The organism is Halorubrum trapanicum, from assembly GCF_002355655.1.
In the GTDB taxonomy this organism is placed as follows: Archaea; Halobacteriota; Halobacteria; order Halobacteriales; family Haloferacaceae; genus Halorubrum; species Halorubrum trapanicum_A.
The window spans coordinates 2,167,890-2,223,623 of record NZ_AP017569.1 but is presented as its reverse complement, the minus strand read 5'-3'; the positions used below and the strand labels follow the sequence as shown (position 1 = coordinate 2,223,623).

Genomic DNA, 55,734 nt, shown 5'->3' with positions numbered 1-55,734 from the left:
GCGGGCGCGCTCACCTACGCCGAGCTCGCGCTCGCGGGGGTGATCCTCGGCGTCGTCCTCCTCGCGATCGGACTGTCCGGGACGCTCGCGTACGTGGAGCGCTGGATCGGGGAGCCGGTGATCCGCGGCGTCCAGTTCGCGGTGGGGCTCGTCCTCTTGGAGACGGGGATCGAGCTCGCGGTCGACGACCCGCTCGTCGCGCTCGTCGGGGTCGCGGTCGCCGCCGCGCTCGCGCTCGCAGGTCACGGGAAGGCGAGCGCGCTGGCCGTCGCCCTCCTCGGCGTCGCGACCGCGCTCGTCGTCGCCGGCGTGCCGACCCCCCGCCTCCCCGGTGCGCCGCCGACGCCCGCGTTCGGGACGGCGCTCACGCGGGCCACCTTCGACGGCGTGGTCGCGCAGCTGGCCATGACCATCGGCAACGCCGCGCTGGCGACCTCCCTCCTCTTCTCGGACCTGCTCGACGCGGAGGTGAACCCCGACGAACTGTCGACGAGCATGGGGATCACGAACCTGATCGCGGTGCCGCTCGGCGGGATCCCCATGTGTCACGGCTGCGACGGGGTCGCCGGCAAGTACGCCTTCGGTGCGCGGACCGGCGGCGCGAACGTCGTCCTCGGCGCTGGCTACCTCGCCGCCGCCCTGTTCGCCACGCCCGCGCTGATCGCGGCGTTCCCGCTGGCGATGCTCGGCGCGCTGCTCGCCATCGTCGCCGTCTCGCTCGCGCGCAACGTCACCGACTCGGGGAACCGCGCGCTCTCGGTCGGCATCGGCCTCCTCGCGATCGCGACGAACCTCGGCGTCGCCTTCCTCGTCGGCATCGCGGTCCATCTCGCGTGGGAGCGGATCGGCGATGGCCATCGGATGCTGGACTGAGTCGCGCGCGAGACACCGGCGGACGACGCGGCTCGCGACCGCCGCTTCACCGACGACGGCCCGCGCTTTCGAGGGCATCGCCGCGGTCCACTAGCATTATAACGGCCGTCGCTGTTGTCTTTCAACAGGTATCGATGGGCGCGAGACGCAACCTTCGATCGCGGCCCGTGCTGTTGGTCGGACTGGCGGTGCTCGTCGTTCTCGCGGGGTGCGGTGGATCGCCGCCGGCCAGGGGACAGACGGTGACGGTCGCCGAGGGGGTCGACCGCGACTGCGACGGGTATCACCAGTCGATTCGGCTCGCGACGAACGTCCGGATCGGCGGGGACTCGCCGGCGGACGGCGACGCGTGGGTCGATCTCTCGTACCGAACCGACGGCGGCGAGTACACGACGATCCGGACGTACGAGGACCTCTCGGGATGGGCGTTCGAGGAGGAGATCGCGCTGTCCGCGTCGGACTTCGGCGGCGAGCGGACTACGGTGGAACTCCGCGCGACCGCGAAGCGGTCGACGTTCCTGGGCACGGAGACGGTCAGCGTCGGGACGAGCGAACCGATAAGCGTCGAGCCGCCGAGCGCCGACGAGTCGGAGCTCGAACCGTCGTTCACGCAGGAGCCCGCGGAGCCGAACCGAAGCGAGCCGCTGACGCTGACCGCGGGAACCGGCGAGGCCCAGTGCGCCATCGAGTCCTACGAGTGGGACATCGACGGCGACGGGACGTTCGATCGGACCGGACGTACGGTGACGGTCTCGTACGCGACGGACGGCCGCCGCGACGTGACGCTCAAGGTGACGGACGCGAGCGGCACGACCGAGGCGGTCACGCAGGAAGTGCTGGTCTTTCACGACCCCGACGACGACGGCATAACCACGGCCCGCGAGCGCCGACTGGGGACCGATCCCCGCGACCCGGACACCGACGGCGACCTGTTCGGCGACCGGATCGATCCGGCGCCGACGACGCTGTTCGTCCCCACGGGGCTCCTCCACGTCGTTCTGGCTGCGGCGCTGTATCTCGGCGCCGTGCCGTACCGGGGACGGGTTCAACGGTGGTTCGGCGTCAAGATCGATCGGCTTCGGACGCTCGGTGGGCGGGTCAGATCGCGGGTGACGGACCGACTCGGACGGGTGCGCCGGTGGATCGATCAGCTGTGGTGAACGTTTTTCTGCCGCTGTACCGACGTTCGGGTAAATGCACGTAAGCGAACTCAGCAACCTCGCGGTCGCGGCGGCGACGGGCGTGTTCGCCGGAGGACTCCTGGTCCTGCTGTTCCAGGAACTGCCGACGGTGCCGCTCTCCGGGTCGTACATCCAGCTCCAAGTGCTGCTCTTCTTCGCTTTCGTCGGACTGCTCGCCGCGTTAGCCGTCTACAGCGAGACGGCACAGGGGCGCCTCGTCGTCGCGTTCCTGCTCGCGTGGAGCGTCGCGAGCGTCGTCGGCGTCGTCGCCACGAGGTTCGCTCTCGGATCGGTGCTCCCGTTCACCGTCGCCGCCGTCGTCGCGGGCGGCGGCGGCGTGTTCGCGGGACGAGTCAACGCGTCCGCCCGGCGCGTGCTCTTTCACCTCGCGGCGCTGATCGCGACCGTGCTGTTCGTCTTCGGCGTCATTTTCGTCGGCGTTTCCGTCTACGCGTCGGGCAACCCCGTCCTCGTGGTCCCGTTCGTCGTGCTGGCTGTGGGGTATTTCGCGTCGCTCAGCGGCGTCAGAACGGAACTCGCGGCACTGTGAGAACTCCCTACGAATCGTTCTCGGACGGACGCCGGACTACTCTCGCGTGATCCCGGACGACTTCTCTTGGGCGCGCTGTTCGGCCGACATGGAGTCCTTGCGGTCCTCGTAGCGGGTGATTGCGTCCCGGTTCTCCAAGACGTCCTCGTTGACCTCGTCCTTGACGAGCGCGGCGGAGGCGAATCCGACCTCGATGGAGGCGGTTGCGGTGTCGCCGTCGACGTCGAGTTCGGCGTGGGCGACCGGGTTCGCCTCCGAGGGGACGTCGATGTCGAAGCTGAACTGCGGCGGGTCGTCGACGCTCAGGTCGGGGACGTCGACGACGAGCTCCCCGCCCCGCCGCTCGACGTTCGGGTCTTTAATTTTCGTCGGGAGCTCCTGCATCACGTTGTCGACGGACGCGCCGTTGTCCGGGCGGAGCGTGAGCGTCGGGTTCGTCGCGACGACGCTCCGGGCGTCGCGGATCTGGCCCTCGAAGAAGTCGCCGATACCCCGTCCCGAGCTCTTGTGTTCCATCGTCCCGCCGGCGGCGTCGCTGATCGCCTCGTTGACATCCGGATCGTAGCCGCTCCCGACGCCAGCGGTGTGAATCGTGATGCCCTCGTCGCTCAGGTCCGCCGCCGCGGCACCGTGTTTCTCGGCCGTCGACATTGTGAGCCCGTCGAGCGCGCGCTTGAACGCCGACTCGTTGGTCCGGTTCGGCTGGCCGTCGCTGATGAGCAGGATCCACTCGACCGCGTCGGTCGAGCCGCCGGAGAGGAACCCGCCGCCGCCGCGCATCTTATCGAGAAGCTGCCGCGACTTCTCGAGGCCGTCCATGATGTTGGTGTTGCCGTCGGCCTCAATACCGTCGACGGACGAACTCACGCGGCCGTACCGATTCCCCGCCACGGGATCCGCGACGATGGAAGCGTCGTCGTCGAACTCGACGACGCCGAACTGGTCGTCCGACGAGAGGTGTTCGACCGCCGACTCGACGCCCTGCTTTGCGGCCTCGATGTCGCCCCCGCGCATGGAGTAGCTCGAATCGACGCAGAAGACGACGTGGAGCGGCAGTTCGCCGCGACCTGTGTCGTCCGGGTGGATCTGGAGCTGACAAGCCGTCTCTCCGCCGTCTCTAGGGAGCTCCTCGCGGGAAAGGGTGTAGGACAGTCGGTGACTCATATCGAATTCGTCTGTCGTCGATTTCAATAGTTGTTTCCCCGAGGTGAAGCTGGGGAATTGTTAACTGCGGAGGAATATCAACCAACCCGTATGGATCCGGATCTCGACGCCGACGATCCGTACGACGTACTCGGGCTGTCGAAAGACGCGACCGATGATGAGGTGGATCAGCGCGCCCGCAGCCTCCTGGGCGATTACTCGGACGACCACGCGGCCCGAACGGCGATCAACGAGGCGTACGAGGACATACAGCAGCGGCCCAGTCCGCTTAAAGTGGGCGACACGACGGTCGTCCCGCTCGTCGTTTCCGCGACCCCTGACACGATTTCGGTCGGCGAGGAGGTGACGGTCCGGGTTACTGATCATACAGACGAGGGAGTTCCAGGCGTGATACTCCGGCGAGCCGAAGACGGCTACCGGATGGGGAAGACCGGTGACGACGGCACCGAAACCGTCCGATTCAACGACAGGGGGCTCTTCACACTGGTTGCGAGCAAGATACAGCACCCCGATCCCGATCACGAGTACAAAGACGGCGAGGTAGAAATCACCGTCAGAGCGCGTTCGGCATCCGGGGAGGACCAAGACGCGGACGACTCACACGACGTGGAGAGTTCAAGCGAAGCGACTGAGGACGAGGTGCGAAGGTTCGTCCGCGGCCTGTTGGACGAGTATCCGGACGAATACGCCGCTCGGGCGGCCATCAACGAGGCGTTCGAGGAGATCCAGAAACGCCCCAGCCCCGTCGAGGTTGGCGACACCACGGTCGTTCCGCTCCATATCTCCGTGACGCCGGATACGATTTCGGTCGGTGAAGAGGTGACTGTCCGGGTTACCGATCACGCGGGCGACGGCGTTCCCGGCGTGGGCCTACAGCGATCGGGAGACCGTCGGCGGGTCGGGAAGACCGGCGACGACGGTACCGATACCGTCCGATTCAACGAGGCGGGTACCCACACAATCCTCGCGAGCAAGACACGGCGTTCCGATTCCGACCACGAGTACAGAGACGACGAAGTCAAGGTCCGCGTCGAAGAGAGCTGACGGTCACTCCGACGCGGCGTCCCGGCGATCGCCTCAGTCAGTTGATCGGACCGAAAAGGTATTCCACCTCTCGCCGAACAGTCGTATCGATGGCCGGGGAGGACCTGAACGCCAACGACCCGTACGACGTGCTGGGGCTCTCGCGCAGCGCGACCGAAGACGAGGTGGAGAACCGCGCCCGCAGCCTTCTGGACAAGTACGACGGCGACCACGACGCTCGGGAGACGATCAACGAGGCGTTCGAGGAGATCCAGCAGCGTCCCAGTCCCGTCGAGGTCGGCGACACGACGGTCGTGCCGCTCCTCGTCTCCGCGACTCCGGACACGGTCTCGATCAGAGAGGAGGTGACCGTCCGGGTCACCGATCACACTGACGACGGCGTTGCCGGCGTGGGGTTACAGCGACCAGAGGAGGGCGATAAGCGGATCGGGAAGACCGACGACGACGGCACCGAAGTGCTTCAATTCAACTCCCCGGATACTGTCACAATCGTCGCGAGCAAGAACCAACATCCCGATCCCGACCACGAGTACAAAAACGGCGAGGTCGAGGTGGAGGTTGAACGCCAGAGCGGGTCGCTCTCCTTCGCCGCCTGTCCCGACGCAGTCGAGGTCGACGAGGAGTTCGCGGTCCGGGTCGTCGACTCCAACGGCAACCCGCAGGGGGACGTGACGGTCACGACCGACGCCGGGTCCTCGACGTCGACCGACGGGAACGGCGAGGCGACGCTGACGGCCGACCGCGTCGGCGGGCTCACCGTCGAGGCGTCCAAGCCGCCGACGTCGTCGAAGGAGTTCGCGGACGCCGAGGCGACCGTCTCGGTCAAACAGCGGCAGGTCGACCTGCGCTTCGACCAGTCGCCGACGCGGCTCTCCGTCGACGCGCGCGGGACGTTCAAGGTGATCGACGAGGATGGGTCGCCGGTTCGCGGAGTGACCGTCTCGGTCGGTTCGGCCGGCGGGACGACCGACAACGACGGCGAGGTAACGCTCTCGTTCGGCGACGTCACGCCCGGGACGCGAACTGTGACGGCCTCGAAGGGAGACACCGGAGGGCTCACCTTCACGGACGCCCGCACCGAGGTCGAGGTGACGAAGCGGACGAGCGATCTGGAGATCCGACCGCTCGACTCGCCGGTCGTCGGCGACTCAGTCCGTTTCGAGGTCACCGCGGACGGGGACGGCGTCCAGCACGCAACCGTCCGGTCATTCGACGGCGATGTCGCCGAGACGGACGGCGACGGCGTCGCGCGCCTGACGTTCGACTCCTTCGGGAAGACGACCGTCGTCGCCTCGAAATCTGACACCGAGCAGACGGTGTACGGACAGGGCTCGTGTTCCGTCGACGTCGAGCGGACCACGGAGCAGCTCCGGATCTCGGAGTACGACTCCACCGAGGACGGCCGCGACATCGAGGCGGGCGACGACGTCGTCGCGAAGGTGATTTCAGTCGGCGGCGGTCCGGTCGAGGGCGCGACCGTCGAGGCCGAGGACGGGACGTCGGCCGAGACGGACGACGACGGTCGGGCGACGGTGACGTTCACCGGCCAAGGGCGAAAACGGCTCACGGCGTCGAAGACGTCCGACGAACGCGCCAGCTACGAGAGCCACACGGAGCACGTGGACGTCAAACAGCGGACGAAGGAGCTGTTCTTAGAGAGCGTCAACGCCCCGCGATCGGTCTCCGCGGGCGACTCGGTCACGTTCCGCGTCGTCGACGAACTCGGCAACGAACTGGCCGACACGACCGTCTACGCGAAAGACGAACGCGACCAGCGCAAGGAGACGGACGGGAACGGCGAGGTCACCTTCGAGTTCGACGTCGACAGCCCCCAGTTCATCGAGGTGTACGCACGTCCCGACACCGACCAGTTCGACCGCTACGACAGCGAGACGATCCGGGTGACGCCGTAACGGGATTTCCGCCGGTATCAGATTCGGATCTGCCCACCTAAAGATTATTGTGGGTTGGCAGATATATCGGCTTGTCTCATGCAAATCGGAGTAGACCTCGGCACGACGAACAGCGTCGTCGCCAGACTCGACGAGAACGGCGATCCCGAGATTCTGGAGAACGAGCGCGGCGAGCGCAAGACGCCGTCGGTCGTTCAGTTCCCCGACGACGGGGGCGTCATCGTCGGCACGACCGCTAAACGCAACCAGATGGAGGTACCGGACCGAACCGTCCCGCGCGTCAAGCGACACATGGGTGACCAGGACTGGGCCGTCGATATCGACGGCGAGGAGTGGGGTCCCGAGGCGATATCGGCGGAGATTCTCAAGAAACTCGTCGCTGACGCCGAGGAGGCGACGGGCGAGGACGTCGAGGAGATGGTCGTCACCGTTCCAGCCTACTTTGGACCGAAAGAGCGGAACGCAACCCTCAACGCGGCCAAAATAGCGGAATTCGACAAAGAAGATATCGAACTTCTCAACGAGCCGACCAGCGCGTGTCTCCGCTACGGGATCGGCGACACGGGCGCTGGCACTGTCTTCGTCTACGACATGGGCGGTGGGACGTTCGACGCGACGCTGATGAACGTCACGCCGGACGGTGAGTTTGAGGTCGAGGGAGTCAAGGGCGGCCAGCGGCTCGGCGGTGAGGACTTCGACGACGAGCTGTACGACCACGTTCGGGGCGAGATGATCGATGCGGGGCACCCGGATCCGGAGGACAACAGCGCGATGAAGGCGGACGTCTACGAGAAGGTGACCGATCTGAAACACGATCTCTCGCAGACCGAGTCCGGATCTATCTCCCCCATGGTCGGCCCAGGTGATACGTTCAACATAGATCTCTCACGGGACGAGTTTGACGAAATAACCGAACACCTCGTCGATGAGACGTTCGACTACGTCGACGCGCTGTTCGACCACGAGAAGGTCGACGCCACGAAAGAGGACGTTGACGAACTGCTGCTCGTCGGCGGGTCGACTCGGATCCCCAAGGTCCAGGAGCGCGTGGAGGACTACTTCGGGATGGAGGCGTCGAAGGGAGTCGATCAGGACTACGTCGTCGCGGAGGGGGCTGCCATTCAGACCGAACTTGAACCGCAGGGGGGCGGTGGTGGAAGTATTGTGCTTCCGAGAGATATCGGGCTGAAAACGGTCGATCCCGACAACGACAAGGAGACGTTCGAAATGATCCTGTCGGAGCAGACCCCGGTCAAGGCCTCCGAGTCGAAGCGCGGGTTCCGCAAGATCGACAAGCAGTCACCGAAGATCACCATCGAGATCCTGGAGGGCGGCAAGGCGCTCGCAGAAGAGAACGACAAGCTCGGGGAGTTCGAACTGAAGAACCTCGACGAGGGGTCCGACCCCGAGTTCGAAGTGACGTTCACCGTCGACGAAGAGGGGAAACTCCACGCCGAGGCGACGAACCTCGACACCGGTCGGAAGGCTGAAACGACGCTGGAGATCGGTCTCACCGAGAAGGAGATTGAAGGCCATATCCAGCGGAGCGAGGAGACGCACGACGATTCGGTCACGAGAGACTGACGGTCGGGATTCACCGACTGCGCGGGGACCGTTTCCCGCACGCAACCGGTTTCCATGACAGATACGAACTCCACTCCCATCGGACTCGGGATCGACTTTCGAGCGACGGGTATCGCCGGCGCGCTCAGCGACGGGCGGGAAGCAGAGCTGCTCGCGGGACCGACCGGCGAGCCGCGCTCGCCCCCGGAGCTACACGCGACCGAGGACGGCGTCCGGGCCCGCCCGCCAAGCCTCGAGCCGGAGCCGAACCGGCGGATACCCGTCCTCCCGCAGTACGGAGACGGGCGACCGGAGTACCTCTCGGGAGACACCGCTCGGTTCGAACTCGAGGTGGAATCGCTGTTCGCCGACCTGATCGACGGGTGGCGAGAGAGCGCGCCGTCGGCGCTTGAAACCGAAGGCCTGAACGGGGAACTGCCCCCGGACGCCGTGGTCTCGGTTCCCGGGGTCTACGACGCCGAGGACCGCGCCACCGTCTCCCGTGCGCTCGAAGCGGCCGGGATCGATGTCGGCGCCGTCGTCAGAGCCCCGGTGGCCGTCGCCGCCGCCGAGTTCCCCGCCATCTCGGAGCCGCAGCTGTTGGTCGTCGTCGACATCGGCTCCCACTGGTTCGACGCGGCGCTGGTCCGCGTCGACCCCGACGAGGCGACCTACCGCGTGGTGTCGCGGGTCAGCGAGGCGGGCATCGGCCGCGACGCGATGGAGGAGTCGCTCGCGGAGTGGGCCATCGAGCGGACCGCCCGCGAGGAGAACCGCCGCGTGACCTACGACGAGAACTCGATCGAACACCTCCGCGCAGCGACCGGCGACGCCCTTGAGGCTGTCACGAACGACACCGACGGCTCGATCGCCGCCGACGAGGTGCCCGGCCTGACGGCCGACGACGGGCGCACGTTGGGCGTCGACGTCGACGTGGACATGTCCGACGCGTACGAGGCGATCGAGCCCGTCGAGAAGGCGGTCATCGCGCGGCTCCGGGACCTCTTCGACACCGCCGACGTCGGCCGGTCGGACGTGGACAGAGTGTTGGTCGCCGGGCCGGGAGTCGACCCGATCCCGGTGTCGAACGCCGTTTCCGGCTTCCTCGACCGACCGCTGAGCGAGCCTCGACTCGGCGGGCGGGAAACGGCCCCGGTTCGGGGGGCGGCGCTGCTCGCCAACCAGCTTCGGAAGACCGGCGAGTCGCCGGTTCGATCGGACACCCTCGACAGGGACGTCGGCGTGCTCGTCCCGACCGGGGAGGGCACGACCTTCGAGACGGTCGTACCGGGATCCGTCCCCGTCGGTAGTTCCCGGGAGGTGACCCTCAAGACGACGCGGGACGACCAGACGCGAGGCAGCGTGACGGTGGCGAGCAGACACCGGGGTTCCGGCGAAGTCACGGCGGAGGGGTCGTACGAGATAGCCGGCATCCCGCCGCGGCAGGCCGGCGAGGGGCGCGTCACGCTGTCCGTGACGGCTCGCTCCGACGAGGAGGGCGGCATCGAGGTAACCCCGTCGATCCAGTCCGACGGCGACGCGACCCCCTCTCTCGACTCACCGACGGAAACGGGGCCGCGGCTCACGCGCCTCGAAGCAGACCCGTCGGAGATCGAGACGTCCGCCGCGGACGACGCGACGCTCGCGACTCGCGCGGAGACCGACGGCGACCCCATCGAGGACCTCTCGCCGCGGTCGATTCTGGGGCGGATCATGAGCGTCCGGTACAATCTCTGGCACACGGCTCAGGCGGACGCCACCCTCGACCCATCCGACGTGGAGAACCTCCTCAAGGAGTTCACCGGCGGTATGCGCCGACTCGGCGTCGAACCGATAGCACCCGAACCCGGCGACGAGAAGGACCTCGGGGAACACACAGTCTGGGATACTCATCCCTCCGAACAGCCCGACGGAACGGTGTTGGAACTCCGCAAGCCGGGATACCGCATCGGCGACTTCGTCGAACAGACGGCCGACGTCATCGTCAGCAAGGGCGAACCGGAGACGACAGACGAGCAGTCCGCAGAGGACATCGAAGCGACCGCCGACGAATCCGAAACGAGTACCGCCGAGCGCGAGGGGGAAACCACCGAAGATGCCGAATCGACCGACGACGAACCGCCGGAGTCCACGGCCGAATCGGGATCGACCGAGGGGCGTCCACGCGGTGAGTCGTCGACCGAACGGACCTCGGCGGACGAGGCCCGGACCGAAGGGGACACTCCCGATTCGAGAGCGCGCGACGAAGACCGCTGACGCCGCCGCCGAGCCGGCCGCTGACCTGAATTGAGGCGCTAAGGCCCCTTCCTCAACGAACGAGCGAAGAGAGTGAGTAGGGAGGGATACAGCACCGCACGGTTCTCAAACACGTTCGACGCTCGGCCCACAGACCCACGCAATCGAAACAACCATACGCATAGATACGCATAATACGTATGTAGTGAGGCGGAAGAACATCACCATCCGCGAAGACCAAGCCGAGTGGGTCGAGGAGAACCATCTTAACCTCTCGTCGTTCGTTCGCGGACAACTTGACGAACTCATCGAAGAACGCTCGTGAACTACAACTACAGGTATCGACTCCGACCGTCCGACGCTCTCGAAGAACAGTTAGCGTGGACTGTCGATACCTGTAGACAGGTCTACAACCACTTTCTCCACCGACTCAACCGCACCGACGACACCTCGGCGTACTCTGAGCAGAAGCTCCTGCCGAGTCTCAAGAAGTGGTGGAGCGACCTGAAAAGCGTTCACTCGAAGGTACTACAGAAGGTCGTACAACGGCTGTACGATAACCTCTCGACACTACGAGAGCGCAAAGAGAAGGGCTACCGCGTCGGGACGCTCAAGTGGAAGGCACCGGGCGAGTACCGCAGTTTCACCTACAGTCAATCCGGCTTCAAGCTCAAGAACACGGGCGGTCGGACGCGACTGTGGCTCTCAAAACTCGGAGAAATCCCCCTCACCTTCCACCGCGACCTCCCCGACGACGCTGACATTAAGACCGTCACGGTCAAGCAAGAACCTACCGGGAAGTGGTACGCCATTCTCGGCATCGAGACGCCCGACGACCCGCCGGAGAAGCCGGAGAATCCCGAGAACTGCGTCGGTATCGACGTGGGGATTCTCAAGTACGCTCACGACACCGACGGAACCGCCGTCGAATCCCTCGACCTGTCCAACGAACGCGAACGTTTGGAACGCGCACAGCGCGACCTCTCGCGGAAACAGCACGGGTCGGACAATTGGGAGAAACAGCGTCGGGTTGTGGCAGAACGCCACGCCGAGTTGAAGAACAAGCGCCGCGACTTCCTTCACAAGCTCTCGAACTACTACGCTCGGGAGTACGACTTGGTGGCCGTCGAGGACTTGGACGCGAAGGGGTTGGTCGAACTACCGGGCAACTCGCGGAACCGGGCAGGTGCGGCGTGGGGGACGTTCCTGCGGATGCTCAAATACAAGTGCGAACGCGAAGGAACGCACTTCGTTGCTGTGAATCCGCGCGGAACGACGAAAGAGTGTGCGTCCTGCGGCGTTTCGACCGAGAAACCGTTGTGGGTGCGCGAACACTCCTGCCCGGCGTGTGGGTTCGAGGCCGACAGAGACGCGAATGCGGCGTGGAATATTCTTTCTCGCGGTGTGAAGAAGCGGTTAGGAGCGGGACGCTCCGAATCAACGCCTGTGGAGACTGCGCTCCCTGTGTCCTCGGTTGTGGATGCAAAGCGCGTCGTGGAAACAGGAAGCCCCACCCTCAAGCGCGAGGGCGTCAGCCCGACCGGTAGGGTGGGGTAGTTCACTGTGGAGAGTGTGTCTCTCGAAGTCGCCGACCGAGAGACTTGGCAAAGCAATTATGTTCGGAGGTTACGACGGAACTGTATGAACAAAGACGAGTTGATCAACGTGGGACTCATCGTCGTCTTCGGCGCCCTCATCGGTGTGAGTACGACGATGTACCGCGGTATGCTTCCCACGATCTTCTCCGCCGATCTCATCGAGTTACACTACTCCATCGCGCACGTGCTCATCGGGACGATGCCTGTCCTCTTTCTCCAGGCTGACACCCCACAGGGACGCGCGACGGCGATATTCTTCTTCCTCGCCGTCTCCATCACCGTGGCGGTCTCGCCGGTTCGGATCCTCCTCAACGGGATGATCGGCGCGACCGTCCTGTTCGGGAGCGTCGCGTACTTCCGATTCTTCACGGGAAAGAGTACCCACTTCCTCGGAGCCGTCGCGTTCCTCATCGCCGAGATGTACGCCTACACCGTCTGGATAATGGGCCGAGCGTACCTGGAGACCGACGACCTCCTATTTATATTGCCGCCCGTGTTCACGACGGTCATGGTCGGGCTTCTCCTGAACGCCCTCCGCACGGAGTACCGGAAAGCGACGTCGGGTAGCGCGGGCTCACAGGGGTGGGGACTGTGAGCGAAAACCCCGACGAAGTGATGTTGATGGCGGGGCAACGCGGCGGGAAGTCGACCTTCCTCGGCGCCATGGCGATCAAAATAAAACAGTCGAAACGGTCGAGCGCCGTCGGATCGAGTTCTTGGCGAGACGTGATCAGCAACGCCGTCTCGACGGACGACCTCGTCGGGAACTACAGCGTGACGTACGGCGACCGGGGACTGTTCGAAGACGAGGTGGTCGAACGCATGCGGAGCTCCTACCGATACCCCGAACAGACCAACCGCCGCGACACCTACATCGTCGAGTTCAACCTCAACGCCGACCAGTCGATGGCGAAGACGATCACCGTCGCGGCGATGGACATTCCCGGAGAGGCACAGGAGGCCGCGGTACAGCGGCTTCGAAACGGGAACTACGACGAAGACGAGGTTCGTGAGAAATACCAGTCGACCGGAACCAAGCCGCAGCGCGGGGCCATCAGAGAGCGGATAAACGACGACACGAAGGCGATAAAAAACGAGGAGTGGGAGTGGGCGTACCTCTACCACTACCTCCGGAGCGACCGGGTGATATTCCTCTATAACCTCTACAAGAAGATGTTCCGCGACGACATCGACGGCATCATCGACGCCGAGCTGTTGCGGCTGGCCGACGCCGACGACAAGACGGGGCTGCTGCTGTTCACCGCGACGGATATGCTGGATTACGACCCCACCGACTACAAGATCAGTCTCCTCGGACGGGGGAGCGTCAACACGCGGTACTTCGACGACGACCTGGTCAAGGAGATCGATCGACAGGTCCCGGGGAACAAAGGCGACGACGTCCTCGAACTCGTCAGCGAGGCGCGAGACAAGAGCATGGACCTGTTCGGCGTCTCCGTTCCGGAGGGGAACCGTGACGAGATCGAACACTCACAGGGGAAAGTCGTCCTCAAGGGGTTCGAAAACGTCGGCCGCTGGCTCAAAAACACCACGTAACGACCCATGTATCAGGACATCGAGTTCCGCCACGGACTGTACGACTTTCAGGGGCATCACGCCGGGACGAAGCTCGGACGAAACGAAGCCGCAGAACAGGCGATCGTCGACCTCGTCGACGGCGCAGACATGGCGCTGTATCGGAGCGAAGGGTACTTTTTCGACGCCCTCGACGACCGGACCTTCGTCTTCGGTCGCCTCGTCGAGTGGGACTCCGTCAGGTCGGGAGAGTGCTTCTTCGACCTGTACGCGACGCCGCTCGATAACCTCCGCGACGTCGCGGTCAAGGATCTGGTCAACGAGTTGTTCGAGCGGAGCCAGCAGATCACGGAGAAACAGCAGTCCATTGAATCGACCGTCACCGTCTCGGTCCGGGCCGACAACGGCGGCCCGGGAGCCACCGCCGGCAGCCCGGGAGCGGATCCGCACGCGGAATCCGGGAGGAACCGGGCGGGGACGCCCGGATCGGACCGTGACCGGCCCGGCGAATCGACTCCGGGCGCGGACGCGACCGACCGCGCCGGCGAGGGAGGCCCCGACGACGCGGTCCCGAACCGTGCGGCGGAGGAACGCGGGCGGGGAGACGACGGTGCCCCGGAATCTCCTTCCGCCGACGCGGCCGCGGACTCCGTCGAGGCCGACGAGACCGGCGACAGCGGGAGTCCGGGCGAGAGTCCGAACGCGCCGCCAGCGGAGCGGACCGACGCGATCTCCGACGCCGACGCCGAGTTCGTCGCGCAGTTCTGGGAACGGTATCGTCGCGGGACTGACCCGCTCAGAGTATCGATCGATGGCGTCGACAGGATGGCGCGACTGGTCAGCGGGACCCTCTCGAACGTGCGGTTCGTCTCGCGAGTGGACGACCAGGGCGACCCCTATCACTTCGACGTCGTCGGGGGCGAATCGGGGGAGCCGTACGACGTCTCGGAGCTCGTCGAGACCGTCCGAGCGGCCGCGGCGGACGGGTCGCTGACGTGGGGAGACCTCCCGACATACGAGGAGGAGCTACGCGAGTTGGTCGAGCGACACCGCAAACGCCTCCTCCCGGCGTTCGAGGCGGCCGCGGACAGAGACGAGTTCGAGACGTCGCTGGACGCCTTCCGCGGCCGCTTCGACGAGGATCACGCGAGCGGCATCGACCGGCCGCAACTCGAGTTCTACCACGACCTGTGGAGTGCGTTCGTCGAGGACTACTGGACGACCATCGCCACGTTCGAAGCCGTCGTGGGAGAGCGCGCCGCCGAGACGCTCGTCGACGCCGCCAACCCGGACGCCAGCCTCGCCGACGAAGAGGAGGCCGAGAGTGATCGCCTGATCGATAGGGTGAGCGGGCTCGTAACCGGCGGAGACGAACGGGGTGCCGAGCCCGGGGCGGCCCGGAACGTCGACGCGGCTCACGTCGACGACGAAGAGGTCAGGACGGTTATGCGTCGACTGAGCGAGGTCGCCTTCGAGGAGGCGTGCGAACGGCTCGACGGACCCGTCAGCGACGAACTCCGCGAGCGGCTCCGGCAGCGAGCGGAGCGGATCTCCGTGGAGACCGTCCGGCGACTGGACGAGATCCGCGGCTCGCGCGCCTATCGCGAGACCTACCGCGACAGAACGGACTCCGGGGAGTGACGCCGCGAAATCCCTCGTCCTCCTCGGATTCTCTACGCTGACCCGCCTCTCGCTCGCCGACCCGACGTCCGGGGCGGAGTAACTTCTAAATGCGATTGTACAGATGGGCTACACGATGGGACTCATCGACACGGCCGCGGACATCGTCGAGGAGATCAGCGACGAGGGGACCGGGCAGACGGACGCGGGCGACGCCTCCTCGGGCGTCGTCCGCGCCTCGGCGCGGTGTATGTACTCGGAAGACCCGTTTACGATCCGATTCGAGCGGCGGGGCAACGCGTGGGCGGCCACGAGCACGTCGATACCGACGGCCGGCGGCGACGGAGGCGGCGGGTCGTCCGGCACCGCACAGGTGTCCGGTCCGTTCGAGTTCCCGCCGGAATACGAGGGGTGCCCGCACTGCTCGAACACCGGCCTGTTCGTCTGTGCGGACTGCGACAACATCGCCTGTTGGGACGGGAACACGAACCCAGTCGTCTGCCCGTGGTGTTCCGCCGAGAACCCCATCGAGGGCGACATCGAGAACATCGAGGCGACGGAAGCGGCCTCGAACGACCGTTCGACCACCGAAACGACCGACAGCGGCGTGACCTCCGGAACGACTGACTCCGAAGCGACCGACTCCGGAACGACCGACAGCGGCGTGACTTCCAGAACGACTGACTCTGGAACGACCGACAGCGGATCGACGTCGATCCGGCGCGAGGATTAGATGTTCATCTCTCGACACGCGACGGAGGTGACCGACGACGACGCTACGGCGAACGCGCTCGCTGCCGGTTCCGAACCGCACGACCATGACTGAGGCGCTGTTCGACGGGAGCAGCGCCACCCTTCTCCGATACGGCGTCTTCTGCCTGTTCGTCGGCGTCGGGATCGTGTTCAGCGACCGGCTCTCTCGGTCCGTCGGGCTGAGCGCGCGTGCCAGTGCGCTCGTCGTCCTCGCTCTGGGCGCGATGGTCTGGTACGGCTGGTCGAGCGCGTACCTCCGCTGGACCCGGCTGTTCGGGACGGCCCTCGCCGTATTGCTCCCGCTGGCCGTCTGCTTCAACCTCTTCCGCGAAATCGTGTGGGACGCACCGTGATCGGGCTCGTACTCGACTGGTTTCTGGCACCCGAGCCCGGCGTGTTCCCGGTCCGATTGATGGTGATCGGACTCGGCGTCCTCCTCGCCGGCGGCGTCGCGAGAGCGCTCCGGCAGGTAACGAGCAGGCGAGCGTTGTTGGTCGGCGGAACGCTCCTCAGTGCGGGTTACTGGTTCACCTCGATCGCCGTACTCAGGGGGTCTTACGACCTCTACGCCGCGTACCTCTACCTACTCTTCCACGCCACGGAGGGCGCGGCGGCCGCTCACTTCTACCGGAAAGTCGTCCACGCGTTCCAGCAGCGCTCGCTGCCGGGTGGCGGCCAGGTACGGACGCGCGTGCTACATCTCGCAGCGATGTTCTCCGTCGTTCTCTCCGGTGCCGGTCTCTTCGCCTATCGCTCCGGAGTACGCTCCGTCACGGGACAGGCGGTGTCGATCGGGCTGACGTACACTATCGTCGCGGTCGGCGTGACGTCGCTCGGAGTCTGGTGGCGCGTCCGACCGCTCAGCAACGACTACCGGATACCGACGCTCCTCGGATTCGCCGCGTGTGTCACCGGCGCGGAACTGTACGGCTACGCGACCCCGAGCCTCGACGTCATCGTCGCCCTCGCCGGTGCCGCGGCCCACGTGTCCGGCTTCTGGATCGCGGTGGGCGTCTGGGTCCTTCGCGGTCGCTTGCTCCCCTGAGACGTCGCGCGGGGCTCACGGGCGGAGTGCGGTCGGTGTTCGTCTCCGCCCGCCTCACCGGAATCGGATCGCACCGACGTACAACGCCGCGGTGGCGAGGAGCTGTATCAGACCGAGCGGGAACCAGACCAGCGACGGGAACGGGTCGATCCGGTCGGCGAACAGGTCGTCGTCCGTGTCCGCATCGCGCGGACTGCTGCCCCGTTCGAGTTCCTCTCCGTCGAGGACGCCGTCGTCGTCCATGTCGGCGTCGAGCGGATCGAGGTCTCGCCGAACCTCGCGCCCGTCTTCGATCCGGTCGTCGTCCGTGTCGGCGGCCCTCGGGTCCGTTCCGAGTTCGATTTCGCGGGCGTCGTCGAGCCCGTCGCCGTCCGTATCCGCCGCCGCCGGGTCGGTTCCGAGTTCGACCTCGCGCGCGTCATCGAGCCCGTCGCCGTCCGTGTCCGCCGCGGTCGGGTCGGAACCTAGTTCGACTTCCCGCGCGTCGTCGAGCCCGTCGCCGTCCGTGTCCGCCGCGGTCGGGTCGGAACCTAGTTCGACCTCCCGTCTGTCACCGAGCCCGTCGCCGTCCGTATCGGCCGCCGTCGGGTCCGTTCCAAGTTCGACCTCGCGTGCGTCGTCGAGCCCGTCGCCGTCCGTGTCCGCCGCCGCCGGATCCGTCCCGATCTCGGCCTCGCGAGCGTCGTCGAGTCCGTCGCCGTCCGTGTCCGCCACGGTCGGGTCGGCTCCCAGCTCGACCTCTCGCCCATCGCTGAGTCCGTCATCGTCCGTATCCGCTGCCGTCGGGTCGGCCCCCAGCTCGACCTCGCGGCCGTCGTGGAGCCCGTCACCATCCGTGTCCGCGGCCGTCGGATCCGTTCCGAGTTCCCGTTCCCGCTCGTCGACGAGCCCGTCACCGTCCGAGTCGGCCCGCACGGCGAACGTCCTCGTGACGGTCGCGTCAGCCCCCCTCTCGTCGACGGCGGTGAGCGAGACGGTGAACCGGCCGCTATCGGTCGGAATCGTCTCGACCGTCCGGCCGCTCGCGTCGACGGTCCGGTTCGAGCCGAAGCGCCACTCGAACGACTCGATCCGCCCGTCCGGGTCGCGCCCCGACGCGACGAACTGAACCGACCGCCCCTGTTGGATGCGGTCGCTCGACGCCGTGAAGTTCGCGACCGGAGGGATGTTGACGTACACGAGTTCGGACACGCTGTCGGAGAGCCCGTACCTGTCGGTCACCCTGAGCGTGACGTTCCGGTGACGGCCACCCTCCGAGAATGAGGTCGTCACGCGCTCTCCGGTCGCGTCGGTCGCGCCGTCCCCGTCGAGGTCCCAGGCGTAGTCCAAGTTCACGCTCTCGCCGGACGAGTTCGACGCGTCGAACCGGACCGTGTCGCCCGGCTCCGGCGTCGTCGGCGTGTTCGTGAACGTCGCCGTCGGCGCGTCGCCGACGTAGAGGCTGTCCAAGGACCTGTCGCGGCCGTCGATCGTGAGTCGAACCTCCACTTCGCCGGTGCCGTCGATGCCGATCGAACTGTAGGAGACGACGGTGTCGCCGGGCTCGATGGTGGACGATACCGTGTACTGGTCCGACGGGGTCGAGACGTGCCACCGTATCGTGTGACTCTCGCTGACGTTCGTGAGAACGAGGTACGGGTGGAACGGCGAGTCCGCGTCGAACGCGTCCCCGCGGCCGAGACACTTGGCGTTTCCGTCTCCGTCCGTGTCCCGGACCTCGTCGCAGTAGGCGATCGTCTCGATGCCGTACTCGGGGAGCGGCGCCGGGTCGGTCTGTGGAGAGTCGCCGGAACCGATGACGCCCGTCGGACGGTGTTCGGAAGCGGGCGCCACGCCACCGGCCGACGGGACGAGGCCCGCGGTCCCGGCGAGGACGACCACGAGAGAGACGAAGACCAGACGAGTCCGAGCGCGCGACCACACAATACGGTGATCAACCGTACCACATCACTTGACAGTTTCGCGATTCGAGGCCACGGAGCGTCCGGCGGAGAGCTGCCGAGGCCGAGGGACCGCTCCGCGACCGCACCCACCGGACCTAAACCGCTCGATCCCCTGTCTCCCACGTATATGCAGTTCTGTGACGACTGCGGCTCGATGATGGTCTCTCGCGACGGGGAGATGGTGTGTCAGAACGACGACTGCGGCGGCACCGCCGAGCGCGACGAGACGCTCGCCGCCGAGTTCGAATCGACGACCGAACAGACCGGTGAGGAGGTGATCGAGACGGAGGAGGGCGCGAACTTCGAGGGGAAGCCGACCGCGACCGACGTCGTCTGCGACGAGTGCGGCCACGGCGAGGCGTGGTACACGATCAAACAGACCGGCGCCGCCGACGAGCCCCCGACGCGCTTTTTTAAATGTAAGGAGTGCGGCCGCCGCTGGCGCGGGTACAACTGAGCCGTTACTCGCCGCTCAGTCCGGCCCCGAGGAACGCTGCCGAATCCTCGTCCCGAGAAACGCCGCGGCCGCTTCGCCTACCTCCCCGCTCCGCCCGACGAAGAAGTGGTCGGACTCGAACGCGACCGTCTCGACCCCCAGTTCCGCCGCCCGCTCGACCACGGGCTCCCAGTCGGCGGTCGAGTCCCGCGTCGCGTACAGGATCCGAACCGGAGTGCCGCGCTCGACCACCTCGTCGAGCGCCGCGACCGCGTCGACGTCGGCGTTCAGTCGCGCGGTCGGGGCGAGCGCACAGACGCCCGCCAGTTCGGGCCGCGACGCGGCCGCGACGAGCGCGACCGTCCCGCCGAACGAGAAGCCGAACAGCCCGACGCGGTCGTAGCGGTCGAGGGCCCAGCCGACCGCCCGGTCCGCGTCGGTGGTCTCGCCGTACCCCTCGTCCCAGTCGCCGTAGTCGAACCGGAGGCAGTCGATTCCGCGGTCGGTCAGGGCCTCAGAGACGGCGACCAGTCGCTCGTCGCCGCGGTGACCGCGCTGCTGGGGGTGCGGCGGACAGGCGACGACGACCGCGTCGCTCCGAGGGTGGTCCGACGAGCCCTCGGCAGCCCCGTCGCTCGCGGCGGTGTCGAGGGTGGCGCGCACGTCGCGGCCGCCGGGGATCAGGACGGTGTCGCTCACGGGACGGTGACCCTCCTCGTCGCTCCCGCTCAGGGCACCTGCGTCACGCGGTCGACGTCGTCGAGGTCCGCGAGGTCGGCCGCGAGCGCCTCCTGGTCGACGTCGGCCTCGTAGTAGAACACGATGTCGAAGGCGCCGTCGCGGAGCAGCTGCTGGCACTCCCAGACGAACTCCTCGCCGTCGAGCGTGAGTCCCTGAAACTGGTTCGACGAGAAGTTCGTGTCGTCGTTCCCGGCCTCGATGTAGGTCTCGCCCTTGTCGGCGTGGTCGGCGATGACCTCGTTGGCGGCGACCGTCAGCTCGTGCATCTCCAGGTCCTGCTGGCCGTCGAGGTCCGTGTGGACGATACAGCCGAGCAGCTCGATGTCGCCCGGCTCCAGTAAGGCCTTCGTGCGGGTGTACAGGTCCGAGTCGACGGTCTCGCTCATGCGTCTCCCTTCCGGCTCCCGTAATAAACGGGTGACGGTTCCGGGGGCGCCGCTCGCAACCGGCGACAGGGGGTCTCAGCGGCGGAGCGACACGACTACGCCGTCGTCGGCCGTCTCGGTTTCCACCAGCCCGTCGTCCGCCAGGTCGTCGACGAGCCCGCGGAGCCACTCGCGGCCGTGTTCGCCGTCCGGCGCGTAGTCGACGCGGATCCGGTGGCCGAGCGCGTCCAGCTCCATCTCGTCGTGTTCGCCGAGGAGCCGGACGATCCGCCCGCGGAACTGCCGCCGGCTCCCCTCGAAGCTCGGCTGTTCGGGCACGTCGGGCGCGGTGAAGTCGCCCGTCTGGTAGGCGTGGCACCACTCGCGCCACGGGCAGCCGGCCTCGTCGCAGCGGGGGCTCTTCCCGCAGGCGACGCCGCCGAGCTCCATGATCGCGTTGTTCCACACCCGGGACTCGCCCGCCGGCATGAGCCTGGAGGCGACTCGTCCGAACACGTCGTCGTCGTCCGGGACGTCGAACGCGCGGTACAGCACCCGCTTCACGTTGGTGTCGACGACGGCGTCGCCGTTGTCGAACGCGAACGACGCCACCGCGTTGGCGGTGTACGGCCCGACGCCCATCAGTTCGCTGAGACCGTCCGGGTCCTCCGGAAACGCCCCGTCGTAGTCGTCTTCGACCTGGCCGGCCGCCTCGTGGAGGTACTTCGCGCGGTTGTTGTACCCCAGCGAGTGGTCCGACCAGAAGGCGACCACGTCGGCGCGGTCGGCCGCGGCGAGGGCGGCGGTCGTCGGCCACTCGTCGAGGAAGTCCTCCCACGCGGGCACGACGCGGTCGAGCTGGGTCTGCTGGCTCATCACCTCGCTGACGAGGACCTCGTAGGGGTCCTCCGTGCGGCGCCACGGGAACTCGCGGTGGTCCGCCTCGTACCAGTCCACGAGCGCGTCGCGGACCGCGTCGAGGTCGGCCGGGAGCTCGGGGGCGCCCTCCGCGTCGGTCATGCGGATCGCTCCGGCCGGCGGCGGTTTATCGGTGCTGGTCCCCGCCGGCGCGGACCGAGTCCATCGTCCGCGGGTCGCGGTCGGGACCGGGGTACGCCCCGCCGACCGCGTCGGGGTACAGCTTCGCGGGGTCGAACACCGTCGCGAACGCCCGCGGCTCCCGGACACTCACGGGGAGTCGGTCGCGGAGTCCGGCCGCGGCCCCCGGCCCTGTCAGCGAGGGGTCGAGGCTCACGACCTGCATCGCGCCGCCGCGGTACGCGGACGCCAGCGCGGGGTGGTCGCCCGGGGGCTGCGCCACCGGCTCGCGCCACGACTCGACCGCCGCGCGCCAGTCGGCCGCAAGACTCGGGTCCGAGAGCCACGCAATCACTGCCTCGGCGTCGTCGAGGAGCGGATCGCTGGCGACGAGCGTCGTCCACGCGTGCGCCCGCAGGGCGTCGAGCGCCTCGCGGGCGTCTCCGCCGACGAGGAGATCCGCCGCGAGCGCGTCGGCGTCGGCGACGACCCGGGCCGGGCTGGGGTCGAGGGGCTCTGCGACCGCGTCTCCGTCGGCAGAGGCGTCGCCGCTGTCGGCGGCGCCCTCGTCCGGCGCCGAGCGCACGTCGTCGAGCGCGCTCCGCACGTCCGCCTCGTCGCGCTCGCCGTCGAGTGCGGCCGCGCGCTCGAACAGGTCGGCGAAGGTCATGCCACACGGTCGGGGCCGCTGGGGTATCGTCCTTGCGGCCGAGGCGTTCTGATTCCCCGACCCCCGGCGTTATTGGTCGCCCGCGACGAACGCGAGGGCGTGAGCGACCGAACCGGCCCCGACCCGACCGTCGCCGTCCCGCAGGTCACCGTCGACGACCTCCGCGTCGACGCGAACGTCGAGCGGTTCCGGCGCCGAGCGGCCGGCCTGTCGAACGGAGTCGACCTCGTCGTCTTCCCGGAGTACGCGCTCACTGGGTTCGCCGCCGACGAGCGGCTTCGGGAGACCGCGCTTCCTCGGGACGCCGCGCGCGAACGGCTCGAATCGATCGCGGCGGCCGCCGACGCGGCCGTGATCGCGGGCTACGCCGAGCGCGACGGGGAGGGCGTGTACAACGCGACCGCGTACGTTCCGCCGCCGGCCCGCGACGCGCGCGGCGGCCCGGACGCGGAGACAGTCGACGGCCCGGACGCGGAGACGAGCGACGGCCCGGGCTCGGCTGCGACCGACGATCGCGGGGGATTGGCCGTCTACCGCAAGCGACACCTGTGGAACGACGAGTCGGAGTGGGTCGAGCCCGGCGGCGAGCGCGTCGTCGTCGAGACGCCCGCCGGGTCGACCGGACTGCTGACCTGCTACGACCTCAACTTCGTCGCGGAGAGCGCGTGGTTCGCCGAGCGCGCGGTCGACGCGCTCGCGGTCGTCGGCGCGTGGCCCGCCGACCACGCCGCGAACTGGCGGCTCCTCTGTCGCGCCCGCGCGCTCGACGGCGTCAGGTGGGTCGTCGCCGCCGGCCGCACCGGGAGCTCCGGCGGCGGGCGGGCGAGCGACGAGGCGACGTACGCCGGCAGCTCCCTCGTCGCCCGCCCGGACGGCGCGGTCGCGGCCGAACTCGGCCGGGAACCGGCGACCCTGACCGAGACGCTCGACCGCGAGACGCTCTCCGCACAGCGGGGTCTGGTAGGCGCCGTCGGCGAATAGCAGAAAATAATTTTGTTAATATGAAAAAGTAGTTTTCTCAGTAGAAACTATTAAGTAGGTCGCGCGCGTACGTAGAGGTGAAATGAGTACCCAGAAGCAGGCCCGTCAGCGATACGGCGACGTTCACGAGAGCGAAGCGCTCCGCGTCCCCGAGGAGAAGGCCGAACAGCTCGTCGACGCGCTCAACAGCGACCTCGCGGCGACGTACGTCCTCTACCACCAGATCAAGAAACACCACTGGCTCGTCGAGGGCGCCGAGTTCCTCGACATCCACGAGTACCTCGGCGAGGTCGCGGCCGACCTCGAAGAGGGCGCCGACGTGCTCGCCGAGCGCGCGCAGGCGCTCGGTGGCGTGCCGCTCTCCGGCGGCGCGAACTACGAGGAGCACGCGCCGGTGACTCCCGAGGACGCCGACGCCTACGACATCCGGACGTCGCTGGAGCACGACCTCGAGATCTTCGGCGACATCACCGAGCAGCTCCGCGAGCACATCCAGCTCGCCAACAACCTCGGCGACTACAACACCGAAGAGCAGCTCCGGGAGATCCTCGAAGACGTCGAGGAACACGGCCACCACATCGAGCACTACCTCGAGGACGACACCCTCGTCACGAGCGAGACGCTCGAGTAAGCCGACCGCGACGGACTGCTTTCGGGCCGTTCCGGAATCCGATTTTCGTGTTTTTCACGCCCCCCAGAGTGGCGACACCGGCGACGCTCCCGCCGCTCAGTCGAGGTCCGGCGTCCGCTCGCCCGCAGGAACGACGATCTCCAGCCAGTTCTCCTCGGGCGGAAGCGGACAGGAGAACGTCTCGCTGTACGCGCAGAAGGGGCTGTACGCGAGGTTGAAGTCGATCGTGACGCTGTCGCCGTCGTCGAGGTCGCGCTCGGGCGCCAGCTCCATGTACCGCCCCTGGTGGTACGTCTGCTGACCGGTCGTCTTGTCGCGGAAGGGGACGAAGATGGCGCCGTCGTCGCCCTCCTGTCGGTAGCCCGCCAAGGTGTGTTTCTCCCCGTCGACCTCGAACGCGAACGTGACGACCCGGAGGTACCGGACCGGGTTGCTCGCGGTCGTCTCCATCTCGACGGGATCGGGGTCGTCGTGGACGGTGACGGTCGCCTCGACGCGGTAGTCCGGATTCGGCGGGAAGTAGTCGAGCCCGTCGAACTCGTCGCGCCGTTCCGGCGGGATCGGCGACTGCGGGTGGTCGGCGAAAAAGTCGTCCTTCTCCCGGCGGTTCGCGCGGAGCCGCTCGGCGTAGTCCTCGCTCATGGCCGGACCGACGAGCGCCGGCGGTTTCAGGGCCGCGGTTCGGGAAGCCGCCGCGGTTCGGTCGTCCGCCCGATCCGCGGCGACCTCAAAGCGCCTGGAGGGCCGCGAGGCAGTCGTCGAGGTCGCGGTTCGACGTGGCCAGCGAGACGCCGTCTACGCGGGCGAGGTCGGCGGCGTGGTCCCACAGGTCCCCGTCTTCGATCCCGTGGAGCACGACCGCGTTCGGCGTCGGGCTCACGACCCGCAGCGCGACGAGCGGCGACTCGCCGCGCGTCACCCGCGTGAACACGAGCGCGCGGTTCGTCGACTGCCCGTACAGCCGGTAGAACTCCTCGCTGGAGAGCCGCGTGATCGCCTGGATCGAATCGATGACGGTGTGGCCGTTCACGTGGTCGTGGTCGCCGCGCACGATCTCCGTCGCGCCCATCGCCTCGTAGAACTCCTCCAGCGGGACCGCCGTCGAGTACTCGCGGAGGTCGTGGACGATGTCGCTCTCGAACCCGGCCGAGAGCACCCGGGCGTGCTGGCGGAGGCGCCCGCCGCCGCGCCGTTCGTCGATGTCGAGGAGTCCCTCGACGGTGCGGCGGACGACGCCGATCCCCGGGCTCTCGCGGCGACCGCTCTCGTAGTCGGAGACGACCGACGAAGAGACGCCGAGCTGCTCGGCCAGCTCCGTCTGCGAGACGTCGAAGTCGGTCCGCCACTTCCGGAGCGTCGCTCCGGGGTCGTCGCTCAGCGTTATCTCGCCGGCGATCCGGCGGGAGAGCTCCTCGCGTGCGTCGCTCATGCCGTGAACGAACGGCCGAGCGCCGCAAAAGGGTACCGTTCGTCGCGCGTCGAACGCCGCTCGGCTGCGTCTATTCCAAGTACAGCGAGTAGACGATGACCGCGAACCCGACCGCCGTGAGGAGGCCGTCGATGGCGATGCCGACCGCCAGGTCGGCGCCGATGATCTGGTGGGAGACGCCGCCCAGCAGCGCCCCGACGGTGACGATGCCGAAGCCGACGCCGAGCTCCCGCAGCGACCGGTCGCCGGTCCGGTCGTACGCGCGGAGCGCGTAGTAGGTGATGCTGCCACCGAGCACCAGGATGGCGGTCTTTGCGACGATGATAGTCAGGTCGATGTAGGGGTTCATGTTTCCTCTCGTAGCTCCGACCACAGGTCGGCAAGTCGCTCGTCTCGGGTCCGCTCCGGCCGAGAGAACTCCACGTCGAACTCGCGGCGGTCCGCGTCGCCGTCGCCGTCGCCGCCGTCGTCGACGGAGACGGTGACGGCGTCGAACGACACCGAGTACCGCGTCGTGTGCTGCCCGTCCCGCCGGATGTCCGTCGACTCGGAGAGCAGAGAGGCGTCGGTGAGCTTCTCCAGCTTCCGGTAGGTCGTCGACAGGGGGATGTCGCACTCCTCGGAGAGCTCGCTCGCGGTCTTCGGCTCGGTGAGCGCCGCGACGATCCGACGGGCCGCGTCGTCGGCCAGCGCGTCGAGCACCTCGTCGACCGACGGCGGCTCCGGGTCTCGCGACGGGTCCCGCACCATGCGTGACGGTTCGGCCCCCGGAACTTAAACCATCGAACTTCGACCCGACGGCCGGACGGTCCGACCAGCAACGCCCGGGCGTCCGGCTAGCGCGCGCGGCCGAGCCGCGGACGCGACGGTCGAGCCGGACGAGTCCACCCGTTTTTGTACGGGCGCGACGTATCGCGGCCCGATGGACACGTGGAAGCGGCGGGTCGTGTTGTACGCGGTCTTTCTCGGCGTCATGCTCACGTTCACCGCCGTCGCCTACCGGTGGGGAATGCGCGTCTTCGAGGACGACCCCCGGACCCTGATCGAGTCGTTCCAGTTCGCGGTCGAGATGTTCACGACGACCGGGTTCGGCGGCGACGCGTCCTCGTGGGGGAGCCAGCAGATGCACGCGTTCGTCGCCGTGATGGATCTCGTCGGAATGATGCTGCTCATCGGCGCGCTCCCGGTGGTGGCGACCCCGCTCCTCGAGTCCGCGTTCGCGACGACCGTCCCCCGGTCGCTGGAGGGCGACACGGAGGGGCACGTCGTGGTCTGTTCCGACACCACGCGCTCCGACGCGCTCTTGGACGAGTTCGAGTCGGAGGCGGTGCCGTACGTGGTCGTCGAGCCCGACCCCGACCGGGCGCTGGCGCTGTACGAGGCCGGACACACGGTGGTCCGGGCCGACCCCGAGACGACCGACGGGCTCTCGAACGCGCGGCTGGCGGACGCGCGCGCCCTGGTCACCGACGTCTCCGACCGGGTGGACGCGAGCATCGTCCTCGCCGCGAAGGAGCTCTCGACGGACGTCCGCGCGATAAGCGTCGTCGAGGACCCGAGTCGCGAGCGGTACCACCGGCTCGCCGGCGCGGACGAGGTGCTCTCCCCGCGGTCGCTGCTCGGCGAGAGCCTCGCCTCGAAGGTGACGACGGCGGTTCGGACCGACCTCAACGAGGCGGTCGCGGTCGGCGACCTGCGGATCGCGGAGATCTCGATCCACCACGGCAGCGGCCTCGCCGGGTCGACGCTCGCCGGGAGCCGGATCGGCGAGCGCACCGGCGTCGACGTGATCGGCGCGTGGTTCAACGGGTCGTTCGAGGCGGCGCCGCCGCCGGACGCGACGCTGTCTGCGGGAACAGTCCTCCTCGTTTCGGGAACCGAGGAGCAAGTGGAGCGGCTCGTCGACCTGACCAACTCGGCGGCCCGCCGGTTCGGCGCGGGCGAGACCGTCGTCGTCGGGTACGGCCAGGTCGGAAAGACCGTCGCGAACGCTCTCGAAGCGGCGGACCTCCCGGTGACCGTCGTCGACCGCGACGGCGGCGAGGCGATCGACGTGGTCGGCGACGCGACCGACCCGGAGACGCTGCGGGAGGCCGGCGTCGCCGACGCGCGAACCGTCGTCCTCACCCTTCCCGACGACACGACGGCCGAGTTCTCGACGCTCGTGGTCCGCGACCTGGCGCCGAACGTGGAGCTGCTCGCGCGGGTCGAAGACCCCGAGAGCGTCCCGAAGATGCACCGCGCCGGCGCCGACTACGTCCTCTCCCTCTCGACGGTGACCGGTCGGATGTCCGCGTCGGCCGTGTTCACGGACCGGGACGTGCTCTCGCTCGACACGCACGTCGAGGTCGTCAGGAGCGAGGCCCCCGCTCTGATCGGCCGGACGATCGGGCAGGCGGCGGTCCGCGAGACCACCGGCTGTACCGTCATCGCCGTCGAGCGCGGGGATGGCCTCGTCACCGACGTGGGCCCGGAGACGCGGATCGAGCGGGGCGACGAGCTCGTCGTCGCCGGCACCGACGAGGGGGTCCGGGCGTTCGAGCGCGCGTTCGCCTGAGCGGGTTCGCTCCGCGGATTCGGCCCGCGCAACCGGTCCGCGTCGCGGCGCTGATCCCGCTCGCGCCGCCGATCCCGCCGGGACGAGTCGAACGCTTCAAGTATTCGCTGGCTGTTCGTACCCGTATGAAAGACCAGGGACGCTCCGCGCGCAAGCGGACCGGCGGCCGACTCAAGCACGCCTCGAACAAGAAGCGCCACCAGCTCGGCCGCGAGCCCGCCGAGACCACGGTCGGCGAGACGCGACTCCAGTACATCGACTCCCGCGGCACGGGGAAGAAGGTCCGAGCGCTCTCGACGAACGTCGCGCAGGTCGCCGACGACGGCGAGGTCAGCGAGGCCGATATCGAGAACGTCGTCGACAACCCCGCGAACGTCAACTACGCCCGCCGGAACATCGTCACGAAGGGCGCCATCATCGAGACGTCCGCCGGCCGCGCCCGCGTCACCTCCCGCCCCGGCCAGACCGGCCAGGTCAGCGCGGTCCTGCTCGACTGAGGCCTCGCCCTTTCTGAAGGTATTTCCCCTCGCACGCCCACCAGCCACGCGTGTACCTCGGCGTCGACGAGGCCGGCAAGGGGCCCGCCTTGGGACCGATGGTCGCGGCCGCGGTGATCGCCGACCCAGCGAGCCTGCCGGCCGGCGTTGACGACTCGAAGCGGATCGCGCCGGCTCGGCGCGAGGAGATCGACGACGAGATCGCGTCGCTCGAGCGGGTCGCCGTCGGCGTCGCCTTCGTCGATCCCGCGGAGATCGACCGACCCGACACGGACATGAACACGCTTACCGTCCGTGGACAGGCACGGGCGGCGCGAATCGCACTTTCCGGGACCGTTGCGACCGATATCGACGAACCGGTCCGCGTCGTCGCGGACGCGGGCGACACCAGCGAGGGGCGGTTCGCGCGGCGCCTCCGCGAGTTCGTCGAGGACGAGGGCGAAAACGACGCCTCAGTGGACGGCGAACCGCTCCCGTCGGTCGACGTGACGGCCGCGCACGGCGCCGACGCGGACGACCCGGTCGTCGGCGCCGCGAGCGTCGTCGCGAAGGTGGCCCGCGACGAGCGGATGGCCGCCATCGACGCGGAGTACGCCGGGTATGGCGACCTCGGGAGCGGCTATCCCAGCGACCCCGCGACGCGGTCGTTCCTCCGCGAGTACGTCGCTGATACGGGCGGTCTCCCCGACTGCGCGCGCGCGTCGTGGGCGACCTGCGACGACGTTCTCGCGGCCGCCGAGCAGTCGGCGCTCGACGAGTTCTGAGCCGGTTCGAGAGCGTCCGCAGCGGGAGCGCTCAGAACAGTCCGGCAACGAGCCCGCCGACCGCCCCGACGAACGTCTCCCACACCGAGAAGCCGGTCGCGATCGCCAGCACGGTGTCCGCGCCGAAGAAGGCGAACAGCAGCGCGGAGCCGAGGTGCGCGAGCCGCATATCGACCCGTCCGGCGAACTTGTGGAAGAAGTACGCGTTCGCGATGCTCACCGGGATGATCGCGAGCATCTCGCCGACCCAGATGGCGGAGGTCGCGCCGTACTGGACGGCCAAGCCGATCGTGACCAGCTGGGTCTTGTCCCCGAACTCCCCGGTCGCGGTGAGCGCGAAGATGGGCAGGAAGCCGCCGAGCGACCCCGAGTATCGGTCGAGCCGCCCCGGCAGCGAGAGGTCGTCGAACGCGGCCATCCCGCCGTCCGTGCGCTCCGCCTCGGGGCTCGTTCCGCGGGGCGGGGCGGAGCGGTACAGGAGCACCGCGAAGAGGAAGAACAGGACCGCGGTCGCGGCGTTGAGCGCGAGCGGCGGCAGCGCCGACTGGAGGGCCTGCCCGAAGGCGATCTCGACGGCGGTCCACCCGGCGAACGCGGAGCCGGCCGCGGCGACGACGATCTTCGGATCGTACTTCGTCGCGAGCCCGGCGATCATCAGCTGGACCTTCTCGCCCGGAAGCACCGCGAGCTGGGCGGCGAACGCGACGACGAGGATCTCGACGTAGCTCGTCATGCGTCGCTCGCCTCCTGCCCGTCGCCGGCGGCGCTCGACTCCGCGGCGCGGCGGACGTACACGCGGTCCGCGACCGCCTCCGGCAGCCCGTGTTCGTCGCCGTCGCTCGTCCGGACGGTGACCAGCCCGAACGAGGCCACGTCGACGACCTCGACGGTCGTGCCCGGGGTGATCCCCGCGTCGACGAGGAACTCCAACACGTCGGGGTCGCGGTCGCTGATGCGGGCGACGGTCCCCCGTTCACCGGGCTCCAGGGCCGCGACGAGCGCGGTGCCGGCGTCCTCCGGCGTCGACAGGTCCGCCGGGGGGATCGGGTCACCGTGCGGGTCGGCGGCGGGGTAGTCGAGGAGGCTCTCGACGCGCCGCGTGAACTCCTCGCTGACGTGGTGTTCGAGCGCGTCGGCCTCGGCGTGGACCTCGGTCGCCTCGTAGTCCAGCTGCTCGGCGAGGAACGCCTCGATGAGCCGGTGCCGGCGCACGACCTCCAGCGCGGCGACCTCGCCGGCGGGCGTGAGCTCGACGCCCTTGTACTTCTCGCGGGAGAGCAGCCCCCGGTCGGAGAGCGTCTCCACCATGCTCGTCACGGTCGCGGGGGTCTTGTCGAGCGCCTCCGCGATCTGCGAGGTGGAGACGGGCGGCCCCGCCCGCGACTCGATCCGATAGATCGCCTTGAGATAATCTTCGACGGCGTCGGTGGGCATAGACGGTTTTGATCGGTCTAAATTAATAGTTTGTCGGGTCGTCGTTCATTTTTTGACTGATCTCTAGCGGCGGCCCATCCGAGATCACGAACAAGAAAAACGGTGTTTTACACGCGAGATAACTGATCGAACGTCGGATTCAGAATAGAACCAGACGGCAGCGAGTCCCGAGCGGTTCAGCGGACCGTCAGCAGGCGGCGCAGGATGTCGCCGTACGCGGGGCGGGTGATCAGCACGCCGATCAGCACGCCGAGGACGGTGAAGATGGCGAACCCGGAGAGGTCCCCGAGCGACAGCACCATCAGTGGCGACATCGCGATGATGGTCGTGGCCGCGGCCGCGCCGATGACCCAGAACGCCTGACGGAAGCGCGAGTTGAACACCGTCCGGGAGCTCACGTCGCCCTCGCTCATCACCTGGTCGGCGATGATGACGAGGTCGTCGACCCCGGTCCCGACCACGGCGATGAAGCCGGCGATCACCGCGAGTTCGAGCGGGTAACCGAGCAGCGCCGCGAACCCGAGCAGGGCGTACACCTCGGCCAGCGCCGTGACGATCATCGGCAGGGCGACCCGCGGTTCCCGGTAGCGGAGGAACACCATCCCGGCGACGGCGAACACCGAGAGCACGCCGATGATCAGCGAGTACGTCCGGAAGTTCTCCCCCTGCGAGGCCGAGATGGACGAGGAGGTCCCCTCGCCGCTGATGTCGAGGTCGGCCGGGAGCGCGCCGGCGCGGAGGTTCAGCGAGATGGTCTGCGCCTCGGTGAACTCGCCGGTCGTGAGCCGGAAGTTCCCCGTTTCAGCCCACGACCCGGCGGCCATGCTGTCGGCCAGGTCGGGGGCCATCCCGAAGGAGTTGACGACCTCGCCGTCGACGACGAGCAGCAGACACGGGTTCGAGTTCTCGAGTTCCCCGGTCTCCGAGTTGTATCCGCATCGGTCCGCCTGGGTTTGGTAGGCGTCGGCGAAGCCGCGCCGCGCCACGGCGTCTTGGAAGGCGTGTGCCGGCGACTGCCCGCTTTCGGCGGTGTTGCGGACGGTAACGGGCACGTACGCTCCGGTGCCGCGGTCGCTCTGCGTCGCGGTCCCGATCTCCTCGAAGTCGTCTTGGATCAGCGCCCCCTCCTGGACCGCGGTGCCGTTCCCGTCGGGGTACGCGATGTCGATCCGAACGGTCCCGCGGTCCTCGAGGAGGTCGATCACTTCCTGCCGGCCCTGCCCCGGCACCTCGACGAGGATGAAGTACTCGCCGGTGATCGACTGGACCTGCTGAACGCTCCCGCCGGAGAGGCCCGCCTCGTTGATCTTCCCTTGGATTATCTCTATCGTCGCCTCTCGCGTCTCCTCGGTGACGCCCGAGCGGATCCCGTCGTACTCGTAGCCGGCGGCGTCCATCGCCGCGCGGAACTGGGACTCGGTCACGGACGGCTCCGTGACCTCCACCGCGCTCTCGTCGGGAACGACGCCGATGTCCCGCGTGGAGGCGTTGTCCAACTCGGCCGCGACCGCCTCCGCGACCGCCTCTGGACTCTCACCCCCGAGCGCCACGTCTGTGGCGGTGTATCCCGACAGCGGCGCGCGGACGCGCGTGCCGCCCGCGAGATCGAGCCCGTACTGGAGGTTCGTGATCCCCTGTTTGGCCTCGCTCGCGCTCTCGCCGGGCGCCGGCTCCGGACCGAACCCGGGGCCGAACAACGTCACCGTCGACCCGATCACGACGAGGACGAGCAGCAGGATCCGCCAGTTCTCCTTGATCGGTTCGAGCATTACCGGGCCACCCCCTCGAACTTGTACCAGCGAAGCAGCGAGACGTTCAACAGGTACGTGTTCATCAGGTCGGCGCACAGCCCGACCGAGAGGATGATCCCGATGTCACGGAGGAGCCCGACGCCGAACACCGAGGCGACGACCGCCATCACGACCATCGCGGCGATGGAGGTGAGCGTCATCGTCACCCCGGTCCGCATCGCGCGGCTGACCGACTCGTAGAACTCGCCGGTGCGGCGCAGCACGGAGTCGTTCAACAGGATGTCCGAGTCGACGCTGTAGCCGATGATCATCAGCAGCGCCGCGATCGTCCCGAGCGTCATCTGGATACCGAGGAGGTTCATCGCCGCGACCGGTATCACGAGGTCGGAGAACGCGGACGCGACGACCGCGAGCGAGGGAACGAACGTCCGGAACAGCGCGAACACGAGCACGCTCATCCCGAGGAACGCGAGCGCCACGCCGAAGAGGGCGGTACGCGCGGTGTCGCTCGCGAAGCTCGGCGACACCTGGTCGACCGCGGTCGTCGTCAGTCCCGCCGCCTCCGCCTGGTCCTGGAGGTCGCTCGCGAGCCCCTCCGGGTCGTCTTCGGCCGCCTGGAACGTGACGACGACGACGTCGTCGCCGGGGATCGTCCGGACCGCGTCAGGCTCGCGGTCAAACGCTGTCTGAACTTGTTGTTCGACGTTTCCTCCGTCCGCTGCGACTCGCAGCTCGACGCCGCCGGTGAACTCTAGTCCCATGTTCGCCGGCGCACCGGTGGCCACGAACCAGCCGCCGATGATCGCCAATGCGAGGACCAGAAACGCGAGCGGCACCGCCGCGAGCTGCCGGTTCGAGTAGTCGGTGTAGTTGACCTCCGGCACCTCGATCGCTACCATAAATACCGCTTCCTCCGCGGGCGCGAATAAGCCTTCTTATCTGCGAGGCTGCGGCGTCCCGGTCGCCTCCGCTACGGGAGGTATCGGACCGCCACGACGCCGGGCTCCGACCGGATCTCGACGCGGTTCACGCCGAGCCGGGCCGCCCGCGAGAGCGTCCCCTCGCGGTCGTCGATCACGTCGTCGACCGCCGCCTCCGTCTCCGACTCCGGCGGCGTCAGGACATGGACCTCGCCGACGCCCGCGCGCTCCTCGCGGGCGAGCTCCCCGGTGGGCGTCTCGGCGGCGAGCTCGCGCTCGTGGACGGTCGGCGGCTCCGGGCTCTCCTCGATCGACAGCGACCGGCGCTCCGCGACCTCGATCACCTGATAGGTGACCTCCATCGGCGGGTCGGGGGCGACGGTCGCCTCGACGGCGTCGTCGACGTCGAGGCCGGGGTTCGAGCTCAGCGTGTGTACCTGCCCGTCGTGGACGTCCTTCAGCACGGCCGAGTCGCTCTCGACGTGCGTGACGAGGAACGTGCTCTCCTTCTCGTCGGTCATTGCGGCCGGGTAGACGCTCGGGCGACTTCCGGCTTTCGAGCCGCGACGGGCGGGAGGCCGCTCACGTCGACTCGCCGGGGTCGGTCGAGTCGCGGCCGTCGACCGTCTCGTCGTCGACCGCCGCGTCGCCGCCCGGCGTCGCGCCTTCATCCGACCCGCCGCGAAGTCGGAAGTGCGTCGCGAAGACGGCGAGCGCCGCCGCGACGGGCGGGACGAACCCGGCCGGCTGCGGGAGCGCGTACAGCGCGCCGATCACGGCGGAGTCGGTCGGGTCCCTGAGTCCCTCGGGCGCCGAGATGACCATCCCGAGGTATAAAGAGAGCAGGAACAGGAAGCCGGCGACGCCCATCCACCGGTCGTAGGTGGCCGCGACCCGGTCGCCGCGGCGGTGGCGGCGGGCGACGAACAGGATCGGCGCGAGCAGCGGGCCGACGGCGCCGAGCCCGGCGACCACGAACAGCGACCGCGAGAAGAGGAACGTCCCACCGGTCGCCGAGACGGTCTCGCCCATCCAGACGACGAGGGCGAGCGTGACGACGAGCGCGACGAACCCGGCCGCCAGCGCGCCGAGCGCGGCGTACGCGCGCATGGTCCACGACTCGGTCGCGCGGAACGCGTAGGGGATCGCGCCGAACACCCCGCCGTAGCTGTCTGCCATTACCCAAGGTAGGTGCGTCGGCGAATTAAATCCCTCGTCGGCGGGAAGCCATTTATATGCGCGACCGGATCCTCCCCACGTGGGTCTCTACGACGCCTACCTCGCGACGCGCCACCGCCTCCACGACGCCGAGCCGCCGGCGCACGTCGCCTTGGTCCTCACCGAACGCGACCTCCTCGCCGACGGCGCGTTCGACACGCTGTCGTCGGCGATCGGCTGGGCGTTCGAGTACGGCGCGGAGCGCGTCACCGTCTCCGTCTCCGTCCTCGACGGCGCGGTCGCCCCGACGCTCGTCCGGGAGCTGCGCCGCCTCGACGCGCCGGCCGAGACGGTGGTCCGTGGTCCCGACGACGACGGCTCGCCGGAGGCGGCCAGCGACCCCGCGGCGGGCGCCGCCGCTGACGACGACGCCGACGCACCGGTTCGGATCCTGGTCGGCCTCGGCGGCAAGGCGGAGTTCGCCGGCGCGGTCCGCGACCTGGCGAGCGACGTCGCGGCCGGCGAGGTGAGGCCCGAGGCGATCGACGAGACGGACATCGCAGAGCGGCTGCTGTTCCCCGAGGAGCCCGACCTGGTCATCAAGACGGGCGCCGAGCGGCTCTCCGACTTCGCCATCTGGCAGTCGGTGTACGCCGAGCTCTACTTCACCGACGTGAACTGGCGCGACTTCCGCAGGCGGGAGTACCTCCGCGCAGTCTTGGACTTCCAGGACCGACAGCGCCGGTTCGGCAGGTAGCGAGCGCCCCTCGACAGGTAGCGGGCACCGCCCGGCGCCCGCGGAGGCCGCCTACCAGACGAACGCGAAGAGCGCGGTGAACGTCACCAGCGCGCCCACCGTCGAGAGGATCGGCACGACGTTTTGCATCAGCACGACCCGCGCGCTCGTGGCCGGATTGAACAGGTCCGACGCCGAGGGGACATCGCTCGCGTCGCCCTCGCCGATCTCCGGCATCTCGTCGGCCGCGAGCGCGCCGACCGAGACCGTCGGCTCCTTCTCGCCGCTGATCCCCTGTCGCACGGTCACCGTGCGGGTCGCGCGGCCCCAGCCGAGCCCGACGATCGACATCGTCGCGATGATCACGAACGAGGCGGGGATGCCGACCGCCGAGAGGCTGATGACGATCCCCGAGGAGACGACCGCGACGACGATGGCGGCCGTCAGCGGGAGGTCGGTGATGTCGTTGCCGAGCGTGTCGAGCGTCCGGCGGGCGATGGTGAACGCGCCGACCGCGACCGCCGCGCTTCCGAGGAGGATCATCGGCGTCATCTCCACGCCGTCGAGCGCGACGAGCGGCGCGATGGCGTTCGCGATGTTCGAGGTGCCCGAGGAGAACGCCATCAGGCAGCCGATGGCGATGACGACGACCCCGCCCGTCAGCTCCCGGCGCGTCGTGTTCGGGCCGAGGACCGGCCGCGGAATGAGCCCGGAGCGGTCGAGCTCGAACAGCGCGCCCTCCGTGCTTTCGATCGCCACCCAGCGGTCGATCGCCGAGTAGAAGTAGCGACCGACGACGCCGGACACCCAGAACCCGATGATCGGCGCGACGAGCCACCAGATCGCGATCTCGCCCATCACCGCCCAGTCGAGGGTGTCCGTCGCGATGCCCAGCCCCGCGATGGCGCCGACCGCCGTCATCGACGTCGACGCCGGCACGCCGGCGAAGTTGCCGACGAACAGCGCGCCGCCGATGAAGAAGAGGACGATGATGCTCGTCTCCAGCGTGAACACGTTCGCGCCGGTGACGAGGTCCTCGCCCAGCGTCGTCACCACGCGCTGGCCCAGCGTCCCGGCGCCGACGAAGAAGAACACCGACATCAGCGCCGCCGCGCCCGCCTTCGACAACACGTCCGCGCCGACGGCCGGCCCGAACGCAGGCCCCGTCGTCGCCCCACCGATGTTGTATCCGACGAACGCCGCCACCGCGATCCCGACGAGGAGAAGAATCTCGACCATATACGCGAACAGAGGACGCACGCGCTGTTAAACGGACGGGGTCTGTCCGCGTCAGCGCCGCCCGCCCGACGTTTGCGCCGCGGTCACGAGCGGCACGGCCGCGAACGCGGACGGTATTTAAATGGCACTGTGACCCGGTGTGAGATAGTTATAAATGAACGTGGCGGTGGCGCGTGCCTGCGAGGCCGCCCTGCGGCCGAGCAGCACGCGCGAGGGAGTCGCTGGCTCCCGGAGCGAAGCGGAGGGTGCCAGCGACGAGGTTGGGGAGGTGTGAGGTGCTGTGCGGTGCTGGGCGGGGTGGGACTCAAAGGGGCAGCCGCGAGGCGGGCGCAGACGATGCAAGCACCGCAACGAGGGAGCGGTAGCGACCGAGTGAGGAGCGTGGTTCGAGAGAGCAAAGCTCTCTCGTCATCCCGAAAATCTCTGATTTTCGGGCGACAGCGAGTGTGCGTCCGCCTCGCGGCTGGGGCTTTGGAGGTGTGTTCCGCCGATCTACCGTCGATTTATAAATAACTGATAGCGTTCAAATCTCTCTTGGTGAGTTTTCTCACTACGTTTGAGAAGATACACCGGCCGAGATTTGAACTAGGGAAAGACGGTCCTGCTCGCTCACTCCGTTCGCTGCGCGGGCTGCGTCTTTCTGAGTTCAAATCTCTCTCGGCGATTTTCCTCGCTTCGCTCGGAAAATGCACCGGCCGAGATTTGAACTCGGGTTGCAACCATGGCAAGGTTGCGTGATACCACTACACTACCGGTGCGTGCTTCGCATCTTGGCGTTGGTCGGAGACTTACTTAAGTCTGTCACATCGGGACTGCGGTACGTCGTTGCCTCCGTCGCCGCTTCGTCGCTCACTCTCCCCGCAGTCGCGCGATCTCCGCCGCGTGCGCGTCGTGAAGGTCGGCGAACGCCGCGGCCTCCGCATCTTCCTGCGTCCCGCTCTCACGCCGGTCCCGGATCCGGCGCTTGATCGCCGCGAGCGCATCGGCCTCGCCCGCCGCGATCTCGTCGGCCACCGAGCGCGGGTCGTCGACGACCCGAGAAACGAGCCCGGTCCGCAGCGCGGCCTCCGCGTCGAGGACCCGTCCCGAAAGCGCGAAGTCCAGCGCGTCACCCTCGCCCATGACGCGCGGAAGCCTGACCGTGCCGCCCCAAGCGCCGAACAGCCCGAGGGAGACGCCGGGCTCGCCCAGCGTCGCTCGCGGGGTCGCGGCTCTCACGTCCGCCGCCAGCGCCAGCTCCACGCCGCCGCCGCGCGCCGGGCCGTCGATCCCGCAGACGACGGTCGAGGGAGAGTCCTCGATCGCGGCGGCCGCCCGCTGTCCCCGCCGGGCGAACGCCGCCGGGTCGTCGAGCGCGGCGACCGCGTCGAGGTCGGCGCCGGCGCAGAAGGCGTCGCCCGCGCCGCGGAGGTACGTGACCGGCGGGTGGCCGTCGCCTTCGGCCCCGTCGAACGCCTCGCGGAGAGCGGTCAGGTCCGCGGGTCGCAGCGCGTTGCGCGCCTCGGGACGGTCGAGCGTGACGACGCGCACGTCGCCGTCGGTTCGGGTGCGGATCACGTGACGGGATCCCGTTCGTTTCCAAAGGTCTTTGCCCTTCGCTCGTCTACCGAACGGCAATGGACGATGCCGCGCGAGCGCGTGACGCCGCGCGCGATGCGCTCGCGGACGTCGAACCCGAACAGCTCCGCGAGGCCCTCGACGACCGGCTCCTCGACGCGGCGGTGACGCCCGGCGTGCTGGCGCTGGTCACCGCTCGCGCGCTGGAGCCCGACGTCGACCTCGGCGACGTGGCCGACCGCGCCGCGGGCGTGCAGCTCATCTACGAGGGGTTACGCCTCACTCGCACGGTGGCCCGCGAGGAGCCGTGGGTGACGGCGGCGACCGCCGCGGCCGACATCGACGCCGACATGGAGATCCTCGCCGCCGACGTGCTCGTCTCTCGCGGCTTCTCGCTGCTCGCGTGTACCGACGCCGCCCGCCCCGCCGTCGACGTGGTGCGCGCGTTCGGCCGCGACCAGACGCTCCGCGACCGCGAGGGCACGGACGCCGAGACGGCGGCCGGACTCGACCGCAACCTGGAGGTAGACGCCCTCGAACTCGCCGTCGTCGCCGGCACCACCGCCGTCGGCGGCGACCCGCCCGAGGAACTGCTCGCGTACGCCCGCGACCTCGCCGCCGACTGCGACGGCGAGTTCCCGCCAGCGGGCCGCGCGCTGCCGGACGCGACCGCCGACCGCATCGCGGACATCTCGGAGCGGGCGGTCAGCGCGACCGACCGCTGACCGGCGGACGACGAAGCGGAGTCGATCCCCTGACGCCGCGCCCACGAATCGAAACCCCTAAAGTCGAATCCGGTCAACGACTGGTTGCGTGCCTGGGTAGCTTAGCGGTAAAGCGCGTCCTTGGTAAGGACGAGACCGGGGGTTCAAATCCCCCCTCAGGCTTTTCTTATTCTCCTCACTTTCACGTCCTCGAGAGTACGTTTCGCGAAGAGTTCTGATCAGCGAACTCGGTGAGGGCAGTGAAGTTCCCGTGACACGAGATAATCACTAAGTACCATACTGCGGTATCGAGAGACGTGGCGGACGAGTACCTGAGACGTACCGCAATTACTCGCCTAACTCTCACCAGCGAGCAGAGAACGCTGCTCGACACCACCATCTCTGAGTGGAAACGCGCCTGTAACATCAGCAGTCGTATCGGATGGAGAGCAAATGAAGCGCGGAAAACACGTCTTCAAAAGCTCGCCTACGACGAGGTGCGAGAAGAGACACGTCTCGGGAGCCAACACACGATACTCGCCACTCATCAAGCCGCAGCGGCACTCAGCGGCATCGATGATATCGAAGCTCTCGAAGAGGATTACGCCACCTCTCGGCCGGAGTTCACGGCAGACACGGTGAAGTACGACACGCGCACGATGACGTTGTTCGACGACGGAACCGTCTCTCTTTCTACAGTCGGAGACCGTATCCGATGTGAACTCGTGCTGCCGGACGACGAGAACGGATACCAATACCAGTACCTCGACAGCGAGGCGTGGGAGATCACCGAATCCACACTCTCACGGCGCGATGGTGGGTACTACATTCACTTGGGGTTCCGGAAACCCAAGCCCAAGAAACGAGCCGAGATACGAGATGACACCGAGGACAGGACAGTTCTCGGGGTCGATCTCGGTATCGCAAACATCGCGACCACCTCGACAGCGTACTTCGCATCCGGTGACGAACTCCGGCACCGACACCGAGAGTTCGAGCGGATCCGCGGTCGGCTCCAACGGACAGGTACACAGTCCGCGCACCGAACGATTCAACAGATGAGTGGGCGGGAATCGCGACACGTCCGGAACACGCTTCACGAGGTCGCCAACGACATCATCGACGAGGCCCTTGAATACGACTGCGAGTACATCGCCTTCGAGAACCTCCGGCACATCCGAGACCGTGCGCCTCGGGTGAAGGAGTTCCACCAGTGGGCGCATCGACAGCTCGTGGACATGGTAGAGTCCAAAGCGGACGCGGAGGGGCTCCGTGTCGTGTACGTGTCACCGGAGAACACGAGTCGGCGGTGCCCGGAGTGCGGTCACACGAGCGAAGGGAACCGAATCGCGCGCTCGGAGTTCGAGTGCCAATCGTGTGGTGAGACGGGGAACGCGGACTACGTCGGCGCGAAGAACGTCGGATGGAGGTACGTCCGTCGGGGCCTACAGTCGTCTCGGCGGACGGGCGACAGTCAACTCGCCCTGAAGTCAGGAACCGTGACGCCGAATCGGGGATTCGTCCCGAGCGACTGACCGTCGATGGAGGCAGAGTTCACTGACAAGTTTCGCGTCATCATTCGCGGGACGGTTGACATCTCGGCCTAGGCTCTTCCTGTTGTACGCCTTCTTTGTGAACTCCTCTGATAATATACTTTGATAAAATTAATTTCCAAAATATTTTATTATTATTAGCTAAATAAAGATTAGTATTATACGTGGTATAAAAATATTAAAAATACTGTCACTCTTTCTTATTACATGGTATGCCCTTGAGAGAATTTTCGCTGAACGATGTCGGTGAAATTCGATCTGTGGAGTGTTCTGATGTTCCTAAATTAATGGTCGTTGCCGGACCTAACGGTGTGGGGAAGTCAACTATGTTTGAAGAGGTAACAGAAGAGGCCGTATCTGAACGGATCGATGAGGTAACAAGTGTCAAAAAAGAACGGATTTCAGAAATGATTGGAGATGTCCGCAATGACGTGTCTAACTCTATTACAGACCAAGACTATAGTCGGCTAAATGGGAAAGTCATAATCACACAAATGGCCTCTAAGTTTGGTTTACAGTCTGACGTATTAGTAAGGACAACCGCTAAGATAATCGGTTCCAATGATTCTCAGCCGGATTCACTCACGGGAATACTTGACGATATTACCGATACAGTAGACGATACCACACCAGCATCAATAATTGAAACAATTGAGTAGCATTCTCTCAAGTTGATGAAATAGGTTCTCCGATAAAAGCCCACACGGCTCTCCCCCGACGCCGGATATTCCCCGGGGAGTCGCCAACGTCGATCCGAGATGAACTCCGAGATGGACGCGTACGTGATAGACGAGTTCGGCGGTCCGGACGTCTTCGAGCGACGCCGCGTCGCGGTGCCCGACCCCGAGCCGGGCGAGGTCCGCGTCGAGGTCGTCGCCTCCAGCGTCAACCCGGTCGACTACAAGATCCGCGGCGGCCACATCCCCGACTTCGCGCCGGAGTTCCCGGCGACGCTCCATTGCGACGTGGCCGGCGTCGTCGACGCCGTCGGCGAGGGGGTCGACGCCTTCGAGCCGGGCGACGAGGTGTACGGGATGCCCGGCGGCGCGGGGCGGCAGGGCGCGCTCGCCGACTACGTCGTCGGCCACGCGGGGACGTTCGCGCACGCCCCCGAGTCGATCCCGCTCGAAGACAGCGCCGCGCTCCCCGTCGTCGCCCTGACCGCGTGGGAGATGCTCGCCGACAAGGCCACCGTCGACGTCGGCGAGGACGTGCTGGTGTACGGCGCGACGGGCGGCGTCGGCCACGTCGGCGTCCAGCTCGCCGACTGGTTCGGCGCGACGGTCACCGCGACCGGGTCGACCGCCGAGAAGCGGTCGCTCGCGGCTGACCTCGGCGCCGACGCGACAGTCGATTACACGGGGACCAGCGTCGAGTCGTACGTCGACGAACACGCCGACGGCGCCGGCTTCGACGTCGTCTTCGACCCGGTCGGCGACGATCACCTGAACACGGCGTTCGAGGCGGTCCGTCCCTACGGCTCGGTGGTCACGACGGAATCGAGCGACGCCGACGGCGTCGACCTGTCGCCGATGCACGCCACCTCGCTGGAGCTGGGCGTCGTCCTCGTCATCCACCCGGTGCTGGCGGGCGACGGCCAAGCGCGCATCGGGCGGGAGCTCGAGACGATGGCCGCGCTCGTCGACAAGGGCGCGATCGCGCCGCACGTCGACGATCGGTACGCCTTCGCGGACGTGGCCGACGCGCACCGTCGCGCAGAGGCCGGGGAGTTCGTCGGAAAGCTCCTGCTCGTCAACGAGTAGGCCGCCGGCCCGTCGCCTGCGTGCCTTTTTATTCACCACGCTCCGACCGACACACCACATGGGCAAACACGAGCGCGGTTGGGTCGAGGCCACGGAGAAGCTGACGGCGCAGCTCGTGAACGGCGAGGAGCCGGACGAGGAGCTGGTCGAGGCGGGGCGGCTCGACCTCGCGGAGTCGCTCGCCGAGCGAATCGAGGCGGACTTCCCGGATCTGACTGGGATGCGCCACGCCGGCAACTCCTACGACTCGCTCGGCGACCTGATCGTCGACGCCGCCGACGGGGAGACGTTCGTCGAGGCGAAGTTCGTCGCGAGCGGCGGCACGCGGGCGAACCTCGGACAGGACACCCTGACGCAGTTCGAACTGTTCGAGGGCGCCACGGCGTGGAGCGACTTCCGCGAGGAGATCGGGTTCCCCGAGGACCGCGAGGCGCTCCTCCGGCAGTTCGACGACTACCCGGACGACGTCCGCGACTGGTCGTACAAGTCGGCGGTGTACGACCGCGCGAAACACCTCAAGAACGTCCTCGACGTGTCACGGGGACAGAACACGGGGTCGCGGGCCGACGAGGTGCTCGCCGACCCGGACGCGACGGAGACGGAGCGGGAGGCGGCCCGGATCGTCACAGAGATCCTCGAACTCGACCGCGAGGAGAAGCTGGCGTACTTCGATCACCTGCGGGCCGCCGAGCAGAACCCGCGCAACGTCGAGACGTTCGCGCACCTGATCGTCTGCGGCTACCACACGGCCGACGCGCTCGACGAGCACTTCGACGACGACCTCGACGAGATCAAGCGGCTGCTCGAAACCGACTCCTACCGCCTCTACGAGGTGAACAAGAACAGCGGGACGGTGACGGTCGAGAACCCCTCGGAGCTGCTCGCGGGCTTCGAGTGGGAGGACACGCGCGTCGAGATCCCGGAGGACGGGACCTCCGTGAGCGTGGTGACGGGACCCCCGGGGAACCGGCGGCGCGTGCTGAACATCGCGTACAACTGGAAGAACAAGTTCCAGGGGATCCAGACGCCGTCGATGAACGTCTTCGTCCCGGAGGCGTAGGGCCGTCGGGGCGAGTCGAGTCCGCTGCGCGCGACCCCCGCGACCCGCACGCTTTTGCGCTCGGACGCCAAGGGTCGACCATGCAACGCGGCCGCCGGAAGCCGGACTGGCTGAAGTCGCGCCCGCCGTCCGGGAGTCGGTTCACCGAGATCAAGTCCGCCCTCCGCGACCGCGACCTCCACACGGTCTGCGAGGAGGCGAACTGCCCGAACATGGGCGAATGTTGGTCTGGGGAGGACGGCCCCGGCACGGCGACGTTCATGCTGATGGGCGACCGCTGCTCGCGCGGCTGTAACTTCTGTGACGTGGAGACGGGCGGGATGGAGCCGCTCGACCCCGACGAGCCGGCGAACGTCGCGGACGCGGTCGCGGAGATCGGGCTCGACTACGTCGTCTTAACCTCCGTCGACCGCGACGACCTCGCGGACGGCGGCTCGGCGCACTTCGCGGAGACGATCCGCGAGATCAAGCGCCGCGACCCGGAGATCCTCGTCGAGACGCTCATCCCGGACTTCCAGGGTGACCCCGAGGCGATCGACCGCATCGTCGACGCGGAGCCGGACGTGATCGCGCACAACGTCGAGACGGTCGAGCGGCTCCAGTGGCCGGTCCGGGACCGCCGAGCGAGCTACGAGCAGTCGCTCGCCGTCCTCGACCGGGTCGACCGCGAGTCCGAGGTTCACACGAAGACGAGCCTCATGCTCGGCGTCGGCGAGTACGACCACGAGGTGTACCGGACGCTCGGCGACCTCCGCGAGGTCGGCGTCGACGTGGTCACCTTCGGCCAGTACCTCCAGCCGTCGCGCTCGCACCTCGACGTCTTCGAGTACGTCCACCCGGACGCCTTCGACACGTGGCGGCGGGTCGCCGAGGAGGAGTTCGACTTCCTCTACTGCGCGTCGGGCGCCATGGTCCGGTCGTCGTACAAGGCCGGCGAGCTGTTCGTCGAGGCGCTGGTGCGCGAGGGGCAGTCGCCCGAGGACGCGCGCCGCCACGCGCGAGCCGCGGGCGGGGACTGACGCGGATTATAAAACCACCGAGGCGCGGCTCCGAGAACTCCGCCGGGGCCGCCACAGCTGTCAGGCGCTTTCGAGGTATCGACTTTTGTCCGAACAGCGAGTTATTTACCGCTCGGAGACCCACCCTGTGCCAGTGAGACGTACACATGGGAACAACTGACTCGTCGATCGTCGACTCGGCGCGGGCCCGGCCGGGGCTCCTCATCGTCGCCCTCTTCGGCGCCCTGCTCGCGGTCGACCTCGCGGCGAAGGTCGCGGGGGTCGGCCTCGGCCCGATCGGGGGGTCGATCTCGGTCGAGCGGCTCGGCTCGAACCTCTGGAACGGCGTCGTCATCGGCCTCGTCATCGGGCTCGCCGGTATCGGGCTCTCGATGACGTACAGCATCCTCTCGTTCGCGAACTTCTCGCACGGGGACCTCGTCAGCGTCGGCGCGTTCTCCGGGTGGGGCGTCGCGTTCCTCATCGCCGGGTTCGGCGAGGTACCGGTCCGCGCGCTCCTGACCGTCCGCGACGCCGGCAACGCCTCGCCGGGCGACATCGGCGCGCACATCCTCACGACGCCCGGGGCGATCCTCGTGGGGCTGGTCGCGGCGTTCGTCGTCACCGCGCTGCTCGCGGTCGCGCTCGACCGCGCGTTCTACAAGCCGATGCGTGACCGCGACGGGATCTCGCTGCTCATCGCCTCCATCGGCGCGGCGCTGATCGTCCGCTACCTGCTCCAGTTCGTTTACGGCTCCGACCGCCGGGGGATCACCGCCAGCGTCGACGCGTCGAACATCGCGTTCGATCCGCTCGGGCTCTCGGTGGACGCGCACGAGCTCACCATCCTCGTGGCCGCGGTCGGCCTGATGCTCGCGATGCACGGGATGCTCCAGCACACGAAACTCGGGACCGCGATGCGGGCGATGGCCGACAACAAGGACCTCGCGCTCATCACGGGGATCCCGGCCGAGCGCGTCGTCACCGCCACGTGGATCATCGGCGGCGGGCTCGCGGGCGCGTCCGGCTACCTCTACGTGCTGCTCCGCGGGACGATCCAGTTCGACTTCGGCTGGCTCCTCCTGCTGTTGATCTTCGCGGCCGTAATCTTAGGCGGGATCGGCTCCATCTACGGCGCCATCGCCGGCGGCCTCGTCATCGGGATCGTGTTCACCACGTCGACGATCTGGATCCCCTCGGACTTCAACCAGGCCGCGGCGTTCGGCGTGATGATCCTCATGCTGCTGTTGCGTCCCGAGGGGCTCTTCGGAGGGGTGACGACCACATGAGCGACGCGAACGCCCCCGACGGCTCCGCGTCCGGACCGTCCGAAGGCGCGCCCGACGCGCCCGAGAGCGCGACGGCGGCGGTCGTCGAGGCCGCCCGGGAGAGCGACCTCGGGCTCGTCGTCGGGACGCTGCTCGCCATCTACGCGGCCGCGACGCTGCTGACGTTCACCAACGGGCTCAACAGCGTCGTCGGCCTCATGGAGACGCTGACGTTCCTCGGGATCGTCTACGCGCTCACCGCGCTCGCTTTGAACCTCCAGTGGGGGTACACCGGCCTCTTCAACATCGGCGTCGCCGGCTTCATGGCCGTCGGCGTGTACACGATGGGGATGGTCGTCCGGTCGCCCGACCCCGCGTTCGGTCCCCCCGGACTCGGGCTGCCGCTCCCGGTCGGGATCGTCGCAGGGATGGTGATGGCGGCGCTGCTCGGGGCGGTGGCCGCCCTGCCGGCGCTCCGGCTCAAGGCCGACTACCTCGCCATCGTGACGCTCGGGCTCTCCGAGATCGTCCGCCTGTCGCTCCAGTCGAGCGCCTTCGACAACTTCCTGCGCGACACGATCGGGGCCGGGACCGGCGGCGGCCGCGGGATGGGAATGCCGGACAACCCCGTCCGCGACCTGTTCCTCGTCGACGGACAGGCGGGGACGCCGACCGCGTTCGGCGACCTCGTCTTCGGCGTCTTCGGGAACGACGGGCTCGGCATCTCGCACCCGATCCTCATCGGCTGGGGGTACATCGCCGTCCTCGCCGTCTTCCTCGTCGGCTTCTACCTCGTCTTGGAGCGCCTCGGCCGCTCGCCGTTCGGCCGGACGATGAAGGCGATCCGGGAAGACGAACTCGTCGCCGACTCGCTCGGCAAGGACGTGAACCTCGTGAAGATCAAGGTGTTCGTCATCGGCTGCGCGCTGATGGGGCTCGCCGGCATCCTCTGGTTCGGCAGCCAGGGCAACGTCTCGCCGACCCCACAGTTCCGGCCGCTGTTGACCTTCTACGTGTTCATCGCGGTGATCATCGGCGGATCCGGGTCGAACACCGGCTCGGTCCTCGGCGGCATCGTCTTCGCCGCGGTGCTGTTCGAGGGACCGCGGCGCGTCGGCGGGGTCGTCCGCGGGCTCATCGACGCGGAGACGCCGCCGTCGTTCGCCGACGCGCTCGTCTCGCTCGACCCCGTGACGTTCCTCGCGTACGCGACCGACAACATCGCGCCGCTCCAGTTCGTCTTCCTCGGCCTCGTCCTGGTGTTCATCATCCACCGGCGGCCGGAGGGGATCCTCGGCGACCGGATCGAGACGGCCGCGGCGGTGGACCTCTCGGAGCGGCCCGCGGGGGGTGAGTCCGATGAGTAGCGACGCGCCCGACCCGGCCGACATCGCCGACGCGGACGACGTCGCCGAGACGGTCGACGCGACGGACGCGACGGTCGACGAACCCGAGGCGAACGACAGCGCGGTCGAGGAGGCGGCGAAACACGTCCCCTCGGGGGCGCCCCCGCTCCGCGTGGAGGGGCTGGTCAAGCGGTTCGGCGGCGTCACCGCCGTCGACGGCGCCTCCTTCGAGGTGGAGTCCGGCTCGCTGACCGGGCTTATCGGCCCGAACGGCGCCGGGAAGTCGACCACGTTCAACTGCATCACCGGCGTCCACGAGCCGACCGCCGGGAAGGTGTACTTCGAGGGCGAGGACGTCACCGGGCTCAGGCCGCACCAGATCGCCCGGAAGGGGCTGGTCCGGACGTTCCAGATCGCCCGGGAGCTCTCCGAGATGACCGTCTTAGAGAATCTCATGCTCGCGCCGCAGGGCCAGCTCGGCGAGTCCGCGATCCGGGCGGTGACGCCCGGGCTCCGCGGCGCGGTGATCGCGGAGGAGACCGAGCTCCGCGAGCGGGCCTGGGAGACGCTGGAGTTCTTCGAGATCGACCACCTCGCGCACGAGCACGCGGGGAACCTCTCCGGCGGCCAGCGTAAGCTGCTGGAGATGGCCCGCGCGCTGATGACCGACCCCGAGATGGTGTTGCTCGACGAGCCGCTCGCCGGGGTCAACCCCACCCTCCAAGAGAAGCTGTTGGACCGGATCCACGACCTGCGCGCTGACGGCTACACCTTCCTGCTCGTCGAACACGACATGGACGTCATCATGGACAACTGCGAACGCGTCATCGTCATGCATCAGGGCAGCGTGCTCGCCGCGGGGACCGGCGACGAGATACGGAACGACGAGCGGGTCATCGAGGCGTACCTGGGTGAGGACCTATGAGCGCAGACGACGGACCGAACGCGACCGGCGACGCCGCCTCGGCGACGGACGGAGGCGACGCCCCGGCGGCGGACGGCCACGACCCCGACGCGGTCGACGTCGACTCGGACGCGGTCGAGGCCGAGGCGGACGCCGGCGCCGAGCACGCGATCGACGGCGACGCGATCCTCAGGATCCGCGACCTCGACGCCGGCTACGGCGACCTCCAGATCCTCTCGGACGTGGTCTTAGACGTCGCCGACGAGGAGTACGTCACCATCGTCGGCCCCAACGGAGCCGGCAAGTCGACCGTGATGAAGACCGTCTTCGGGCTCACGACCCACATGGGCGGCACCGTCGAGTTCGAGGGGGAGCCGATTCAGGGGCTCGCGCCGGAGCAGATCATCCGCGAGGGGATCGGATTCGTTCCGCAGAACGACAACGTGTTCCCCGGGCTCAGCGTCCGCGAGAACCTCGAGATGGGGGCGTACATCCTCGACGAGGTGCCCGAAGCCCAGATCGAGACGATCTACGACCGGTTCCCGATCCTCCGCGAGCGCAGCGACCAGAAGGCGGGGACGCTCTCCGGCGGCCAGCGGCAGATGGTCGCGATGGGACGGGCGCTCATGCTCGACCCCGACCTCCTCCTGCTCGACGAGCCCTCGGCGGGGCTCGCCCCCGACCTCGTCGCCGACATGTTCGACCGGATCGACCGGATCAACGAGGCCGGGACGGCGGTGCTGATGGTCGAGCAGAACGCGAAGGAGGCGCTCCGTCGGTGCGACCGCGGCTACGTGCTGGTGAACGGCGAGAACCGCTACACCGACCGCGGCGACGTGCTGCTCGCCGACGAGGACGTGCGGCGCGACTTCCTCGGCGGATAGGCGGCGACAGAGCCGCCGGCGTCACGGCTCCATTATAAGTTGCCGGCATCCAACGGGTCCTCCAGCTGGCCCATCACCGCCTCCATCGCGTCGGTGGCGGTGAGCAGCCCGACGACCTCGCCGTCCTCGATCACCAGCGCGAGCTCCTGCGACTCCGCCTGGAACTGGTCGAAGGCGTCGCTGACGCTCGCGTCCGCCGACACCGTCATCGGCGGGGCCGCGACGTCCGCGAACGTGAGGTCGCCGTCCCGGAGCTCGTCGAAGCGGCTCACGATCGACGGGGCGTACACGATCCCCTCGAACTCGCTCAGGTCGTCGCCGACGAGCGGGAAGCGGCTGTGCGGGGTGTCCCGGATGCGGTCGAGATTCTCCTCGGCGGAGGCGGTCGTCGACAGCGAGATCACCTCGTCGGCCGGCGTCAGCACCTCCCGCACGGCGAGCTCGTCGACGTCGAGGGCGTTGAGGACCTCCTCGCGGCGCTCCTCGGGGAGTTCGACCTCCTCCATCATCGAGCCGAGGCGGTTGCGGAGCTGCGCGCGCGTCTCCAACACCTCCTCTTCGGCCTCGGTCCACGAGCCGGTCATCTCCACGCCGAACAGCCCGAGGGTGGCCTTCGCGACCCAGTCGCCGAACTTGATCAGCGGGGAGATGAGCCACGCGAACCAGTAGAGGGGTCGGGAGCCGTACCCGGCCACCTGTTTCGAGCGCTCGACGCCGAGGTACGTCGGCGTCTGCTCGCCGTGCGTCAGGTGGACCATGTTGATGAGGAAGAAGCCCAACAGGGAGCCGGCGCCGGCGGACGCGAGCGCCGTGTTCTCGAAGAGCGGGGCGAAAAGCGCCGCGAGCCCCGGCTCCGCGACGATACCGAGGGCGATGGACGTCCCGGAGATCCACACCTGACAGGTGGTCAGGTAGAACTCCAGGTCGTCGGTCATCTCCCAGGCGCGCCGCAGTCCGGGGGTGTCCATCTCCGACTCGGGGTACTGCCGCAGGCGCGTCAGGCCGAACTCGATCGCCACGAAGTACGCGTTGATCAGGATGAGGGCCACGCCCGCCGCCACGCGGAGGCCGATCTCGACGGGGGGCATCGCCGTCGCGAGGGGGATCATCGTTCCCCCGTCCCGCCGCGCGCCTCAAAAGCGTTCAGGGATCGGGTCGCCGCCCCGCGGCGTCCGGGCGCGTCGCCCCTCCGTTCGACCGCGAGCCGCGGCGCTACGCGTAGTCCTCGTAGGTCGGCAGCCCCGACTCGGGCGGGAACTCCTCGACCGGAACAGTCGTCTCGTCGCCGCTCGCCATGTCCTTCACCGTGTACTCGCCGTTCTCCAGGTCGCGCTCGCCGACGACGACGACCGTCTCCGCGTTGATCGAATCGGCGTAGCCGAGCTGCGCGCCGAACGAGCGGTCGGAGACGTCCTGCTCGACGACCACGTCGTCGCCGAGCGCGCGGAGGTCGCCCGCGAGCGCGGCGGCCTCGCTCCGCGTGTCGCCCACGCTGAGCACGTAGTAGTCGGTCGAGAGCTCCTCGTCGGGCCAGACGCCGGCGCGCTGGCAGAGCAGCTTGAGGGTGGCGTGGCCGGGCGCGACCCCGACCGCGGGCGTGGGCTGGCCGCCGAAGCTCTCGATGAGGTCGTCGTAGCGGCCGCCGCCGAAGACGGAGCGGGAGACCTCGCCGGTGGAGTCGAAGCACTCGAAGACGACGCCAGTGTAGTAGTCGAGCCCGCGGGCGGTCGTCAGCGACACCTCGCAGAACTCGCCCGCGCCGAAGTCGTCCGCGGCGGCCAGCACGTTCCGGAGGTTCTCGACCGCCGCTTCCACGTCCTCGCCGCCGGCCTCGGCGACCGCGTCGAGGTCGTCGACGGTCTCGACGCCCGAGATGAGGTCGTCGAAGTCGCTCGCGGTGTCGCGGGCGAGCCCGGCGTCGGAGAGGAGGCCGACGTACTCGGCGTCATCCACCTTCGCGCGCTTGTCGACCGCGCGGATGGCGGCGGCGGTGTCGACCGCGTCGGGGTCGTCGGCGAGCGAACGGACGAGGCCGCCGAGGATGTCGCGGTGCGAAACGCGGAACTCGAAGTCGTCGCCGGTGAGTCCGAGGTCCGTCAGGGCGTCGGCGGCGACCGCGAGCACCTCGGCGTCGGCCTCGGGCGCCGAGGAGCCGAACACGTCGATGTTCGTCTGGTAGAACTCGCGGAAGCGGCCCTGCTGGACCTGCTCGTAGCGCCAGAACGGCCGGGTGGACATCCACTTGATCGGCTTCGACAGCTCCTGGCCCTTCGCGACGACCATCCGGGCGACGGTGGGCGTGAGCTCGGGCGTCATCGAGACGCCGCGGCCGCCCTTGTCGTCGAAGGCGTACAGCTCCTCGACGATCTCCTCGCCGGACTTGTCGACGTACATCTCCGTCCGCTCCAGGGCGGGGGTGGCGATCTCGCGGAAGCCGTGGCGGCTCGCCGCGCCCTCGATCGCGTCGGTCACCTCGCGGCGAGCGGACTGCTCGCCGGGGTAGAAATCTCGGAATCCCTTGAGGCCGTCGTACATGGGCGTCGCTTCGGCGAGCGCCCGCTTGAAAGCATCCTTTCGGGGGCGGGGCTCGTGCCCACCGATGCGCGCTCCGGGGGCAACGAGGCGCGGCGCCTCGCCCGTCTATTCGCGCTGGTACTCCTTCTGGAACCCGCGGAACTCGGTCCGGTGGGCCTCCTCGTCGGAGAGCAGCGTCACGGCGAGGTCCTCGGTGACCGGGTCGTCGGCTTCCTCGGCGGCGTCGATCAGCTCTCGGTACGTCGCGATCGCGTCCTCCTCGGCGTCGAGCACGCCGTTGATGACGGCCAACACGTCCGTCGAGTCCGCGGGGGGCTGGAGCGACTCCTGGCCGGCCGTGAACTCGGCGGACCCGGGCGGACGCGCGTCGAGCTGTTTGAGCCGCTGGCCGAGCTGTTCGGCGTGGCCGAGCTCCTCCTGGACGTCCTGTTTGAGGCTCTCTTTGATCTCCTCGGCGCGGACGCCGTCGAGGACGATCGCGTTTGTCTGGTAGTTCATCACGGTCTCGATCTCGTCGGCGTACGCGGTCCGGAGCAGGTCGACGACTCGTTCGGATGACATACCGAACGCTACGCCCGCGGGGTCGAAAGTAGTTCCGGCGGTTCCGGGTCGGCGGGAGGCCGTCGACCGCGGACGGATCGCCGCGCCGGCCGATCAGTCGTTCCGGCCGTGGACGTACGTCTGGTCGTGATCCGGAAACACGTCGCCGACGGTCCCTTCGCCGTACTCGTCGGCGATGAGCGTCCGGAGCTCGTCCTCGTAGTCCGCCTTCGGGACCTCCTCGCTCGGCCCCTGCTGGACGTCGAAGGTGGCGTCGACGAGCGCGTCGACGGCGTGGCGGCCGAACCCGGAGAGCGGGGAGATGTAGTCGATCTCGTTTCGGTCTTCGAGACTCTGCGCCTGCGCCCGCGACACCGTGGGGACGCGGTCGTCGCGGCGCGTGCCGTCCGCGATGGCGTCGACGTCGAGGGCGGCGATGGTCTCTAAGGCGTGTTCGTGGACGCGCTGGATCCCGTTCCGGGGGTAGCCGTCGGCGACCATGGTCTCGGCGGCGCTCTCGGCCACGTCGCGGTCGAGGTCGACGCGCTCGAACGGGAACCCGAGCTCGGCGGCCGCCCGCTCGGCGTGCTCCCAGTCGTCCGTGAGCCCGAAGCTCCCGGTGACGCAGCGGACGTCGTAGAACCGGTCGAGCAGGTGGGCGGCGAGCGAGGAGTCTTTCCCCCCGCTGTACAGCAGCGCGAGCTCCATCTACCGGTGTCGGATGTCGAAGCTCTTCTGCTCGGGCTGGAGCTCCTTGAGGAGCTCGCGCATCTGGTCCTCGTCGATCTGTCCCTGAATCCGCCCGCTCTGCGCCAGCGCGGCGACCTGCTGTTTCACCTTCTCGCCGAACTGCGGCTTCGACATCTCGACCGCGTTGAGCCGCTGGCGCGCGCCGTCGGTCAGGTGCTGTTTCAACACCGCCTCCTGCTGGGCCTCGGCGCGCTCCTGAGCCTCCTGTTGGGCCTCGGCGGCGTCGCCCTCGCCGCCCTGTCGCTCGCGGAGCTCCTCCATCTTCTGTTCGCGCAGTTCCTCGAGCCGTTCGTCGTCGGGGTTGCCGCTCATACGCGTCCGTTCTCGGTCCGTGCGAAAAACCATTTCGGAGGTCGCGACCCGCGCGGCCGGCCGGAACCGGCTCGCGCCCGCGACGAGAGCGGGGGCGGTCCGCGCGGTTTAAACGGATCCTCGGCGTAGCCGCCGCCAATGAGCGAGTCGCGGGAGTTCTGTCCGCGCTGCGGCGACCCGGTCCCCGAGCGGCGCGACCCCCTTCCGGGCGAGCCGCGCGGGCGAGACGCGCTGCTCTGTGACGACTGCTACTTCGAGGACTTCGACTTGGTCGACGCGCCCGACCGGATCGAGGTGCTGGTGTGCTCCGGCTGCGGCGCCGTCAGGCGCGGCGAGTCGTGGCGCGACGTCGGCGCGCGCGACTACACCGACGTGGCCGTCGACGAGGTCGCGGAGGCGCTCGGCGTCCACGTCGACGCCGCGGACGTCGAGTGGGGCGTCGAGCCCGAGCAGGTCGACGAGAACAACGTGCGGATGCACTGCCGCTTCTCCGGCGTGGTGCGCGGCACGCTCCGCTCGGCGGAGGTGACGGTCCCGGTGAAGATCTCGCGCGGGACCTGCGACCGCTGCGGGCGCATCGCCGGCGGCTACTACGCCGGGATCGTCCAGGTCCGCGCCGACGAGCGCGACCTCACGCCCGCCGAGCGCGCCGAGGCGCTCGACATCGCCGAGCGGTACGTCGCCGACCAGGAGGCCGACGGCGACCGGGAGGCGTTCATCACGGAGGTGAACGAAACTGACGACGGGCCGAACATCAAGCTCTCCTCGAACCGCCTCGCGCAGAACGTCGCGACGCGGATCACCGAGTCGCTCGGCGGGAGCTTCGAGTCGTACCCGACGCTCGTCACCGAGGACGGCGACGGCAACGAGGTGTACCGCGTCACCTTCGCGGTCCGGCTCCCGAAGTACGCGGCAGGCGAGATCGTCGACCCCGAGGACGGCGACGGGCCGGTACTCGTCACCGGCGTCTCCGGCCGGATCCAAGGCGTCCGGCTCGCGAGCGGCGCGGAGTACACGTCGGCGTTCGCGGACGGGGAGGCCCCCGACGCAACCCGGCTCGGCACCCGCGACGACGCGGCGGAGACGACGGTCGTGACCGTCGAGGACGAGAACGCGATCCAGGTCCTCGACCCCGTCACCTACGAGGCGAAGACCGTCCCGAACCCGACGTTCGTCGACGACGACGCCGACTCCGTCCTCGCCTTCGAACACGACGGCGACGTCCACCTCGTGCCGGCGGAGGGGACGGAGCCGGCCGCGGAGTCGGCTCCGAGTCGGGACTGACGCTACTCGCGGACCGCGTCCGACTCGCTCCGAGAGCCACCCACGCGAGAGCCGGAACTGATCGTTCGTGGAAGAGAGCCGTGAAATCGGGTCGGCGCGTCGACGTCGTCAGCGGGGACGGGGAGACGCTCAGTCGGCGCGGGCGGGCTGTTCGCGGCCGAGCGCCGCGGCGCGCTCGGACTCGGTTACGTCGATCCCGCGGCGTTCGAGCTGCTCGATGAATTCGGCCTCGCTGAGCCCTGCCTGTGCGGCCGCCTGCGACAGCGTCAGGGTTCGCGCACCGTACAGCGTCAGCGCACTCGACAGCCCGTTCGTGGCCATATATCCAGTAGTCGCGTGAGGGATTATGAAGGTTACTACTTCATGGAGGGCCCTGATACACCTTATACGATATATATTGGCGTATGATCGGCGCGGGAGTGATAATACGACTCGCGCGCCGCCACCCCTCGCCCGCAGGAGTTAAACGGTTCTGCGGTCGACACGGCGGCATGGACAGACAACAGATCATGGCGCTGTTCTTCGCGTTTCTCATGGTGAGCTCCATGGTCGCGTACGGCGTCTCGCTGCTGTGACGGCCGCGCCGCGGTAGCCCTCGTCAGCCGTCGCCCCACACGTCCGACAGCGGGTGGTCCTTCCGTCGGTCCGCGTCCCGCTCGGAACGGGTCCGAACCGACTCGTCGCCGGTCGCTTCGCTGTCGGCGGTCGCGTCGCCGTCACCGGTTTCCGAGCCGCCCTCGCCGCGCGACGAGTGACCCGCGTTCCCGCTCTCTGACCCGCCCGAACGGCGACTCCGCCGCCGTCCCGCCCCCGCACCGCCGGACGGCGACGCGTCGATGCCTGCCAGCGCCGCCTCGGGATCGAACGCCGGCAGCGACCGGGTCGTCATCGCGTCGACCTGGTCGCGGAACCAGTCGGGCGTGTCGGCCTCGGCGCGCTCGAAGAGGTCGAGGAGGGAGTCGTCGGCGAGGTACGTCGCGCCGTAGTCGTCGGGCGCGCGGACGACCCGGCCGCACGCCTGGATGACCGTGCGCAGTGCCGTGCGGTGGTACCACGCCCACTGACCGTCCTCCAGCCGGCGTGCGACCCGCGAGTCGTTCGTGTTCCGGTACGGCGCCTTACACACCACCTGCCACCGACAGAGCTCGCCCTTCAGGTCCAGCGCCTCCTCCATCTTCACGGAGACGAACACCTCCGGGTCGGAACTGGCCTTCCACGCCTCCAGCTCGGCGTCTCGGTTCTGTCGGTCGTGGCGCCTGACGCGCGCGGCGACGCCGAACTCGCCGAGGCGCTCGGTGAGCCGCTCGGCGATGTCGTACGAGTGCGCGTGGATCAGCCCCTTCTCGTCGGGGTGTTCCGCCATCAGACGGACGATCAGGCGCGCGATCTTCGGGGTCGTCTCGTCGCGGTGCTCGTACGTCATCGACCCCTGCGTCACGTCGTACAGCGGCCGGTTCGCGAGCGGGAACGTGTGCTCGACGTCGACGAGGGCGACGTCGGCGGGGTCGAGGCCGACGCCGCGACAGAACGCCTCCTTCGAGAGGATCGTCGCCGACAGTAACGCGAAGCGGTTGCCGCGGTCCCACACCGTGTGTCTGAGGTACCGCGCGGGGTCGAGCGGCTTGATGTCGATTGGGGACCCCTCGCCGCCCGCCTGGTCGACGACCCACGAGGTCGGCGACTCCGGGTCGCGGTAGTCCTCTAAGAACCAGCCGAGCTCGCTGATGAGCTCCTGGAGTCGGTCGCGGCGGGCGACCTCCTCGCGGTCGAGCTCCGGGCGACCCACCAGCTCGTCTTTCGCTCGGATCGCGGCGTCGCGGAGCGCCTCGACGAACCGCGCGGTTCGGTCGAGGGCGTCCTCCTCGGGACCGGCGTCGGCCGCGACGTCGGGGACGCCCACGTCGTCCCACA

At 68.2% G+C, this 55,734-nt stretch carries 58 protein-coding genes and 2 tRNA genes (2 of these 60 running past the window's edge); 34 read left to right on the top strand and 26 right to left on the bottom strand.

The genetic code is table 11. The features are described from left to right. From CPZ01_RS10840 to CPZ01_RS10830, 3 genes are all read left to right on the top strand, one after another. On the top strand, window positions 1-873 hold the 3' portion of the coding sequence (locus CPZ01_RS10840) for a putative sulfate/molybdate transporter (RefSeq protein WP_096394969.1). It extends 237 nt beyond the left edge of the window; 873 of the gene's 1,110 nt are visible here — the last part of the coding sequence; its start codon lies off the left edge, out of view; it ends in the stop codon at window positions 871-873. Between the two features lie 167 nt (window positions 874-1,040). Next, entirely contained in the window at window positions 1,041-2,033 is a 993-nt protein-coding gene (locus CPZ01_RS10835) for a PKD domain-containing protein (RefSeq protein ID WP_157745962.1), read from the top strand. 34 nt (window positions 2,034-2,067) lie between these two features. Beyond that, window positions 2,068-2,604, top strand: a complete 537-nt coding sequence (locus tag CPZ01_RS10830; RefSeq protein ID WP_096394967.1) for a hypothetical protein — start codon at window positions 2,068-2,070, stop codon at window positions 2,602-2,604. A gap of 36 nt (window positions 2,605-2,640) precedes the next feature. Here CPZ01_RS10830 and CPZ01_RS10825 read toward each other — a convergent pair whose 3' ends face one another. After that, window positions 2,641-3,768, bottom strand: coding sequence for a vWA domain-containing protein (locus CPZ01_RS10825; protein WP_096394966.1), 1,128 nt, complete (start codon window positions 3,766-3,768; stop codon window positions 2,641-2,643). A 90-nt stretch (window positions 3,769-3,858) separates the two neighbouring features. Here CPZ01_RS10825 and CPZ01_RS10820 point away from each other — a divergent pair, with 90 nt between their 5' ends. The 11 genes from CPZ01_RS10820 to CPZ01_RS10770 all read left to right on the top strand — a co-directional run bounded on the left by CPZ01_RS10820 (window position 3,859) and on the right by CPZ01_RS10770 (window position 17,075). Continuing rightward, window positions 3,859-4,812: a J domain-containing protein gene (locus CPZ01_RS10820; protein ID WP_096394963.1), complete on the top strand. Its 954-nt coding sequence runs from the start codon at window positions 3,859-3,861 to the stop codon at window positions 4,810-4,812. Between the two features lie 89 nt (window positions 4,813-4,901). After that, on the top strand, window positions 4,902-6,725 hold the full coding sequence (locus CPZ01_RS10815; protein WP_096394962.1) for a hypothetical protein: 1,824 nt from the start codon (window positions 4,902-4,904) through the stop codon (window positions 6,723-6,725). Between the two features lie 78 nt (window positions 6,726-6,803). Beyond that, window positions 6,804-8,309 carry an Hsp70 family protein gene (locus CPZ01_RS10810; protein ID WP_096394961.1) on the top strand — a complete coding sequence of 502 codons (1,506 nt, stop codon included), beginning with the start codon at window positions 6,804-6,806 and terminating at the stop codon, window positions 8,307-8,309. Window positions 8,310-8,363: 54 nt separating this feature from the next. Beyond that, on the top strand, window positions 8,364-10,544 hold the full coding sequence (grpE, locus tag CPZ01_RS10805) for a nucleotide exchange factor GrpE (protein ID WP_096394960.1): 2,181 nt from the start codon (window positions 8,364-8,366) through the stop codon (window positions 10,542-10,544). A 300-nt stretch (window positions 10,545-10,844) separates the two neighbouring features. Then, on the top strand, window positions 10,845-12,080 hold the full coding sequence (locus CPZ01_RS10800) for an RNA-guided endonuclease InsQ/TnpB family protein (protein ID WP_096394959.1): 1,236 nt from the start codon (window positions 10,845-10,847) through the stop codon (window positions 12,078-12,080). An 84-nt stretch (window positions 12,081-12,164) separates the two neighbouring features. Continuing rightward, window positions 12,165-12,716 carry a hypothetical protein gene (locus CPZ01_RS10795; protein ID WP_096394958.1) on the top strand — a complete coding sequence of 184 codons (552 nt, stop codon included), beginning with the start codon at window positions 12,165-12,167 and terminating at the stop codon, window positions 12,714-12,716. Next, complete coding sequence (locus CPZ01_RS10790) at window positions 12,713-13,678, top strand: hypothetical protein (protein WP_096394957.1); 966 nt, start codon at window positions 12,713-12,715, stop codon at window positions 13,676-13,678. The genes CPZ01_RS10795 and CPZ01_RS10790 overlap by 4 nt, the downstream gene beginning before the upstream one ends. A 6-nt stretch (window positions 13,679-13,684) precedes the next feature. After that, window positions 13,685-15,298 carry an ICP22 family protein gene (locus CPZ01_RS10785; protein WP_096394956.1) on the top strand — a complete coding sequence of 538 codons (1,614 nt, stop codon included), beginning with the start codon at window positions 13,685-13,687 and terminating at the stop codon, window positions 15,296-15,298. 115 nt (window positions 15,299-15,413) lie between these two features. Continuing rightward, window positions 15,414-16,010, top strand: a complete 597-nt coding sequence (locus CPZ01_RS10780; RefSeq protein WP_096394938.1) for a hypothetical protein — start codon at window positions 15,414-15,416, stop codon at window positions 16,008-16,010. Window positions 16,011-16,095: 85 nt separating this feature from the next. After that, window positions 16,096-16,383, top strand: a complete 288-nt coding sequence (locus tag CPZ01_RS10775; protein WP_096394937.1) for a hypothetical protein — start codon at window positions 16,096-16,098, stop codon at window positions 16,381-16,383. Next, window positions 16,380-17,075, top strand: coding sequence for a hypothetical protein (locus CPZ01_RS10770; protein WP_096394936.1), 696 nt, complete (start codon window positions 16,380-16,382; stop codon window positions 17,073-17,075). The genes CPZ01_RS10775 and CPZ01_RS10770 overlap by 4 nt, the downstream gene beginning before the upstream one ends. Window positions 17,076-17,129: 54 nt before the next feature. Here the strand turns inward: CPZ01_RS10770 and CPZ01_RS10765 are convergent, their stop codons facing one another. Continuing rightward, a complete protein-coding gene (locus CPZ01_RS10765) occupies window positions 17,130-18,956 on the bottom strand; it encodes a PKD domain-containing protein (protein WP_157745960.1) in 1,827 nt (608 codons plus the stop codon). Between the two features lie 189 nt (window positions 18,957-19,145). On the opposite strand from CPZ01_RS10765, the gene CPZ01_RS10760 reads away from it, so the two are divergent. Then, window positions 19,146-19,475 (top strand): transcription factor S, encoded by a 330-nt coding sequence (locus CPZ01_RS10760; protein ID WP_096394934.1) that lies wholly within the window; start codon window positions 19,146-19,148, stop codon window positions 19,473-19,475. 15 nt (window positions 19,476-19,490) lie between these two features. Here CPZ01_RS10760 and CPZ01_RS10755 read toward each other — a convergent pair whose 3' ends face one another. The 4 genes from CPZ01_RS10755 to CPZ01_RS10740 form a co-directional block, all read right to left on the bottom strand. Further along, complete coding sequence (locus CPZ01_RS10755) at window positions 19,491-20,153, bottom strand: alpha/beta hydrolase (protein WP_096394932.1); 663 nt, start codon at window positions 20,151-20,153, stop codon at window positions 19,491-19,493. Between the two features lie 29 nt (window positions 20,154-20,182). After that, entirely contained in the window at window positions 20,183-20,581 is a 399-nt protein-coding gene (locus CPZ01_RS10750) for a DUF5778 family protein (protein ID WP_096394930.1), read from the bottom strand. Window positions 20,582-20,656: 75 nt separating this feature from the next. After that, on the bottom strand, window positions 20,657-21,580 hold the full coding sequence (locus CPZ01_RS10745) for an HhH-GPD family protein (RefSeq protein WP_096394928.1): 924 nt from the start codon (window positions 21,578-21,580) through the stop codon (window positions 20,657-20,659). A gap of 25 nt (window positions 21,581-21,605) precedes the next feature. Beyond that, window positions 21,606-22,268 carry a DUF7384 family protein gene (locus tag CPZ01_RS10740; RefSeq protein WP_096394926.1) on the bottom strand — a complete coding sequence of 221 codons (663 nt, stop codon included), beginning with the start codon at window positions 22,266-22,268 and terminating at the stop codon, window positions 21,606-21,608. Window positions 22,269-22,367: 99 nt separating this feature from the next. Here CPZ01_RS10740 and CPZ01_RS10735 point away from each other — a divergent pair, with 99 nt between their 5' ends. Together CPZ01_RS10735 and dpsA are read left to right on the top strand one after the other, a co-directional pair. Further along, window positions 22,368-23,249: a carbon-nitrogen hydrolase family protein gene (locus CPZ01_RS10735; RefSeq protein ID WP_096394924.1), complete on the top strand. Its 882-nt coding sequence runs from the start codon at window positions 22,368-22,370 to the stop codon at window positions 23,247-23,249. 82 nt (window positions 23,250-23,331) lie between these two features. Next, the gene (dpsA, locus tag CPZ01_RS10730; protein WP_004597035.1) at window positions 23,332-23,880 is read left to right on the top strand and encodes a DNA starvation/stationary phase protection protein DpsA; all 549 of its coding nucleotides are present in this window, start codon (window positions 23,332-23,334) and stop codon (window positions 23,878-23,880) included. A 96-nt stretch (window positions 23,881-23,976) separates the two neighbouring features. On the opposite strand, the gene CPZ01_RS10725 is transcribed toward dpsA, so the two are convergent. From CPZ01_RS10725 to CPZ01_RS10710, 4 genes are all read right to left on the bottom strand, one after another. Further along, window positions 23,977-24,522, bottom strand: coding sequence for a DUF1684 domain-containing protein (locus CPZ01_RS10725; RefSeq protein ID WP_096394912.1), 546 nt, complete (start codon window positions 24,520-24,522; stop codon window positions 23,977-23,979). 85 nt (window positions 24,523-24,607) lie between these two features. Further along, entirely contained in the window at window positions 24,608-25,309 is a 702-nt protein-coding gene (locus tag CPZ01_RS10720) for a helix-turn-helix domain-containing protein (RefSeq protein ID WP_096394910.1), read from the bottom strand. Window positions 25,310-25,379: 70 nt separating this feature from the next. After that, window positions 25,380-25,658, bottom strand: a complete 279-nt coding sequence (locus CPZ01_RS10715; RefSeq protein WP_092920202.1) for a DUF7521 family protein — start codon at window positions 25,656-25,658, stop codon at window positions 25,380-25,382. Continuing rightward, window positions 25,655-26,059: an ArsR/SmtB family transcription factor gene (locus CPZ01_RS10710; RefSeq protein ID WP_096394908.1), complete on the bottom strand. Its 405-nt coding sequence runs from the start codon at window positions 26,057-26,059 to the stop codon at window positions 25,655-25,657. The genes CPZ01_RS10715 and CPZ01_RS10710 overlap by 4 nt, the downstream gene beginning before the upstream one ends. 172 nt (window positions 26,060-26,231) lie before the next feature. On the opposite strand from CPZ01_RS10710, the gene CPZ01_RS10705 reads away from it, so the two are divergent. From CPZ01_RS10705 to rnhB, 3 genes are all read left to right on the top strand, one after another. After that, window positions 26,232-27,866, top strand: coding sequence for a potassium channel family protein (locus CPZ01_RS10705; RefSeq protein ID WP_096394906.1), 1,635 nt, complete (start codon window positions 26,232-26,234; stop codon window positions 27,864-27,866). 125 nt (window positions 27,867-27,991) lie between these two features. Beyond that, window positions 27,992-28,363: a 30S ribosomal protein S8e gene (locus tag CPZ01_RS10700; protein ID WP_096394904.1), complete on the top strand. Its 372-nt coding sequence runs from the start codon at window positions 27,992-27,994 to the stop codon at window positions 28,361-28,363. 50 nt (window positions 28,364-28,413) lie between these two features. Further along, a complete protein-coding gene (gene rnhB / locus CPZ01_RS10695; protein ID WP_096394902.1) occupies window positions 28,414-29,127 on the top strand; it encodes a ribonuclease HII in 714 nt (237 codons plus the stop codon). A gap of 31 nt (window positions 29,128-29,158) precedes the next feature. On the opposite strand, the gene CPZ01_RS10690 is transcribed toward rnhB, so the two are convergent. From CPZ01_RS10690 to CPZ01_RS10665, 6 genes are all read right to left on the bottom strand, one after another. Then, entirely contained in the window at window positions 29,159-29,860 is a 702-nt protein-coding gene (locus CPZ01_RS10690) for a TMEM165/GDT1 family protein (protein WP_096394900.1), read from the bottom strand. After that, entirely contained in the window at window positions 29,857-30,561 is a 705-nt protein-coding gene (locus CPZ01_RS10685) for a metal-dependent transcriptional regulator (protein ID WP_096394895.1), read from the bottom strand. Before CPZ01_RS10685 ends, CPZ01_RS10690 begins: the two co-directional genes overlap by 4 nt. 176 nt (window positions 30,562-30,737) lie before the next feature. After that, on the bottom strand, window positions 30,738-32,330 hold the full coding sequence (locus tag CPZ01_RS10680; RefSeq protein WP_096394893.1) for a preprotein translocase subunit SecD: 1,593 nt from the start codon (window positions 32,328-32,330) through the stop codon (window positions 30,738-30,740). Next, window positions 32,330-33,211, bottom strand: a complete 882-nt coding sequence (secF, locus tag CPZ01_RS10675; RefSeq protein ID WP_096394891.1) for a protein translocase subunit SecF — start codon at window positions 33,209-33,211, stop codon at window positions 32,330-32,332. Before secF ends, CPZ01_RS10680 begins: the two co-directional genes overlap by 1 nt. Before the next feature lie 71 nt (window positions 33,212-33,282). Then, the gene (locus tag CPZ01_RS10670) at window positions 33,283-33,753 is read right to left on the bottom strand and encodes a DUF5812 family protein (protein WP_096394889.1); all 471 of its coding nucleotides are present in this window, start codon (window positions 33,751-33,753) and stop codon (window positions 33,283-33,285) included. A 61-nt stretch (window positions 33,754-33,814) separates the two neighbouring features. Beyond that, on the bottom strand, window positions 33,815-34,411 hold the full coding sequence (locus CPZ01_RS10665; protein ID WP_096394887.1) for a hypothetical protein: 597 nt from the start codon (window positions 34,409-34,411) through the stop codon (window positions 33,815-33,817). A gap of 79 nt (window positions 34,412-34,490) precedes the next feature. Here CPZ01_RS10665 and CPZ01_RS10660 point away from each other — a divergent pair, with 79 nt between their 5' ends. After that, the gene (locus CPZ01_RS10660; protein ID WP_096394885.1) at window positions 34,491-35,147 is read left to right on the top strand and encodes an undecaprenyl diphosphate synthase family protein; all 657 of its coding nucleotides are present in this window, start codon (window positions 34,491-34,493) and stop codon (window positions 35,145-35,147) included. Between the two features lie 51 nt (window positions 35,148-35,198). On the opposite strand, the gene CPZ01_RS10655 is transcribed toward CPZ01_RS10660, so the two are convergent. The 3 genes from CPZ01_RS10655 to CPZ01_RS10645 all read right to left on the bottom strand — a co-directional run bounded on the left by CPZ01_RS10655 (window position 35,199) and on the right by CPZ01_RS10645 (window position 37,922). After that, complete coding sequence (locus CPZ01_RS10655) at window positions 35,199-36,365, bottom strand: inorganic phosphate transporter (RefSeq protein ID WP_096394883.1); 1,167 nt, start codon at window positions 36,363-36,365, stop codon at window positions 35,199-35,201. 687 nt (window positions 36,366-37,052) lie between these two features. Next, window positions 37,053-37,123: transfer RNA gene (locus tag CPZ01_RS10650), tRNA-Gly, on the bottom strand. Between the two features lie 91 nt (window positions 37,124-37,214). After that, window positions 37,215-37,922 carry an enoyl-CoA hydratase/isomerase family protein gene (locus tag CPZ01_RS10645; protein ID WP_096394881.1) on the bottom strand — a complete coding sequence of 236 codons (708 nt, stop codon included), beginning with the start codon at window positions 37,920-37,922 and terminating at the stop codon, window positions 37,215-37,217. A gap of 59 nt (window positions 37,923-37,981) precedes the next feature. Here CPZ01_RS10645 and CPZ01_RS10640 point away from each other — a divergent pair, with 59 nt between their 5' ends. From CPZ01_RS10640 to CPZ01_RS10595, 11 genes are all read left to right on the top strand, one after another. After that, complete coding sequence (locus CPZ01_RS10640) at window positions 37,982-38,647, top strand: DUF7114 family protein (protein WP_096394879.1); 666 nt, start codon at window positions 37,982-37,984, stop codon at window positions 38,645-38,647. A 90-nt stretch (window positions 38,648-38,737) separates the two neighbouring features. After that, window positions 38,738-38,809, top strand: a tRNA-Thr gene (locus CPZ01_RS10635). A gap of 134 nt (window positions 38,810-38,943) precedes the next feature. Further along, the gene (locus CPZ01_RS10630; protein ID WP_172863958.1) at window positions 38,944-40,161 is read left to right on the top strand and encodes an RNA-guided endonuclease InsQ/TnpB family protein; all 1,218 of its coding nucleotides are present in this window, start codon (window positions 38,944-38,946) and stop codon (window positions 40,159-40,161) included. Window positions 40,162-40,391: 230 nt separating this feature from the next. After that, window positions 40,392-40,838, top strand: a complete 447-nt coding sequence (locus tag CPZ01_RS15030; RefSeq protein ID WP_157745958.1) for a hypothetical protein — start codon at window positions 40,392-40,394, stop codon at window positions 40,836-40,838. Window positions 40,839-40,937: 99 nt separating this feature from the next. Beyond that, window positions 40,938-41,942 (top strand): zinc-binding dehydrogenase, encoded by a 1,005-nt coding sequence (locus tag CPZ01_RS10625; protein ID WP_096394875.1) that lies wholly within the window; start codon window positions 40,938-40,940, stop codon window positions 41,940-41,942. A 58-nt stretch (window positions 41,943-42,000) separates the two neighbouring features. Then, window positions 42,001-43,002, top strand: coding sequence for a hypothetical protein (locus tag CPZ01_RS10620; RefSeq protein WP_096394873.1), 1,002 nt, complete (start codon window positions 42,001-42,003; stop codon window positions 43,000-43,002). An 80-nt stretch (window positions 43,003-43,082) separates the two neighbouring features. Beyond that, on the top strand, window positions 43,083-44,021 hold the full coding sequence (gene lipA, locus CPZ01_RS10615) for a lipoyl synthase (RefSeq protein ID WP_096394871.1): 939 nt from the start codon (window positions 43,083-43,085) through the stop codon (window positions 44,019-44,021). Between the two features lie 146 nt (window positions 44,022-44,167). Then, window positions 44,168-45,289 carry a branched-chain amino acid ABC transporter permease gene (locus CPZ01_RS10610; RefSeq protein WP_096394869.1) on the top strand — a complete coding sequence of 374 codons (1,122 nt, stop codon included), beginning with the start codon at window positions 44,168-44,170 and terminating at the stop codon, window positions 45,287-45,289. Further along, the gene (locus CPZ01_RS10605) at window positions 45,286-46,635 is read left to right on the top strand and encodes a branched-chain amino acid ABC transporter permease (protein WP_096394867.1); all 1,350 of its coding nucleotides are present in this window, start codon (window positions 45,286-45,288) and stop codon (window positions 46,633-46,635) included. The genes CPZ01_RS10610 and CPZ01_RS10605 overlap by 4 nt, the downstream gene beginning before the upstream one ends. Further along, complete coding sequence (locus CPZ01_RS10600) at window positions 46,628-47,539, top strand: ABC transporter ATP-binding protein (protein ID WP_096394865.1); 912 nt, start codon at window positions 46,628-46,630, stop codon at window positions 47,537-47,539. Before CPZ01_RS10605 ends, CPZ01_RS10600 begins: the two co-directional genes overlap by 8 nt. Continuing rightward, on the top strand, window positions 47,536-48,402 hold the full coding sequence (locus CPZ01_RS10595) for an ABC transporter ATP-binding protein (protein WP_172863957.1): 867 nt from the start codon (window positions 47,536-47,538) through the stop codon (window positions 48,400-48,402). Before CPZ01_RS10600 ends, CPZ01_RS10595 begins: the two co-directional genes overlap by 4 nt. A 32-nt stretch (window positions 48,403-48,434) precedes the next feature. Here CPZ01_RS10595 and CPZ01_RS10590 read toward each other — a convergent pair whose 3' ends face one another. The 5 genes from CPZ01_RS10590 to CPZ01_RS10570 form a co-directional block, all read right to left on the bottom strand. Next, the gene (locus tag CPZ01_RS10590; RefSeq protein WP_096394863.1) at window positions 48,435-49,511 is read right to left on the bottom strand and encodes a CNNM domain-containing protein; all 1,077 of its coding nucleotides are present in this window, start codon (window positions 49,509-49,511) and stop codon (window positions 48,435-48,437) included. Window positions 49,512-49,614: 103 nt separating this feature from the next. Beyond that, window positions 49,615-50,937 (bottom strand): histidine--tRNA ligase, encoded by a 1,323-nt coding sequence (gene hisS / locus CPZ01_RS10585; RefSeq protein ID WP_096394861.1) that lies wholly within the window; start codon window positions 50,935-50,937, stop codon window positions 49,615-49,617. A 105-nt stretch (window positions 50,938-51,042) separates the two neighbouring features. Beyond that, entirely contained in the window at window positions 51,043-51,498 is a 456-nt protein-coding gene (locus tag CPZ01_RS10580) for a DUF892 family protein (protein ID WP_096394859.1), read from the bottom strand. A 93-nt stretch (window positions 51,499-51,591) separates the two neighbouring features. Continuing rightward, window positions 51,592-52,185: a DUF7411 family protein gene (locus CPZ01_RS10575; protein WP_096394857.1), complete on the bottom strand. Its 594-nt coding sequence runs from the start codon at window positions 52,183-52,185 to the stop codon at window positions 51,592-51,594. Next, window positions 52,186-52,539 carry a DNA-binding protein gene (locus CPZ01_RS10570; RefSeq protein WP_096394855.1) on the bottom strand — a complete coding sequence of 118 codons (354 nt, stop codon included), beginning with the start codon at window positions 52,537-52,539 and terminating at the stop codon, window positions 52,186-52,188. A gap of 138 nt (window positions 52,540-52,677) precedes the next feature. Here CPZ01_RS10570 and CPZ01_RS10565 point away from each other — a divergent pair, with 138 nt between their 5' ends. Continuing rightward, a complete protein-coding gene (locus tag CPZ01_RS10565) occupies window positions 52,678-53,823 on the top strand; it encodes a 60S ribosomal export protein NMD3 (protein WP_096394853.1) in 1,146 nt (381 codons plus the stop codon). Window positions 53,824-53,952: 129 nt separating this feature from the next. On the opposite strand, the gene CPZ01_RS10560 is transcribed toward CPZ01_RS10565, so the two are convergent. Then, window positions 53,953-54,144 (bottom strand): UPF0175 family protein, encoded by a 192-nt coding sequence (locus CPZ01_RS10560; protein ID WP_096394851.1) that lies wholly within the window; start codon window positions 54,142-54,144, stop codon window positions 53,953-53,955. Between the two features lie 98 nt (window positions 54,145-54,242). Here CPZ01_RS10560 and CPZ01_RS15025 point away from each other — a divergent pair, with 98 nt between their 5' ends. Next, on the top strand, window positions 54,243-54,398 hold the full coding sequence (locus CPZ01_RS15025) for a hypothetical protein (protein ID WP_157745957.1): 156 nt from the start codon (window positions 54,243-54,245) through the stop codon (window positions 54,396-54,398). Between the two features lie 23 nt (window positions 54,399-54,421). Here CPZ01_RS15025 and CPZ01_RS10555 read toward each other — a convergent pair whose 3' ends face one another. After that, window positions 54,422-55,734, bottom strand: the 3' portion of a protein-coding gene (locus tag CPZ01_RS10555) for a helicase C-terminal domain-containing protein (protein ID WP_096394849.1). It continues 592 nt past the right edge of the window; only the last 1,313 of its 1,905 coding nucleotides appear in the window; the start codon falls outside the window, past its right edge; the stop codon is at window positions 54,422-54,424.

Bases quoted from the DNA above. Each gene is read 5' to 3' on its own strand.
- CPZ01_RS10830 (WP_096394967.1), top strand. From the start codon at position 2,068: ATGCACGTAAGCGAACTCAGCAACCTCGCGGTCGCGGCGGCGACGGGC.
- CPZ01_RS10825 (WP_096394966.1), bottom strand. From the start codon at position 3,768: ATGAGTCACCGACTGTCCTACACCCTTTCCCGCGAGGAGCTCCCTAGA.
- CPZ01_RS10820 (WP_096394963.1), top strand. From the start codon at position 3,859: ATGGATCCGGATCTCGACGCCGACGATCCGTACGACGTACTCGGGCTG.
- CPZ01_RS10815 (WP_096394962.1), top strand. From the start codon at position 4,902: ATGGCCGGGGAGGACCTGAACGCCAACGACCCGTACGACGTGCTGGGG.
- CPZ01_RS10810 (WP_096394961.1), top strand. From the start codon at position 6,804: ATGCAAATCGGAGTAGACCTCGGCACGACGAACAGCGTCGTCGCCAGA.
- grpE (WP_096394960.1), top strand. From the start codon at position 8,364: ATGACAGATACGAACTCCACTCCCATCGGACTCGGGATCGACTTTCGA.
- CPZ01_RS10795 (WP_096394958.1), top strand. From the start codon at position 12,165: ATGAACAAAGACGAGTTGATCAACGTGGGACTCATCGTCGTCTTCGGC.
- CPZ01_RS10785 (WP_096394956.1), top strand. From the start codon at position 13,685: ATGTATCAGGACATCGAGTTCCGCCACGGACTGTACGACTTTCAGGGG.
- CPZ01_RS10780 (WP_096394938.1), top strand. From the start codon at position 15,414: ATGGGACTCATCGACACGGCCGCGGACATCGTCGAGGAGATCAGCGAC.
- CPZ01_RS10775 (WP_096394937.1), top strand. From the start codon at position 16,096: ATGACTGAGGCGCTGTTCGACGGGAGCAGCGCCACCCTTCTCCGATAC.
- CPZ01_RS10760 (WP_096394934.1), top strand. From the start codon at position 19,146: ATGCAGTTCTGTGACGACTGCGGCTCGATGATGGTCTCTCGCGACGGG.
- CPZ01_RS10750 (WP_096394930.1), bottom strand. From the start codon at position 20,581: ATGAGCGAGACCGTCGACTCGGACCTGTACACCCGCACGAAGGCCTTA.
- CPZ01_RS10745 (WP_096394928.1), bottom strand. From the start codon at position 21,580: ATGACCGACGCGGAGGGCGCCCCCGAGCTCCCGGCCGACCTCGACGCG.
- CPZ01_RS10740 (WP_096394926.1), bottom strand. From the start codon at position 22,268: ATGACCTTCGCCGACCTGTTCGAGCGCGCGGCCGCACTCGACGGCGAG.
- dpsA (WP_004597035.1), top strand. From the start codon at position 23,332: ATGAGTACCCAGAAGCAGGCCCGTCAGCGATACGGCGACGTTCACGAG.
- CPZ01_RS10725 (WP_096394912.1), bottom strand. From the start codon at position 24,522: ATGAGCGAGGACTACGCCGAGCGGCTCCGCGCGAACCGCCGGGAGAAG.
- CPZ01_RS10720 (WP_096394910.1), bottom strand. From the start codon at position 25,309: ATGAGCGACGCACGCGAGGAGCTCTCCCGCCGGATCGCCGGCGAGATA.
- CPZ01_RS10715 (WP_092920202.1), bottom strand. From the start codon at position 25,658: ATGAACCCCTACATCGACCTGACTATCATCGTCGCAAAGACCGCCATC.
- CPZ01_RS10710 (WP_096394908.1), bottom strand. From the start codon at position 26,059: ATGGTGCGGGACCCGTCGCGAGACCCGGAGCCGCCGTCGGTCGACGAG.
- CPZ01_RS10705 (WP_096394906.1), top strand. From the start codon at position 26,232: ATGGACACGTGGAAGCGGCGGGTCGTGTTGTACGCGGTCTTTCTCGGC.
- CPZ01_RS10700 (WP_096394904.1), top strand. From the start codon at position 27,992: ATGAAAGACCAGGGACGCTCCGCGCGCAAGCGGACCGGCGGCCGACTC.
- CPZ01_RS10690 (WP_096394900.1), bottom strand. From the start codon at position 29,860: ATGACGAGCTACGTCGAGATCCTCGTCGTCGCGTTCGCCGCCCAGCTC.
- CPZ01_RS10685 (WP_096394895.1), bottom strand. From the start codon at position 30,561: ATGCCCACCGACGCCGTCGAAGATTATCTCAAGGCGATCTATCGGATC.
- CPZ01_RS10680 (WP_096394893.1), bottom strand. From the start codon at position 32,330: ATGCTCGAACCGATCAAGGAGAACTGGCGGATCCTGCTGCTCGTCCTC.
- secF (WP_096394891.1), bottom strand. From the start codon at position 33,211: ATGGTAGCGATCGAGGTGCCGGAGGTCAACTACACCGACTACTCGAAC.
- CPZ01_RS10670 (WP_096394889.1), bottom strand. From the start codon at position 33,753: ATGACCGACGAGAAGGAGAGCACGTTCCTCGTCACGCACGTCGAGAGC.
- CPZ01_RS10665 (WP_096394887.1), bottom strand. From the start codon at position 34,411: ATGGCAGACAGCTACGGCGGGGTGTTCGGCGCGATCCCCTACGCGTTC.
- CPZ01_RS10655 (WP_096394883.1), bottom strand. From the start codon at position 36,365: ATGGTCGAGATTCTTCTCCTCGTCGGGATCGCGGTGGCGGCGTTCGTC.
- CPZ01_RS10640 (WP_096394879.1), top strand. From the start codon at position 37,982: ATGGACGATGCCGCGCGAGCGCGTGACGCCGCGCGCGATGCGCTCGCG.
- CPZ01_RS15030 (WP_157745958.1), top strand. From the start codon at position 40,392: ATGCCCTTGAGAGAATTTTCGCTGAACGATGTCGGTGAAATTCGATCT.
- CPZ01_RS10625 (WP_096394875.1), top strand. From the start codon at position 40,938: ATGAACTCCGAGATGGACGCGTACGTGATAGACGAGTTCGGCGGTCCG.
- CPZ01_RS10620 (WP_096394873.1), top strand. From the start codon at position 42,001: ATGGGCAAACACGAGCGCGGTTGGGTCGAGGCCACGGAGAAGCTGACG.
- lipA (WP_096394871.1), top strand. From the start codon at position 43,083: ATGCAACGCGGCCGCCGGAAGCCGGACTGGCTGAAGTCGCGCCCGCCG.
- CPZ01_RS10610 (WP_096394869.1), top strand. From the start codon at position 44,168: ATGGGAACAACTGACTCGTCGATCGTCGACTCGGCGCGGGCCCGGCCG.
- CPZ01_RS10605 (WP_096394867.1), top strand. From the start codon at position 45,286: ATGAGCGACGCGAACGCCCCCGACGGCTCCGCGTCCGGACCGTCCGAA.
- CPZ01_RS10600 (WP_096394865.1), top strand. From the start codon at position 46,628: ATGAGTAGCGACGCGCCCGACCCGGCCGACATCGCCGACGCGGACGAC.
- CPZ01_RS10595 (WP_172863957.1), top strand. From the start codon at position 47,536: ATGAGCGCAGACGACGGACCGAACGCGACCGGCGACGCCGCCTCGGCG.
- CPZ01_RS10590 (WP_096394863.1), bottom strand. From the start codon at position 49,511: ATGATCCCCCTCGCGACGGCGATGCCCCCCGTCGAGATCGGCCTCCGC.
- hisS (WP_096394861.1), bottom strand. From the start codon at position 50,937: ATGTACGACGGCCTCAAGGGATTCCGAGATTTCTACCCCGGCGAGCAG.
- CPZ01_RS10580 (WP_096394859.1), bottom strand. From the start codon at position 51,498: ATGTCATCCGAACGAGTCGTCGACCTGCTCCGGACCGCGTACGCCGAC.
- CPZ01_RS10575 (WP_096394857.1), bottom strand. From the start codon at position 52,185: ATGGAGCTCGCGCTGCTGTACAGCGGGGGGAAAGACTCCTCGCTCGCC.
- CPZ01_RS10570 (WP_096394855.1), bottom strand. From the start codon at position 52,539: ATGAGCGGCAACCCCGACGACGAACGGCTCGAGGAACTGCGCGAACAG.
- CPZ01_RS10565 (WP_096394853.1), top strand. From the start codon at position 52,678: ATGAGCGAGTCGCGGGAGTTCTGTCCGCGCTGCGGCGACCCGGTCCCC.
- CPZ01_RS10560 (WP_096394851.1), bottom strand. From the start codon at position 54,144: ATGGCCACGAACGGGCTGTCGAGTGCGCTGACGCTGTACGGTGCGCGA.